Source organism: Sinisalibacter aestuarii (genome assembly GCF_027923545.1).
GTDB lineage: Bacteria > Pseudomonadota > Alphaproteobacteria > Rhodobacterales > Rhodobacteraceae > Sinisalibacter > Sinisalibacter aestuarii.
In genome coordinates this window covers 111,358-165,301 of the sequence record NZ_BROH01000007.1, presented here as the reverse complement: position 1 = coordinate 165,301, position 53,944 = coordinate 111,358, and the positions used below count along the sequence as shown (strand labels likewise).

Below are 53,944 nucleotides of genomic sequence, written 5' to 3'. Positions count from 1 at the left end.
AATAAGATCCCGAACTCACCTTGTCATTCGTGCGCCAAACGCCGGAGGGGCCGGAACGGTAGCCGTCATGGAGGTAGTATTGCGTCGTGTTCGCCCCGTCCGTCATCAGCACGATCACCTTCGAGCGCGAGGTCCAGGGCAGCGGACGGTTGGTGAAATCCTCGTCGACGATATCGCTCAGCATCGGCTGAATCGCCGGATCGAGCATGATCGTGCCCCATTTCATCGCCACGTCGATGGATGTGTAATCGGTGCCGCTCCTGATCGAGCGCAGCGCCTGGATGTTTCCGCGCAGGATCTCGCCATCGCCTTCAAGCGGCGTGATTTCGCGCCAGGATGCGGATTTGCAGGTTTTCCTGCTGTCGGTCGGTGCGTTATCGCGCCCCGAGCGGGCATCAAAATCACCAGTGCGATTGAACTCGGTGGTTTCGCCTATCACGGCGCTATTGAAGTCCTCATCGTCGAAGGTCACGCAGGAGGAATTGGTATGCTCGGCTGTCACCGGCAGGCGCGACAGAATGTCTTCGCCCGCCACCACCTGCTCGGCATAGGGAACGATCGAAATCGAGATCGTGCCGGGCAGCACGGTGCACTCGGTGGTCTTGTCCGGATCGGCGGGATCGCAGGTCATGATGTTGACGAACTGCCTCGCGGCGTCTTTCAGGATCTCGATCTTGTCGTCGCCGCCCGAATAGGAATAGCTGTCCATCGACGTCGAGGCGTCGAGCACCAGCGAAATCTCGGTATCCACCGCCATCTGCTGCGCGGCGCCCACGGCGGGCGCCTGAAGCTCGGAGATCCCGACGAAATTGAGGAAGGTCGATTTCACCGGCATCGACACATTCACCTCGACATAGCGCGCATTGGCAGAGTCGGTGAAATGAATGTCGTCTTCGGTAATGTATTGGCCAAGGCCGGCTTTCTCGAAGTAGTCCAGCACCACCTCGTCCGGGTCGAGCGGCTGATCGAGGCTGGCCGCGGCGAGGATCGCACGGTCCAGCGTGGCCTGCAGCCGGGCGCGGTGCGCCTCATAGCGCATGAAGTCCACCCCAAGGCCCCCGGCCGCGAGCATCAGCATGAAGATCATCAGCGCGAAGATGATCAGAGACCCGTCTTCCGAACGCAGAAACCCCTCGCGCCGTTTCGCCTTTTGGCCGTCGCACTGGTCCTGCTCTGTTGTGCAGTGCCCTACCATCGCTGTCCCTTTCCCTGGACCTGTCCCCGCCTTTCACGGCGCGGCCCTTACAATTGTCCATCGTCTCTTTAACTCTCCAAGAGTGGCGAAATTTGGGCGCAATTGAGGTTTTTGGGCTTGATTACATGGGTCTGCGGCAATGAATGCAGGGGGCCGCGCGCAATGTCTCCCGCGCGACGACAATCGCCGCCACGCCGCCACACAACGATTAACCATTGCGGCCGCACCCGCCCCGCGCCGCTTTGGCATTGAGCCGCGCCGCCCCGGCGCCTATGTCTGGATCTGCAATCTTGAAGGAGACACCATGCGCGCGCTTTCCCTGCCCCGACCCGTCCGTGATGCCAATGCCGGGGCCGGCGGCCCGGGCGATCTCGGCCCGCTGCCCGATTGGGATCTGACCGACCTCTACGCCGCGCCGGATGCGCCGGAAGTGGCGCGCGACCTCGCCTTCGTCGAGAAAGCCTGCGCCGATTTCGCCGCGCGCTACGAGGGCAAACTGTCGGAGCTCGACAGCGAGGGGCTGCTGGCCTGCGTGCGCGCTTACGAGGATATCGAGCGCGTCGGCGGGCGGCTGATGTCCTTTGCCGGCCTGCGCTATTACCAGAACACGATGGATGGCGAACGTGCACAATTCCTGCAAAACCTGCAGGAGAAAGTCACCGATTACACCAATTCGCTTGTCTTTTTCACACTTGAGCTCAACCGCCTCCCAGATGAGACGCTCGACGCCCTGATCGCCGCCAATGCCGATCTGGCGCGCTACAAGCCGGTCTTCGAGCGGATGCGGGCGATGCGGCCCTACCAGCTCTCCGACGAGCTGGAAAAGTTCCTGCACGACCAGTCCTCGGTCGGCGCCGCGGCCTGGAACAAGCTGTTTGACGAAACGATGGCCGGCCTCGCCTTCCAGCCCGAGGGCGAGGACGAGATGCCGCTCGAAGCCTGCCTGAACCTGCTCACCGAGCAGGACCGCTCCAAGCGCGAAGCCGCCGCGCGCGAGCTGGCCCGCGTGTTCGGCGCCAACATCAAGCTGTTCTCCCGCGTCCACAACACGCTGGCGAAGGAAAAGGAAATCGAGGATCGCTGGCGCAAGATGCCCACGCCGCAGACCGGCCGCCACCTTGCCAACCATGTCGAGCCGGAAGTGGTCGAGGCGCTGCGCAACGCGGTAGTCGCGGCCTATCCCAAGCTGTCGCACCGCTATTACGAGCTCAAGCGCAAATGGCTCGGCCTCGATGTGCTGGAGGTCTGGGACCGCAACGCGCCGCTGCCGATGGAAGACACCCGCGTGGTCGGCTGGGACGATGCCCGCGCCACCGTGCTCGACGCCTATTCGGCCTTCGCTCCCGAGATGGCCGAGATCGCCGAGCCGTTCTTCCAGAAAGGCTGGATCGACGCCGGAGTGAAGCCCGGCAAGGCCCCCGGCGCCTTCGCCCACCCCACCGTCACCGATGCGCATCCTTACGTGATGCTGAACTACCTCGGCAAACCGCGCGACGTGATGACGCTGGCTCATGAGCTTGGCCACGGCGTGCACCAGGTGCTGGCGGCGGGGCAAGGCGAGCTTCTCAGCCAGACCCCGCTGACTTTGGCCGAAACCGCTTCGGTCTTCGGCGAAATGCTCACCTTCCGCAAACTGCTCGACAACGCCAGGGACGACGCCCAGAAAAAGGTGCTGCTGGCCGGCAAGGTCGAAGACATGATCAACACCGTGGTGCGCCAGATCGCGTTTTACGATTTCGAGTGCAAACTGCACGAGGCCCGGCGCGGCGGCGAACTCACCCCCGAGGATATCAACGCGCTGTGGATGTCGGTTCAGGCCGAAAGCCTCGGCCCGGCATTTACCTTCATGGAGGGCTATGAGACCTTCTGGTCCTACATCCCCCATTTCGTCCACTCGCCCTTCTACGTCTACGCCTATGCCTTCGGAGACGGGCTGGTGAACGCGCTCTATGCCGTCTACGAGGAAGGCGATCCGGCCTTCCAGGAGAAGTATTTCGAGATGCTGAAAGCGGGCGGGTCGAAACACCACAAGGCCCTGCTCGCCCCGTTCGGCCTCGACGCCTCCGACCCGACATTCTGGGACAAGGGGCTGAGCATGATCTCGGGCTTCATCGACGAACTGGAGGCGATGGAGGGGTGAGCGCGCTCACCCTCGCGCCCCTCTCCCGCGACGCCGGCGAACAGGTCCGCCACCTCGATCTGCGCGACGAACAGAGCCTGTTCGTCGCGCCCATCGACCAGATGCTCGCCGAACCCACGCAAGGCGTCGATTTCCATGTGATCCGCGATACCGCCGCGATCGTCGGCTTCTTCAAGATCGACCCGCCCGGCATCTCCACCTTCACCTGGGTCGCACCCGACGAGATCGGCCTGCGCGGTTTGCTGATCGGCGCGCAATACCAGGGCCGGGGCCATGGCCGCGCCTTCGCCGCCGCCCTGCCTGCCTATCTCGCCGCATGCTACACCGCCCCGCGCGCCACCCTCGCCGTCGACGAGGCCAACCCTGTCGCCCGCCGGCTCTACCTCGCCGGCGGCTGGCAGGACAGCGGCGAGCGGATCGACACCCGCGCCGGCCCAGCCCATATCATGCGCCTCGACCTCGCAGCCCTGCGCTGACCCGCCCTCTTCTCTGTTCGCAAAATACCTCGGGGGGCACGGGGGGCAGCGCCCCCCGACCGGTCGGCCCGGGCGCAAGCCCGGGTCGAAACCTCATTTCAGCTGGCTGTCCTTCGAGCCGCGCCGGTTGATCCCCGGCCGCGCCTTAAAGGCGCCGTCGCGCTCCTGCTGACAGTCGATGCAGAGCTTCACCCCCGGCAAAGCCTTACGCCGCGCCTCGGGGATTTCCTCACCGCATTCCACGCATTCAAGCGCGCTCTCGCCTTGCGGGCCAGAGCGCGCCCTCAACCGTTCGAGCTCCTCGGCAATCGAGGCCTCGATCTGTTCGTTCACCGCACCGTCGCGGGTCCAGCCACCGGCCATGAACCTTCCTCCCGCCGGTCAGCCTAGTCGGCCTTGCCCCATCTCTCGAAGGGGAAAGGCTTGTCTTCGGTCGCGCCGGTCTGGAACAAGGTGATCCGCGCCAGCCAGTCCGACAGATCCTTGCCGAAATCGGCGATCGGCCGGTTCTTCTCCTTGGCAAACAGCAGCCACAGGAATTGCAGCACCGCCGCAATCCACAGGATCGCCCGGCCAAGCTCGAACAGCACACCGAGGATCAGCATATAAAGCCCCCGCAGCCAGACATTGTTGTCATCATCGTCCCAGTCGATTTCAGGCGCATCTTCGACGCCCGGCTCTTCCAGCACGGTCGGTTCCACGTCCTCTTCGGCAGGTTTCTTCGTCGTTTTTTTCGCCATAGCGCCCTCCTAGAGCACGATATCGCCCGCCAGGCGTTCAACCACCTCGGCCGGTTTCAGTTTGACGAAATCCTTGGCCACGTCCACCACCAGAGCTTTTTCGAGCCTGGCAGGCAGGCCGGCGCGCAGCACACCCAGCGTCGACGGGGCGGCGGCAAGCACGAAGCGCTCAAACCCGCCTTCCGCAAAACGGCTCTCGGTTTCGGCCAGCACCGCCTTCACGAACACGGCCTGCGCCTGATCGTGTTCGGCTTCGGCCTGGTCGGCAAAGGCATGTTGCGCCATCCCGGGCGCGGCGGAACTGCGCCCCGGCCGGTCGGCATAGCGAATATCGGCCTCGGCCAGCACCGAGGCGGCGAGATCTTCGATTTCACTCAGCCCCTTACCCGGCCCGTGGTTTTCAAACAGCCGCGCATGGGCATCGTTCGCAAGCAGAACAAGCGTTTTGATCGGTTTCATGGCGTCCCCCTTTCCTGTTCTAAAGATGGGGGTGAAAGCCCTTGTTTTCAAGGCGATCCGATGCGTTTCAGCCGATCTCCACCGCATTGGCGAAGACCATGTCGATCATCGCCTGGGTCCCCTTGGAAAATTCAAGCGGGCACGGATAGGCCACCCCCTCGCGCACGGTGCGGGCAAAATTCTCGACCTGCAGCGCATATTGGTTCACGCGCGGCCAGCGCTCGGTGCGCACGGTACCGGCAAGATCGCGCACATGCACCAGCGCCTCGGCGAAGACGCCGGCATTGAACGGCGCGCTCACGGTGATCGTGCCCTTGTCGCCGTGGAACACCACTTCCTGACGCGGCGCGAGGCGCATCGAGGTCATCGCCGAATAGGTGAAGCGGCCCCCCGGCCCCTCCATCTCGCCGACCACCTGCGCCCAGGTATCGACCCCGTTTTCGCGCTTGATCCGAGCGGCGAGGTTGACCGGCTCCGCGCCCATGGCGAAACGCACCGAGGAATAGGTGTAGACGCCGATATCGCGGATGCCGCCGCCGCCGGTTTCGGGCCGGTTGCGGATATTGGCGGTGTCGTCGCGATTGTCGTAGCTGAACACGGTATCGACATGCGCCACGGCGCCGATCTCGCCCGAAGCGACGATCTCGCGCACCCGGCTCCATTGCGGGTGATGCACGATCATGAAGGCTTCGGCGGCGACCAGCCCGGTCTTGTCGCGCAGCGCGATCAGCTCGTCGATCTCGCTCGCCACCATCGCGATGGGCTTTTCGGTCAGCACATGCTTGCCGGCCTCCAGCGCTTTTTTCGTCCAGTCCACATGCAGATGGTTGGGCAGCGGAATGTAAACCGCGTCGATCGCATCCCATTCCAGCATCGCGTCATAGTCGAGAAACACATCGAGCCCAGGGCAAAACGCCTCGAAGGGCGCGGCCTTGGCCGGCGTCGAGGTGGCGAGCGCCACCAGCCGGTTGCCGCGCGCCGCATGGATCGCGGGCCCCATATGTTCGGCGGCGAAATTCGCGGCCCCCAGAATGCCCCAGCGCAGAAAATCAGCCATCGTCGCCTCTCCCGAAAAATCCCGCCCGAGTGTAGCCCCGGACGGGAAAATCATCAAGAAACCGTGGTGTTAGGCGCTTTCAAGCAGGCCCTTGTCGGCGGCGAGTTCCTGCATCCGCTTTTGCAGCTTCTCGAAGGCCCGCACCTCGATCTGGCGAATGCGCTCGCGGCTCACGCCATATTGCTCGCTGAGGTCTTCGAGCGTGATCGTCCGGTCGGTCAGGCGGCGCTGGGTGAGAATGTCCTTCTCACGGTCGTTGAGCACGCTCATCGCCTCCACCAGCATCTCGCGCCGGGTTTCCAGCTCGTCGCGCGCCTCGTAATCGCTGGCCTGGTCGGCATCCTCGTCCTCAAGCCAGTCCTGCCATTGCATCGACGAATCGCCATCGGCCGAGATCGTGGCGTTGAGCGAGGCATCGCCGCCCGACATCCGCCGGTTCATCGAGATCACCTCGTCCTCGGTCACGTTGAGATCGTTGGCGATCTTCTTGACGTTGTCGGGGTGCATATCGCCCTCTTCCAGCGCACCGATCCGGGCCTTGGCCTTGCGCAGGTTGAAAAACAGCTTCTTCTGCGCCGAGGTGGTGCCAAGCTTCACCAGCGACCACGAACGCAGGATATATTCCTGGATCGAGGCGCGAATCCACCACATCGCATAGGTGGCGAGGCGGAAGCCCTTCTCCGGGTCAAACCGCTTCACGGCCTGCATCAGGCCCACATTGGCTTCCGAGATCACCTCCGCCTGCGGCAGCCCATAGCCGCGATAGCCCATCGCGATCTTGGCGGCGAGCCGCAGATGGCTGGTGACGAGCTGGTGCGCCGCGTCGGTGTCTTCGTGATCCACCCAGCGCTTGGCCAGCATGTATTCCTGTTCCGGCTCCAGCATCGGAAACTTGCGGATTTCCTGAAGATATCGGTTCAGGCCGCCTTCCGGGGTCGGGGCCGGCAAATTCTGGTAGTTGCTCATAGGCTCTCCCTTATGCGCTCGAATGTTTCGAGGCTTAACATTGGATATAAGGGCCAATACACGGCATTCAAGACGTCGAACTTCTCCCTATCGCAGGGAATTGAACGAAGTATGAACCCGTTTCCGTCGGAGAAACAGGGGGGTCACGCCGAATTGCAGAGTGTTTCAATCAGGTTTTTGCGCCGCATATCGCCTCATATCCGCGTTCGGCCCGGGCAATCGCTGTGTTATGCTCCGCGCCATGACCCGATATCCCCCCTTCCCCCGCCGCGCCGCACTTGTTGCCGGGCTCGGGCTCGCCGCGATGACCGGGCTTGGCCCGCTCGGCATGTTCACCCTGCAGGGCCTGCCCGATATCGCCGCCGCTCCAGACGCGGCGGAGAGCCGCGCGCTCCTGCGCCCGCTGCTGACCGCGCTCTGGGCCTTCGCCGCGATCGCGGTGCTGGATATCGTCGTCGCGGTCGGGCTGGATCGGGTATTCCGCCCGGTCTGGCCGGCGATGTCGCGCGGCGCGATGATCCTGCGGATCGCCTATGCGATCATCCTCGCCGGGCTGTGCCTGCACCTTCTCGCCGCCCGCAGGCTGGTGCAGGGCGGCACGGATGACGGCATCCAGGGCGCTTTGCAACAGGTCACCGTCTTTTCCGATGGTTGGGGGCTGAGCCTGAGCATTTTCGGCCTTCACCTTCTTGCGCTCGCCGCCGTCGGTTTGCGGGCGCCTTTCCTGCCCGGCTGGATCGCCTGGCTGGTCGGGCTTGCCGGGCTGGGCTATCTGATCGACGCCATCGGACTGGCGCTGACGCCGGATTACGCGCTGAACCTGGCCGCTTATGTATTCCTCGGCGAACTGATCCTGATGCTCTGGCTGCTGTTCAGAGCGTTCCGCCCGCCGCGCCCCTGAGCGCCGCGATCAGGCCCGCCATATCGTCCGGCAGCGGCGCCTCGAAGCGCATCGCTTCGCCGGTGATGGGATGAACAAAGCCCAGCGTCGCCGCGTGCAGCGCCTGACGGGGAAAGGCGCGCACCGCCTCCGCCGCCGCCGCGCCCACCGCCTTTTCGCCCAGCTTGCGCCGCCCGCCATAGACCGGGTCGCCCACCAGCGCGTGGCCGGCATGGGCCATATGCACGCGGATCTGGTGCGTGCGCCCGGTTTCCAGCCAGCAATCCACCAGCGCCACCGCCGGCGGCGTGCCATAAGCCTCGACCACCCGCGCCCGCGTCACCGCGTGGCGGCCGTTCGACCAGACCACCGCCTGACGCTGCCGGTCGGTCTTGTGGCGGGCGAGCTGGGTGGTGATCTTCAGCACGTTGCCCGGCTCGAAGCTCGCCCCCTTCACGCCCTTCAGGCGTGGATCGCCCATATCCGGCAGGCCGAACACCACGGCGCGGTAGTGCCGGTCGACGCTGTGGCGCTCGAACTGCGCGGCAAGGCCGTGATGCGCGGCGTCGGACTTGGCGACAACGAGCAGGCCCGACGTATCCTTGTCGATCCGGTGCACCACGCCGGGCCGCTTCTCGCCGCCCACACCCGACAACGTATCGCCGCAATGGGCCAGCAGCGCGTTGACCAGCGTGCCGCTCGGGCTGCCCGGCGCGGGGTGCACCACCATGCCGGCGGGCTTGTTGATGACGATGAGGTCGTCATCCTCGTAGACGATATCGAGCGCGATCTCTTCCGGCGCGATATGGCTTTCCCCGGCCTCCGGCACGGCGATCTCGATCACCTCGCCCGCCGCCACCTTCGCCTTCGCGTCGGTCAGCGGCGCGCCATCGCGCGTCACCGCGCCCTCGGCGATCAGTCGCGCCAGCCGCGACCGGCTCAGCGCCGCTTGCTCTGGCACATCGCGCGCCAGCGCCTTATCAAGGCGCGAAGGCGGGTCGTCGGCGATGGTGACCCGGACGATGGAAGGCACTGGCATGGACGAGGCTCCCCTCCCCGAGAAAGACGCGCGGCTCCTGCGCTACCTCAAGACGCTGGTGACAGCCCTGACGGTAACGATGATTGCGGGCTTCATAGTGCTGATCGCCGTGATTGTCATGCGCTTCAATGCCGAGGGCACCGTGCCGCTCCCCGACCAGATCGCGCTGCCCGATGGTGTGGCCGCCACCGCGATCACCCGTGGCCCCGACTGGCTTGGCGTGGTCACCGATGACGGGCGCATCCTGATCTATGGCCTCGACGGCACCACGCTGCGCCAGGAGATCGCCGTCACCCCCGGTGGCTGACGCGAACAAGCCACAGAGGTTTAACCCTTTTTCCCGCAAGACTTGTCAGCAAACCGCGCGTCGGACAGTATCGCAGCCAATTCCAACCCCGGACGCAACCGGGGGCGCGGACGAGTAGAGCAGATGCCGACAGTAAAGAAAAAGGCCCCCGCAACCCCGGGCCGAACCGCCGAAATCCGCGCCATCGCGCTGGCCGAGATCCTCGCGCCGCGCGGTGACTTCCCGCATTGGCACTATTTCGGCGAGTTGAAGGAGTTGCGCCCGCGCAAGCCTGGCCTGGACTGGTACGAGGCGATGGTGCTCGTCTGCATGATCGGGCGCATCCGCCCGTCGCAGACCATGGCGCATCTGAACGCCCTGCGCGCCCAACGCGAAGTGCGCGGCGAGAGCGACCGGTTCGACCGGCTGAAACAACAGATCGACGACTACCTCGCGCCCGAGATCTTCACCAATCACGGCTTCAAGACGAGCAATTTCTCCACGCTCGACCACGATCATGTCTGGGACCATGTGGGCACGCTGATCGCGGATCTGAAGCAGGAGGGATACGAGGTCTTCCTCAATTCCGGCACCCTGCTTGGCGTGGTGCGCGATGGCAGGCTGATCGAACATGACGACGATATCGACCTTGCCGTGGTGATCCCCGCCACCAGCGAGCGCAAGGCGGCGGCGGCCTGGAAGGGGCTGCTGGCGGAGCTTGAGCAAAAGGGGCTGCTGGACCCAGAGGGCAAGAAGGTGCGCGGCATCGCCAAGCTGCGGCCCGCCGGCGCGACCGAGATCGACCTGTTCCCGGCCTGGGTCGCCAATGGCAAGGTCTATGTCTACCCGCATACGCGCGGGCAGCTGAAGCGCGACGAGGTGTTTCCCACACGGCCCTGCCCGGTTACCGGCTACGATATTCCCGCCGAACCCGAGAAGATGCTCGCGCTCAATTACGGCGAAGGATGGCGCGAACCCGACCCGTTCTTCAAATTTCCCTGGGGCGCGGCCTATCAGGCTTTTTCGGAATTCCTCAAAGAAGTCGCAGAGTGACAAGCCCGCATCCAGCGCGGTGACAAGGCCCGACGCGATTGCCATGTGGAGAGAGATGGTACCGCCTCCCCGGCTCGAACGGGGGACCTCTGGATCCACAATCCAGCGCTCTAACCAACTGAGCTAAGGCGGCACGCCGGAGGGATTTACCGCCCGTCCGCATCATTTGCAAGAGGCCCGCACTTGAAAAACGCGCGCACCCCGAGTATCGCTCGCGCGTCATCCTGGGGAGGCCGTCATGGGCATCAATTCCGAAAGCGATACCGCCGCGAACCTGCAAATCGGCCCGACCACGCTGGGCATGGTGCGGCTCTATATCGAAGGCGACGGGATCGACCTGCCGCTGGATTTCGACCCGGACGAGGCCGAGGATATCGCCGAAGAGATCCGCGCCGCCGCCGAGCAGGCGCGCATCCTGGCCGGGAAGGCTAACAAGGGCCGGAAAGAGCGCTGACGCCCGGATCGCGGAAGCCCTGCAGCCGGCTTGCCGCGTGGCGGGCGAATTTCTGCATGAGCACCTTGCGCCGCGCCGGGGCGAGCTTCGTCTCCGGCCCCATGCGGATGATCTCGGCATCGTAACCGTCGGCGATGATCAGCCCGGTCTCGGCGGGCAGAAGCTCGGTCGGGAAGTCGGCATCCACCGCCCAGAAATAGCGGTCGCCCCATTCGAGATAGCCCTGCCACTTGCTGTCGGAGGTGAAATCGACCCGGCTCGACTTGCATTCGACAACCCAGAATTCGCCCTTCGGCCCGAGCGCGAACACATCCATCCGGAGCCCGCGCACCGGCACGAATTCCTCGACCGACACGAAATCATGCAGCCGCAGATGCCGCGCCACGCCGCGCGCGAGGATTTGTCCGGGTTGAAGGGCGATATCCTGCATGCGGCAAGCATGAACAATCCATGAACAAATGGCAAGTGCCGGACCGGGGGCCAGCCCCCGGACCCCCGAGGTATTTGACGAACAGAGAAGCGGGAGCGCAGCGGGGTTGCTTCGGCCCCTGCGCGCGCCTAGATAGGCTGGTGGCGGTCTGCCCTTCTCGTCACGAGGACAAATTCCGGTGGCCTTAAAGACTTCCGAGGGAGCTGGCTCTGTCCGGATCGTGGTTCGGTTACCTGGCGCCCACCTGTATATACAGGTCCTCGGGAATTAAGTTGCCTCAACGGTTGCGTGCGGTCCCGCCACTTTCTAGGCTCGCCGGGCTGTTCCCGGAGGGCCTCATGTTTTCCAAAGACAATCTGCCCCACGCGCCGCTGCCGCTGCCCGACCGGTTCGACTGGCCGGACGAGGAGATGCTGGCGCGCGTCACCGCCTTTTTCGAGCTGATGACAAAGCGCCACTCGGTGCGCGATTTCTCCCGCCGCCCGGTGCCGCGCGCGGTGATCGAGAGGGCGGTGGCCACGGCAGGCCGCGCGCCGTCGGGCGCCAATCACCAGCCCTGGTTCTTCGCCGCGATCTCCGACTCGGGCCTGAAGGCGCGCATCCGCGCCGAGGCGGAGGCGGAGGAAGAGCGCTTCTACGAGGGCGGCGCGGGCGATGAATGGCTGAAGGCGCTGGAGCCGCTCGGCACCGACGCCGCCAAGCCGCATCTGGAGGACGCGCCCTGGCTGATCGTCATCTTCGCCCAGCGCTGGGGCGAGTGGGACGACGGCACGCGGTTCAAGAACTATTACGTGCCCGAAAGCGTGGGCATCGCCACCGGCTTTCTGATCGCCGCGCTGCATCAGGCGGGGCTGAGCTGCCTCACCCACACACCGAACCCGATGAAGTTTCTGAACGCCACGCTGGGCCGCCCGGCCTCGGAAAAACCGGTGATGATCCTTGCGGTGGGCCATCCGGCGGACAATGCCACCGTGCCCGCCGTGGCGAAGATGAAGAAACCGCTTGAGGATATCCTCACGGTGTTCGACGGCTCATAGCCGCGGCGGCGTCAGAGCGCCCTTTGCCATGTCTGGTTGACGATCTCGCGCCCGAAATGCACACCCGTCGCGCTTTCGACCAGCCGAAACCCGTTGCGCGCATAGAGCCGCACCGCGGCGTGCAGGGCTTCCTGTGTCCACAGCACCATGTGGGTGAACCCCTGACTGCGGGCATGGTCGATCGCCGTCTCAAGCAAGCTCTGCCCCACACCCTGCCCCCGCGCGCCGGGTTCCACCAGCATCAGCCGTAGGCGCGCCGTTTCATCGTCCTCGGCAACCACGAAAACGCAGCCCAGCCGCGCGCCGTCCGCTTCCATGATCCAGCCGTTCTCCACCGGACGGCGGTCACGCGCCATGAAATCCGCCAGGATCTCGGCAACCAACGCCTCGAACGAAGCGTCAAAGCCCTGATCCTCAGCATAGAGCGCGCCGTGGCGCTGCACGATCCAGTCGATATCGCCGCTGGCGAAGGGGCGCACCTTCGCCTGCGGGCCTGCGGCCCCCTCAGTCATGGCAGTGTCTCAGATATTCAGTGCTGGCGGCGGCGCGGGGCCTCGGCCACGGCTTTCACCCGGGCAGGGATCGTCGTCGCCACCGGCACGCGCTTGCCGCCCCTCGGCTCGTCGTCATCGGTTTCCATCCGCATCACGGAGATGGCGAATTGCACCCCGGCGAATACCACGCCGTTGAAGAAGACGAGCATCACCACGGCGATCCAGCCCATGTCGGAGGTCGAGATCAGGTGCCAGAGGTTGGCCACATTGGTGTAAAGCAGCGCAAAGACGAACACCCCCGACAGCGCGAAGCCGAACAGGACGTTCTTGATATACAGGCGCACCAGCTTGGGCATGATCTTTCCCCCGGGGTAGAGTACATAGTCAAACTTAGCATCTGAAACGGCGCTGCCAAGCGTCAACCCGTCGCAGGGGCAAAAGCGGTCGCATACCGCCGGCGCGGCGGCGGCTCAGAACGCTTCGGGCTTCGCCTCGCGGGCCATATGATCGAGCACCGCATTGGCGAATTTGGGCTCGTCGCCCTCGGGGAAGAAGGCGCGCGCGATGTCGACGAATTCGGAGATCACCACCTTGGGCGGCGTCTCGCCCTCGACAAGCTCGGCCCCGCCGGCGCGAAACAGCGCGCGCAGCGTCGGGTCGATCCGTGCGATCGGCCATTTCGCCACCAGCGCCCGGTCGGTCATCTGGTCGATCTTCGCCTGCCAGTTCACCGCCGTTTCCATCAGGAACCGGAACAGATCGACATCGCCCTCCGCCATGTCGCCCTCGTCGAAATGCTCGCCGAAGCGGAAATCCTCGAATTCCCGGATCACCTTGTCGACGGGCTGGCCAGAGGCTTCCATCTGAAACAGCGCCTGCACGGCATAGAGCCGCGCCGCCGCGCGCATCTTGCGTTTCTGGTTGCCCGAAAGCGTCATGCCTGGCTCCCGCCATCGGCAATCCTGATCTCGTCCCAGGGGCGGAAGCCCACGGGCTTTTCGGGCCGGCCCCACTTGCGCCTGAGCGCGATGAGGTGCAGCGCCGCCGCCGCCGCGCCGCCGCCCTTGTTCTGGTCGGCCGGATCGGCGCGCACCACGGCCTGATCGCGGTTTTCCACCGTCAGGATGCCGTTGCCGATGGCGAGGCCCTGAAGCCCCAGCAGCATGAGCCCGCGCGACGAGTCGTTGCACACCGTGTCGTAATGCGTCGTCTCGCCCCGGATCACGCAGCCGAGGCCGACATAGCCGTCAAAATTCGATTGCCGGTCGGCCATCGAGATCGCGGACGGCACTTCCAGCGCGCCCGGCACCTCGATCAGATCCCAGCTCGCCCCCGCCGCCTCGATCTCGGCCTTCGCGCCGGCAACGAGATTGTCGGCGATATCCTTGTAATAGGGCGCGACGACGATCAGCAGCTTGACCGGCGCATCGAAGCTCGGGCGCGGCAGGATGTAATGCTGTTCGGAACCGGCCATCATTTCTCTCCGCGAATCGGATGGGTGCCCTCGATATGCAGATCATAGGCATCGAGGCCGACGACCTTGGGCAATGGGCTGTCGGTCAGCAGGGTCAGCCGATGGATGCCGAGGGCCGCGAGGATCTGCGCCCCGAGCCCGTATTGGCGCAGGATCTGCGGGCTGACCGCCCCGTCCATCGCCAGCTTCATCGCCGGGTCGCGCAGCAGCACGACCACACCGCGCCCGGCTTCGGCGATGATCTGCATCGCGCGCGGCAATTCGTCGGCGGGCGCCGGCCCGAGGCCCAGCGCGTCTTCCAGCGGGTTCAGCGCATGCATCCGCACCAGAACCGGCGCATCGCCGGCCAGATCGCCCATCGTCAGCACGATATGCTCGGCGCCCTGGGTCTCGTCGGTGAAGATGCGCATGCACCATTCGCCGCCATGGGCCGAGGTCACCTGCTTGCGGGCGCTCTCTTTCACCAGATTGTCGTGGCGGCGGCGATAGGAGATGAGATCGGAGATCGTGCCCACCTTCAGCCCGTGTTTCTGGGCGAAGGCGATCAGCTCGGGCAGGCGCGCCATCGAGCCGTCTTCGTTCATGATCTCGCAGATCACCCCGGCGGGCTGCAGACCGGCAAGGCGGGCGATATCCACCGCCGCCTCGGTATGGCCGGCGCGCACCAGCACGCCGCCGGCGCGCGCGCGCAGCGGGAAGACATGGCCCGGCGTGGCAATGTCGGCGGGGCCTTTCGTGGGGTCGATGGCCACCGCCACGGTATGCGCCCGGTCATGGGCCGAAATCCCGGTGGTCACGCCCTCGCGCGCCTCGATCGAGACGGTGAAGGCCGTTTCATGCCGCGAGGCGTTCTGGGTCGACATCAGCGGCAGCCCCAGCGCGTCGATCCGCTCGCCGGGCATGGCGAGGCAGATCAGCCCGCGCCCGTGCATCGCCATGAAGTTCACCGCTTCGGGCGTGGCCATCTGCGCCGGGATCACCAGATCGCCCTCGTTCTCGCGGTCTTCATGATCGACCAGCACGAACATCCGCCCGTTGCGGGCATCCTCGATGATCTCTTCGATCGACGAGATCGCATCGCGCCAGTTCAGCTCCACCGGCCCCGGCTGTTCGTAGGTTTTTCCGTCTGACATGACATCCCCTCGCTCACGCTCGCAGGCGAAATAACCCCTCGCGCCCGGCTTTGCCAGAGGGAAAGGGGGCTCGCCGCCCCCTCGCCCTGCGGGCTCACCCCTGCAGGTATTTGCCGAACAGAGAAGATGCCCACCTTCCCTGGCCTGAAATACCTCGCCGGAGATATGGGGGCTGCCAAGTCCCCCGGGCCGGATCAACCCTCTGCGAACTCGTTCAGCCGCGCCACGTAACGTGCCAGCGTGTCGATTTCCAGATTCACCCGGTCGCCCACCGCCACATCGCCCCAATTGGTCACCTGCTTGGTATGGGCGATGAGGTTCACGCCGAAGATGTTGCCCTCGACCTCGTTGACCGTGAGCGAGGTGCCGTTCAGCGCCACCGAGCCCTTGGGCGCGATGAATCTGGCCAGCGCCTCGGGGGCGCGAACGCGCACCCGCGTCGAGTCGCCCTCGATCTCGACCGAGGTCACCTCCGCCACGCCGTCGACATGGCCCGAGACGATATGCCCGCCCAGCTCGTCGCCCACTTTCAGCGCCCGTTCGAGGTTGACCCGGTGGCCCGGACTCCAGGCGTCGATATTGGTCTTCGACAGGGTTTCTGCCGAGATATCAACCTCATACCAGCCAGGGCCGAGATCGACCACGGTCAGGCAGACGCCGTCGGAGGCGATCGAGGCGCCGATGTCGATGGTGGTGGTGTCATAGCCGGTTTCGATCCGCGCATGCATGTCGCCGGATCGGGCGATGCTGCCGACCTTGCCGATATCGGTGATGATCCCTGTGAACATGGCGCTCTCCTTTGGCCAATGCCTAGGCCAGCACGGCGCCTTTGCCAAGGGCCGGGCTTCACCGGATGTTAACCGCCCTGCCCCCACGCTGACGCCGCCGGGCCACAAAACCGCCCCCTCGCGATGGTTTTCTGTGCCGAAGGCGTGACATCGGCGCGCGAAACGGCCATGAAGGGGCGAACCGCGCGCAGAGAGGCAAGGCTGCAGGCGCATGACGAGTATCGACGGGCAAGACCGTGTTTTTTTGTTTCTGCAAGGGCCGCACGGGCCCTTCTTCGCGCGGCTCGGCACGATGCTGCGCGCCGCCGGGGCCGTGACCTGGCGCGTCGGCTTCAACCGGGGCGACAGCGTGTTCTGGCCCAACCGCACAAGCTTCATCCCCTATACCGGCGATCAGCGGGGCTGGCCCGCGCGCTTTGCCGAAATCCTCGACGACAAGGCCGTGACCGATATCGTGCTTTATGGCGATACGCGCTTCATCCATGCCGAGGCGGTGAAGATCGCCCGGGCGCGCGCGGTAAACGTACATGTCTTCGAGGAAGGTTATCTGCGCCCCTATTGGGTCACCTATGAGCGCGGCGGGTCGAACGGCCATTCACGGCTGATGGAGATGAGCATCGCCGCGATGCAGAAGGTGCTGGCCGATGCCGAGCGCGACATTCCCGAAGCGCCCGCCCATTGGGGCGACATGCGCCATCACATCTTCTATGGCGCGCTCTACCACTGGTTCGTGATGTTCGCCAACAGGCGCTACCGGGGCTTCCGCCCGCACCGCGCCCTGCCGGTGACGAAGGAATTCGGCCTTTACCTGCGCCGCCTCCTGCTGATGCCCGCCCTCGCCGCCGACCGCTGGCTCGCCACCTTCCGCATCAAGACCGGCGGCTTTCCCTATCACCTCGTACTCCTGCAGCTCGAACACGATTCCAGCTTCCAGGCGCATTCGCCCTTCTCGACGATGAGCGAGTTTCTCGAAACCGTCATCGACGGATTTGCGCAGGGGGCGGCGCGCCATCACCACCTTGTTTTCAAGGCCCATCCACTGGAAGACGGGCGCGTGCCGCTCAGGCGCGAGGTGCGCCGGCTGGCCCGCGCCGCGGGGGTGACGGAACGGGTGCATTACGTGCGCGGCGGCAAGCTCGCCCGGCTGCTCGACCATGCCCGCTCGGCGGTGACGGTCAATTCCACCGCCGCCCAGCAGGTGCTCTGGCGCGGCCTGCCGATCAGGATTTTCGGGCGCGCGGTCTATGCCAAGCCGGACTTCGTCTCGACCCAGCCACTCGACGAGTTTTTCGCCCGCCCGACCCGGCCCGACAACCGCGCCTATCGCGATTACCGGCATTACCTGCTGGAAACCAGCCAGATCGCCGGCGGCTTCTACTCGGCGCGCGGCCGCCGCCAGCTTTTGCGGCAGGTGGTCGACATGATGCTCAGCCCCGACGACCCCTATGACGCGCTCGCGCGCGGCACAGCGGCGCCGCGGCAACAGTTATATGCGGTGAAATAGCCAAGGCCTTGCAACAGGCTGGATTTTTTGCCGCCAGACCGGTAGGTTGGCGAAAAAACCAGAGGCAGACCTCCATAAAGGAGCCCGAGCAGTGAATATTATGGGCAATGTATGGGCGCGCAATGCGGCCCTTTTCGTATGTGTTGTGGGGCTTGCGTCCTGCGATGCCCTCCCCCGATCCGGCCCCTCCAAATCCGAGATCTACGCAGGCTCCGTGCAGCGCGAGGGCGATGCCTTCGTCGTCGCCGTGGACGACCGGGTGACGCGCGCCACCGCCGTGGTGCCGGCACTTGGCTTCTCATCCGATTTCACCGGCTCCGGCGTCGTTGGCTCCGATACGATCCATGCGGGCGACGTGCTCGGCGTGTCGATCTGGGAAAACGTCGAGGAAGGTATCCTCACCACCGCGGGCGCGCCCGCCGGACTGCAGGACGTGCAGGTGGACGGGCAAGGCTTCATCTTCATCCCCTATGCCGGACGGATCAAGGCGGCGGGCAATTCGCCCGAGGCGATCCGCCGGATCATCACCGACAAGCTTTCGGAACAAACACCTGATCCGCAGGTCATGGTCACCCGCCTCGCGGGCGACGGCTCGACCGTGTCGCTGACCGGCGCGGTCGGCGGCCAGGGCGTCTACCCGATCGAGCGGCCCACCCGCACGCTGGGCGCGATGCTCGCCAAGGCCGGCGGCGTTTCGGTGCCGCCCGAGATCGCGGTGGTGAAGATCATCCGCGGCACCAGGACCGGCAAGATCTGGTATCAGGATCTGTTCGAACATCCCGAACTCGATATCGCCCTGCGCGGCGGCGACCGTATTCTGGTCGAGGCCGATACCCGCGCCTTCACCGCGCTCGGCGCCACCGGCTCGCAGACCCGCGTGAAGTTCGAGACGCAAACGCTCTCGGCGCTCGAAGCCATCGCCCAGGTGGGCGGCCTCGTCTCGACGCTAGCCGATCCGACCGGCGTGTTCGTGTTCCGCAACGAACCGGCGGAAATTTCCAACGCGGTGCTCGGCCGCAGCGATCTGGTCGGTGACCAGCGGCTGATCTACGTGCTCGACCTCACCGAACCCAACGGCATGTTCCGCGCCCGCGATTTCGTGATCCGCGACGGCGATACCGTCTATGTGACCGAAGCGCCCTATGTGCAGTGGACCAAGGTCATCTCTGCGCTCAGCACCACCGTCGGCGCGGCGGATTCGCTGGCCAGCGCGGCGACCACCTTCCCCGGCCTCTGAGCCGGCATGAGCCACGATCCCGATAGCGGGGCCGCCGGGAGCACCCGATCCCGGCGGCTCTTCGTTTATAACGGCGGCTTTCTCACCCAGGCCCGCGTGAGGCGCATCCTCACCCTCGCCGGGTGGGAGGTGAAGCTGGGCACGCCCGGGCCTGACGATGCCATCGGAGTGTGGGGCCACTCGCCCACCGCGCATCGCGGCGAGGCGATGGCGGCAAAGACCGGCGCGCGGATCGTGCGGGTGGAGGATGCCTTTCTGCGCTCGCTGCGCACCGGGCGCGACGGCGAGCCGCCGCTCGGCCTGCTGATCGACGAGCGCGGCGTGCATTTCGACGCCGCCACGCCCTCCGACCTCGAAGTGCTGCTGGCCACACACCCCTTCGACGATGGCGCATTGCTCACCCGCGCTCGCGAGGCGACGGAGCTGATGGTGCGCGGGCATCTGTCGAAATACAATGCCTTCCCCCGCCCCGGCCCGCTGCCCGAGGCGCCCTATGTGCTGGTGGTCGACCAGACCCGGGGCGATGCCTCGATTGCCCATGCCGGGGCCGATGCCGCCACCTTTCGCGAGATGCTCGCCGCCGCGGAGATCGAAAATCCCGGCCTGCGCATTGTCATCAAGACCCATCCCGAAACCGCCGCCGGGCACCGGCCCGGCCATTTCGGCCCGGACGATGCGACCGGCCACATCAGCCTGCTCACCGATCCGGTAGACCCCTGGGCGCTGATGGAGGGCGCCGTCGCGGTCTATACCGTCAGCTCCGGGCTTGGGTTCGAGGCGATCCTGGCCGGCCACCGCCCGCATGTGTTCGGCAAGCCCTGGTATGCCGGCTGGGGCCTCACCGACGACGAGCAGGACCTGCCCCGACGCACCCGCACATTGACCCGAACACAGATCTTCGCGGGCGCGATGGTGCTCTATCCCACCTGGTACGACCCCTATCACGATGCGCTTTGCGGCGTGGAACAGGTGCTGACCACACTGGAAGCGCGCGCCCGCGCCTGGCGCGAGGATCATGCGGGCCATGTCGCCGCCGGGATGCGGCTGTGGAAGCGCGCGCCGCTCACCCGGTTCTTCGGCAGCGACGCCCGCCCGCGCTTCCGCGATGGCCGCGCCGCCGTGGCGCTGGCACGGAAGACCGGGCGCAGCCTCATCGTCTGGGCCGGGCAGGAAACGAGCCTTGGCGATGCCGGCGATCTGCCGGTGCGGCGCGTCGAAGACGGGTTTCTGCGCTCGCGCGGGCTGGGGGCGGAACTGGTGCCGCCCCTCTCGCTCGTCACCGACGATCTCGGCATCTACTACGATCCGACCCGCGAATGCCGCCTCGAACACCTGATCGCCGAGGCGGTGAAGCTGCCCGAGGGCTCGCGCCACCGCGCCGAGCGGCTGGTGGCGGGGATCGTGCAGGCGCGCCTGACCAAGTACAATCTCGACCGCCCGATTCCCGCCCTGCCCGAAGGCCACCGCATCCTCGTGCCCGGACAGGTGGAAGACGACGCCTCGATCCGGCTCGGCACAAGCGAGGTTTCGACCAATCTCGCCTTGCTACAGGCCGCGCGGGCGGCCAACCCCGATGCGGTGATCGTGTTCAAGCCGCATCCGGATGTGGAGGCGGGCCTGCGTACCGGGGCGGTGCCGCACGACGAGGCCCTGCGCCATGCCGACGTGGTGGCCGGCACCGCCGACGCCGCCCGGCTGCTCGACGCCTGCGACGAGGTCTGGACGATGACCTCGCTCATGGGGTTCGAGGCGCTGCTGCGTGGCAAGCCGGTGACTTGCCTCGGCGCGCCCTTCTATGCCGGCTGGGGCCTCACCCGCGACCGGGGCCATGTGCCCGAACGCCGGCAGGCGCGGCCCGACATGATCGCCCTCGCCCATGCGGTGCTGATCGACTATCCGCGCTATTTCGACCCGGTGACCGGCAGCGCCTGCCCGCCGGAAGTGGTCGCCGACCGCCTCGCCGCCGGCATTGCCGCCCGCACCGGCCCGGCGCACCGGCTGCTGGCCAAGGCGCAGGGGCTGCTGGCGAGCCGCGCCTGGCTCTGGCGCTAGACGGGCGGCGCGTCAGCGCGCGGCAGCAACAGTGACAGCCCGCGCCGCCTGCCCCAAGATCCTGCCCCGGACCTTCCCCCGGCCTGCGCCCTTACGCCTCCAGAAATCCGGATTTCCGGATCTCCACTTATCCGGATTTCTGGAGATCGTGCGCCCGCTATTCCCCTGCCAATAAACACTTTTCCATCCCACCGCGCGCGCCATTCACCACTCGTTAACCAGGCCACCGCCCGCGCTTTCCCCTTGCACCGGGCCACGGAATCCGTCAACGAACGAAGCATGAACGCCCACCGCTTCACCCTTGCCGGCGCCTCCCTCGCCCTGTTGCCGTCCGGCGCGCTCTACTGGGCCGAGCACCGGGTGCTCGCCGTCTCCGATCTGCACCTTGGCCGGTCCGAGCGCTTTGCCCGCAATGCCGGGGCGCTTTTGCCACCCTACGAGCTGCGCGACACGCTCGCCCGGCTCGAAGCCGATCTCGACGCGACCGGGGCTGCGCAGGTGATCTGCCTCGGCGATTCCTTCGACGATCACGCGGCGGCGGGCGGGCTGGACGCAGCGGCGCAGGGTTGGCTCACCCGCCTCATCGCCGGGCGCGACTGGGTCTGGATCGAGGGCAATCACGATCCCGGCCCCACCGGGCTGGCCGGCAGCCACCGCGCCGCGCTCCGCCTCGGCCCGCTCACCTTCCGCCACATCGCCCGGCCCGAGGCGCAGGGCGAGGTCTCGGGCCATTACCACCCCAAGGCGCGGATTGCGGCCGGGGGCCGGGCGCGGGCGCGGCCCTGCCTACTGGTCGACAGCGCCCGGGCGATCCTGCCCGCCTATGGCACCTATACCGGCGGCCTGCGCAGCGACGATGCCGCGCTCGCCGCGCTGATGGGGCCGGAGGCGCTGGCGGTGATGACGGGCGATCCGCCGCGGGCGATCCCGATGCCGCGCTAGCGCGGCGTCACGCTTGCCCTGCACCGCCCGCGCCGCCATCCTGCGGGCAAATGGAGGAGCCCATGAACGCCCGCGTCACCCTCGCCCTGAGCGGCCCCGTCGCCACCGTCACCCTCAACCGGCCCGACAAGCTCAATGCCCTCGATCTGCCGCTGATCGAGGCGCTGGTGACCACTGGCGAGGCGCTGCGCGGCGACCGCACGGTGCGCGCGGTGGTGCTGACCGGCGCAGGCGGCAGCTTTTCGGCGGGGCTTGACACCGCCGCCCTGCCCGAGATCGCCCGCCTCGCCCGCGAAACCGGCTTCACCACCCGCACCCATGGCGGCTCGAACCTGTTTCAGGCCGCCGCGATGATCTGGGCCGAACTGCCGCAGCCCGTGATCGCCGCCGTTTCGGGCCATGCCTTCGGCGGCGGCTTTCAGGTGATGCTGGGCGCCGATATCCGCGTCGCCGCCCCGGATGCGCGCTTTTCGGTGATGGAGACGCGTTGGGGGCTGGTGCCCGATATGGGCGGCATGGTGCTGATGCCCCGGCTGGCGCGCTCCGACGTGATCCGGCGGCTGACCTATACGGCGGAGATGTTCGATGCCGAAGCGGCGCTCGGCTGGGGCTTCGTCACCGAGATCGCCGATGACCCGCTCGCCCACGCCACGGCGCTGGCGCAGGAGATCGCCAGCCGCTCGCCCGACGCGGTGCGCGCCGCCAAGCGGCTCATCACCGAGACTGCGCTGATGCCGCCCGCCGCCGCGCTGCTGGCCGAGAGCGCGGCGCAGGAGGCGCTGGTGGGCCAGCCCAACCAGATGGAAGCGGTGATGGCCGGGCTGCAGAAGCGCCCGCCCAGCTTCAGCGACTGAGCCTCAGGCCGTCAGCCCCTCGGGTTCGGGCAGTCCATTGGCGCGGCAGGTGGCGGTGAGGGTGTTGGCCAGCAGGCAGGCGATTGTCATCGGCCCCACCCCGCCCGGCACCGGCGTGATCGCGCCGGCCACCTCTTTGGCGGCGGCGAAATCCACGTCGCCCACCAGCCGGCCCTTGCCGCCCTCTTCTTCGGGCGGCAGGCGGTTCATGCCCACGTCGATCACCGTCGCCCCCGGCTTGATCCAGTCGCCCTTCACCATCTCGGGCACACCGACGGCGGCCACCACGATATCGGCGCGGCGTATTGCTTCGGCGAGGTCGCGGGTGCGGCTGTGGGTCATCGTCACGGTGCAATTGTCGCGCAGCAGGAGCTGGCCCATCGGCTTGCCGACGAGGTTCGACCGGCCGATCACCACCGCGTCGAGGCCCGACAGATCGCCGCGCTCGTCGCGCAGCATCATCAGACAGCCCAGCGGCGTGCAGGACACCATCGCCTTCTGCCCTGTCGCCAGCCGCCCGGCATTGATCACGCTCAGCCCGTCCACATCCTTCTCGGCGCTGATCCGGGCAATGATATCTCGCTCCGACAGATGCGGCGGCACCGGGAACTGGCACAGAATGCCATGCACCTGCGGATCGGCGTTGAGCTTGTCGATCAGCGCGTAAAGCTCGGCCTCGGGCACATCCGCCGGCAATTTGTATTCGAACGAATTCATCCCCACTTCGCGGGTCTTCTCGCCCTTCGAGCGCACATAGACCTGGCTGGCCGGGTCTTCTCCCACCAGCACCACGGCAAGGCCGGGCGTGATGCCATGCGCGGCCTTCATCGCCGCCACCTGTTCGGCCACTCTTGCCCGCACATCCGCCGCAAAGGCCTTCCCGTCGATGATCTTCGCCGTCATTCTCGCCCCCTAGATATCGGTTTTCGCGTATGCGTCCCGGTAATGCTCCATTTGCAGCCGGGTGGCCAGCACCGCGTTCTTCATCAGCGTCGCCACGGTCACCGGGCCGACACCGCCGGGCACCGGGGTGAGCCATCCCGCCACCTCGGCCACGCTGGCAAAATCCACGTCGCCCACCGTCTTGCCGTCGACCCGGTTGATGCCGATGTCGATCACCGCCGCGCCGGGCTTGATCATGTCGCCGGTCACCAGCCCCGGCTTGCCGACGGCGACAAAGACGGCATCGGCGGCGCGCGAATGCATCGCCACCGAGCGGGTCATGTGGTGGCAGACCGTCACCGTCGCGCCCAGCCCCATCATCAGAAAGGCGATGGGCTTGCCGACGATCTCGCTATGGCCGATCACCGTCACGTCCAGCCCCTCGATCTTCAGCGGCAGGGTTTTCAAGATCTCCACCGCCGCCACCGCCGTGCAGGGGCCGAGCGCGAGATCGTTATAGACGATATTGCCGATCGAGGCGGGGTGCATCCCCTCCACATCCTTCAGTGGATGCACTGCCTTTTGCAGCGCCTTCACCGGGATATGGGCGGGCAGCGGCCGCTGGATGATGATGCCGTTCACGCGCGGATCGTGGTTCAGCCCCTGAAGGATGCCGATAAGCTGCTCCAGCGAGGTTTCCTGCGGATAGCTGCGCGCCTCGAAGGCCACGCCGGCGCCTTCTGCCTGCTTTTGCTGGTTGCGCACGTAAAGCTCGGCGGCGGCGGTATCGCCGACCGAGACCGAGACGAGCCGGGGCGTCCAGCCCTGGCCGGACAGGCGCGCGGCCTCTTCGGCCACCTCGGCGCGGATCTTCGCGCCAATCGCCTTGCCGTCGATGATGGCGGCGCGGGGCAGACGGTCAGTCATGGTCACATCCTTGCGCGATGGCCCGGCCAGCCCGCCGGACCATCGCGGTATGCCATAGTATACCGTTTAAAACAAGCCCTCGATCTCGCCATCGTCGCTGATCCGGATCGACATCGCGGCGGGTTTCGAGGGCAGGCCCGGCATGGTCATGATCTCGCCGCAGATCACCACGATGAACCCGGCCCCGGCCGAGAGCCGCACCTCGCGCACCGGCACCGAATGGCCGGTGGGCGCACCGCGCAGGTTGGGATCGGTCGAGAAGCTGTATTGCGTCTTGGCCATGCAGACCGGCAGATCGCCATAGCCCGCCTCTTCCCAGGCCTTGAGCTGATCGCGGATCTTCTTGTCGGCCAGCACCTCGTCGGCGCGGTAGATGCGTTTGGCGATGGTCTCGATCTTCTGAAACAGCCCCATCTCGTCGGGATAGAGCGGCGCGAAATGGGCGCTGTCCTTGTCGGCGATCTCGGCCACGCGGGTGGCAAGCTCGATGATCCCCGCCGAGCCATCGGCCCAGTGGCGCGCCACGATGGCCTCCGACCCGTGGCCTTCCACATAATCCTTCACCGCCTGAATTTCGGCCTCGGTATCGGAGACGAAATGGTTGATCGCCACCACCACCGGCACGCCGAAGCTCTTCACGTTTTCGATGTGGCGGCCAAGGTTCGGGCAGCCGGCCTTCACCGCCGCCACGTTCTCGGCGCCGAGATCGGCCTTGGCAACGCCGCCGTTCATCTTCATCGCCCGCACCGTGGCGACGATCACCACCACCGAAGGGGCGATCCCGCCCTTGCGGCACTTGATGTTCATGAATTTCTCGGCCCCCAGATCGGCGCCGAACCCCGCTTCCGTCACCACGTAATCGGCCAGTTTCAGCGCCGTGCGGGTGGCGATCAGCGAGTTGCAGCCATGCGCGATATTGGCGAAGGGGCCGCCATGGACGAAGGCGGGGTTGTTTTCCAGCGTCTGCACCAGATTGGGCTGCATCGCGTCCTTGAGCAGAACCGTCATCGCCCCGTCGGCGCCGATCTGGCGGCAGGTGATCGGCGCGCGGTCGCGGGTATAGGCGACGATGATGTCGCCGAGCTTGGATTGCAGATCGTCGAGATCGTCGGCCAGGCAGAGGATCGCCATCACCTCTGAGGCGACGGTGATGTCAAACCCGGTCTGACGCGGAAAGCCGTTGGACACGCCGCCGAGGCTGGTGACCACGTCGCGCAGGGCGCGGTCGTTCATGTCGAGCACCCGGCGCCAGACCACGCGGCGCTCGTCAATGCCCAATTCGTTGCCCCAGTAGATGTGGTTGTCGATCATCGCGGCCAGCAGGTTATGCGCCGCGGTGATGGCGTGAAAATCGCCGGTGAAATGGAGGTTCATATCCTCCATCGGCACCACTTGCGCATAGCCGCCGCCGGCGGCCCCCCCCTTCATCCCGAAATTCGGGCCGAGCGAGGCTTCACGGATGGCGATGGCGGCCTTCTTGCCGATGGCGTTCAGCCCGTCGCCAAGGCCCACGGTGGTGGTGGTCTTGCCCTCGCCCGCCGGGGTCGGGTTGATCGCGGTCACGAGGATGAGCTTGCCATCGGGCCGGTCGCTGAGCGAGGTGATGAAGTCCTGCGCCACCTTGGCCTTATCGTGGCCATAGGGCAGCAGGTGTTCGGAGCCGATCCCCAGCTTTGCGCCGATCTCCTGGATCGGCTTCTTGTTCGCCTCACGGGCAATCTGGATATCGGTCTTGTGGCTCATCTGTCGTCCTCCCTCGGCGGTTCGGGTCCGTGTTGCGACCCTATACATGTATACATAACCGAAGGCATGCGGAAATCCGACATGTTTTGCAGCGCGAGCGGCCTTATCGTGAAACCCGTGCTCATGAAGGAAAAGATTCATTTTTAATCAGATCATTATGGATACCAGCCAGAGGGCAAATATCGCCAAAGGCATACATTCGCGCTCATTCAGCGCATATCAGGCGATGAATCAGGCATCAAATGTATGCATAGCAGGGATTCGGGCGGCCTCAGCCGCGCTCCAGCACGAAGAACACCCGGCGGAACGGGAAGAACACCGAGGCATCGTCTTCCTGCGGATAGGCGGCGGCCAGTTCGTTCTCATAGGTGGCGATGAACAGCTCGGTCTCGGCGGCGGTGAGCACGTCGAGGATCGGGCGCATCGCGGTGGATTCGGTGAAGCGGCGCACCGGATGGGCGCCGCGCACCGGCGCGAGGCGCTGGAGATAAGTGGTCTCCCAGGCATCGACCGGCCCGAAGGGGGCAAGCAGGCGGGCGTAATCCTCCGGCGCGGCCACCGGCGGGTGCCAGGTGCCCCCCTCGAAGCGGTCGGGAAACAGCGCCGCCGCCACCTCGCGCATCAGCGCATGGCTCGGCGCGTCGAACTGGCCCGGCATCTGCACCGCCAGCACACCGCCCGGCGCGAGAAAGCCCGCGAGCCTCGGCATCAGGTCTTCATGCGCGTCGAGCCAGTGCAGCGCGGCATTGGAATAGATCAGCCCGGGGCGGGCCATGTCGTCGGGCGCCCAGCCGGCAATGTCGGCCTGGGTCAGCCAGGAATAGAAGCCGCTGCGCCCCGCCTCGCCCAGCATCGCGGGCGAATTGTCGACCCCGATCAGCCGGTGGCCACGGAACCGCTCCGACAGCACCTGCCCCACCGCGCCGGCGCCGCAGCCAAGGTCGATCACCGGGCCGGGCGGGATCTCGTCGATCGCCCGAAGCAGGTCCAGCGCCGGGCGCATACGCAAACCCCGGAACCTTGCATAGGCCCCGGGGTTCCAGTCGATCTTTGAATGACGGCTCACGCCGTGGGCTCCGGCTCCAGCCCACCCTTGGGTTTCTTGCGCGGCTTGGTTTTCGGAATCGCGGCGACCGATACTTCGGCCTCCTCCTGCGCCGGCGTGCCGTCATCGTCTTCGTCCACATGCGGCGGCTCGCCCGCCATCACACGCTTGATCTCGTCGCCGGTCAGGGTCTCGTATTCCAGAAGGCCCTGGGCCAGTCGTTCCCACTCGTCCTTCTTCTCTTCGAGGATCTGCTTGGCGCGGGCGTAGCCGTCCTGCACGAAGCGGCGCACCTCTTCCTCGATCAGTTCCTTGGTATGGGCCGAAACCGAGAAGCCCGCGGTGTTGCCCGAATAGCCTTCGGCAGCCTCGGCATAGTCGATATTGCCGACCTTGTCGGACATGCCCCAGCGCATCACCATCGCGCGGGCGAGCTGGCTCGCCTGCATGATATCGCCCGCCGGGCCGTTCGACACTTCGTCTTCGCCCCATTTGAGGATCTCGGCGGCCTTGCCGGCCATGGTCATGGCGAGCTGCTGTTCGCACTGGTCCTTGTGCCAGTTCAGCCGGTCCATCTCGGGGAGCGAAACCACCATGCCGAGCGCGCCGCCGCGCGGGATGATCGTGGCCTTGTAGACCGGGTCGCATTTCGGCAGCGTCAGGCCGACGATGGCGTGCCCCGCCTCGTGATAGGCGGTGTGCTCCTTCTGCTCGTCGGTCAGCACCATCGAGCGGCGCTCGGCGCCCATCATCACCTTGTCTTTCGCCTGTTCGAAATCCTCCATCGTCACGAAGCGGCGGCCGACGCGGGCGGCCATGAGCGCGGCTTCGTTCACGAGGTTGGCAAGGTCGGCGCCCGAAAAGCCGGGCGTGCCGCGCGCGATGATGCGCAGGTCCACATCCGGGCCGAGCGGGATCTTGCGGCTGTGCACGCCGAGGATCTTTTCACGGCCCTTGATATCGGGGTTGGGCACCGTCACCTGCCGGTCGAACCGGCCCGGGCGCAGCAGCGCCGGGTCGAGCACGTCTTTACGGTTGGTCGCGGCGACGATGATCACGCCTTCATTGGCCTCGAACCCGTCCATCTCGACCAGAAGCTGGTTCAGCGTCTGCTCGCGCTCGTCATTGCCGCCGCCATAACCGGCGCCACGATGGCGGCCCACGGCGTCGATCTCGTCGATAAACACGATGCAGGGCGCGTTCTTTTTGGCCTGCTCGAACATGTCGCGCACCCGGCTCGCGCCGACGCCGACGAACATCTCCACGAAGTCGGAGCCCGAAATGGTGAAGAAGGGCACGCCCGCTTCGCCCGCGATGGCGCGCGCCAGCAGGGTCTTACCCGTGCCCGGCGGGCCGACCAGCAGCGCGCCTTTCGGGATCTTGCCGCCAAGGCGGCTGAATTTCTGCGGGTTGCGCAGGAATTCCACGATCTCCTGAAGCTCGTCCTTGGCCTCGTCGATCCCGGCCACGTCGTCGAAGGTCACCCGGCCCTCGCGCTCGGTGAGCAGCTTGGCCCGGCTCTTGCCAAAGCCCATCGCCCCGCCACGGCCCCCGCCCTGCATCCGGTTCATCATGAAGAACCAGAAGCCGATCAGGATGATCACCGGCAAGAGCAGCGACAGAAGCCCCATGAAGCTCGATTGCTGCTGGCGCTCGGCCTCGACCGAGACGCCTTTGGCGATCAGCGTGTCGGTGAGCGAGGCATCGCCCGGCACGACGGTGGAATAAACGGTGCCATCGGTCGTCACGTAGCGCACATTCTCGCCGTCGATCGTGGCTTTCGTCACCTCGCCGGAATCCACGGCGGCGACGAAATCGGAGTAGTTCACCTGGGACGAGGCCATCGAACTCTGGCCGTTCGAGAACAGGTTGAACAAGGCCAGGATCAGCAGAAACAGCACGATCCAGAAGGCGAAATTTCTCGCGTTGCCCAAGTCGGTCTCCCTTGAAGAAATCTCCGCGCAGCCCCCGGCGCGCGGGTTGTTCTTAAAATAGGGAGGATAACGCCGGGTTCAATGCGATAAAACGTAAGTGAAGAAATCACCTGCCTCTGGGTCGATTACCGCCGAATAGCCGTTGGCGAACCCGGCCAGCGGCGCGGCGACCAGTGTTTCGCCCTGCCAGACCGCCGGGCTGGCCATCAGCGCGGCGCGCGGCAGGCCGGTCTCACGCCAATCCGGGCAATCCTTCACCGCCTCGCCAAGCGCGCCCACCCTGCGCCCGCCATCCGGCCCGGCCACGCGCCAGCGCCCGTCCCAAAGCTGACCGGGCGTGGCAACAACGTCTTTCACCGCATTGAATTCACGCAAAAACCTGACGTCTCCGTCAATGCATGCCACAAGGCAGCCATGCAGCGTATGGGTCTGGCCCGCCGCGATCGCCCGGTCCAGATCGGCCAGCGCCTCGCGGCGCGGCGGATAGGGCGCGCGGGAGATCCAGCCGAGCGCGGCGGCGAGCAGGCGGCGGCGAATCTCTGCATCCGCATCCCTCAGCCCGGCCCGCGACAGCAGCACATCCCCCGCCTCGACCCGCGCAATCCGCCTGGCGGTGTCATGGGCAAGGCGTTTGAGCGCCCGGCTCGCGGCGGCGAGATTGCGCGAGACACCGCCGAGCCTGCCCCTGTCGATACCAAGCTCCGCCAGCACCGCCAGCGCCTTGCGCGCCCGGACCCGGTCATAGCGCTCATCTTCGTTCGAGGGATCGTCGCACCAGCCCAGCCCGTGCGCGGAGAGCCAGGAGCGCAAGTCGTCACGCCCCTGCGCCAGTACCGGGCGCCAGAATCGTGCGCCATCGCGCTCGACCAGCGGGTCCATCGCCGCCAGCCCGTCCACCCCGGCCTCGCGGGCGAGCCGCATCACGAAGGTCTCGGCCTGATCGTCGGCGGTATGGGCCAGCGCCACCGCATCGAGCCGCTGCGCCACCGCCCAGCCGCCAAGCAGCCGGTAGCGCGCGGCGCGGGCCTCGGCCTGCAGATTGCCCTGCCCGTCCCAGCCCTGCCAGCGCAGCGTGTCATGGGCGATGCCGAGGCGGGCGCAGGTCTCGGCCACGAAGGCGGCCTCCGCCGCCGCCTCGGGCCGCAACCCGTGATCCACCGTCGCCGCCGCCAGCGTCACACCATGGGCGGGCGCGCAGGCGGCCAGCAGGTGCAGGAGCGCCATCGAATCGCCGCCGCCGGAGACGGCGACGCCAAGGCGTGTGAGGTCTTTCCAGAAAGGGTCGGCGCTGAGCGTTCGCCCGAGGCGGTCCTCCGCCCCGGTCACTGGCATCCGAGCTGGGTCTGGGCCGCCTGCGCCTCGGCCACGGCGGGCGCGGCAGGGAAGCGATTGGCCACTTCACCGAGCGTCACGCAGGCCTCGGTGACCTGGCCGAGCTGGCCGAGCGCCAGGCCCAGCTTCAACAGCGCATCGGGTGCGCGCGGGCCGGTGGGCGTGCCGGAATAGGAGGCGAGATAGGCGCGCGCCGCATCGGCCACCTGGCCAAGCTCGGTCAGCGCCTCGCCGCGCAGGTAATTGGCCTCGCCACTCATCGGGCCGCCAGGGTAATTGCTGAGGAAGGTGCCGAGCAGATCGGCCGCGTCCTGCGTGCGGCCCTCTTCCAGCGCCAAAACGGCGGCGTCGTAATCGGCCTGTTCGGCCACCGCAAGCTGGCCCGAACCGGGCGCGGCGGGATCGGCGGGCATGGCCGGGGCCACCGGCGTGGCCACCGCCGGCAGCTCGCCCCCGCCAAGCGTGGGCGTATCGCCAAGCGCGCCGATATCGCAACCGGCCTCCAGCTCGCAAAGGCGGAACTCCAGATCGCCCACCCGGTTGGTGCCGTCCTTCACCACCTGGTCGATGCGGAATTGCAGCTCTTCGGTCTTGTTGGTGAGCCGGGTGAGCTGCGCCTCCAGCGCGTTCACCCGGTCGAGCATCGACCCCGCCCCGCTCGGGCTGGCCGCGCCGCCGGTGGTGTTAAGCTCGACCTTCAGCCGCTGGATCTCGACATAGAGAACGGTGAGTTCCTGACGGATATCCGCAAGCGTCTGAGCGCGGTCCTGCGCCGCGAGAGGTGTTGCCACCACGGACAGGATCAGCCCCGCCGCGAACAGACGTTTCAGCAGTTTCATCTCACCATTCCCTGCACTTACAACCCGTTACACACCTGCGCCGCCCGCCGTCAGCACCGTCACGGCGCGGCGGTTCTGGGTATAGCAGGTCTCATCGGAGCAGATCGCGAGCGGACGTTCCTTGCCGTAGGAGATCGTCTTCAGCCGCGACGGCGAGACACCGCGCTCAATCAGGTAGCTCTGCACCGCACTGGCGCGGCGGGCGCCGAGCGCGAGGTTGTATTCGCGCGTGCCCTGCTCGTCGGCATGGCCCTCGATGATCGCCGAATATTCGGTGTTTTCCATCAGCCAGGCGGCCTGCTTGGCGAGAACGTCCTGCGCCTCGGCGCTCAGCGTCGACTGATCGACGGCGAAGTGCACACGGTCGCCGATGGTCTGGTTGAAGTAGGCGGGCGAGGTCGGGTCCGAGGGCGACCCGGCGGCAAAATCGCCCGCCCCGGCACCCGCGGCCATCGCATCGTCGCCGAAGCGGCTGTTCTTGTCGCAGGCGGTCAGCGCCAGCGCCCCCACCAGCATCGTCGCGATCATCAGCTTTTTCATGTCAAAAGTCCTGTAATTGATCATTTTGGTCGCTCGTTTCTGCCAGTCTATCAGACCGGCAACGGTTTGGGAATCGGGCGCTTGGCGCGCGCCGGTCAATTCTGCAGCGGCCCCCAGGCCGGGTCAGAGGCCGCGCTCGGCGTGGTGACGCGGCGCAGGTTGCGCCCCGAAATATCCACCGAGTAGAGCGCCGAGGCGCCCTCGGCCCCCTGGCTCTCACGCGAAAACATGATGACCCGCCCGTTGGGCGACCACGACGGCCCCTCGTCGAGGAAGGAGGCGGTCAGCAACCGCTCCTCACTGCCATCGGTACGCATCACACCGATATGGAAGCGGCCCTGGTTTTGCTTGGTGAAGGCAATCAGATCGCCGCGCGGGCTCCAGACCGGGGTGCCGTAGCGGCCGGGGCCGAAACTGATCCGCGTCGCCTCGCCGCCCGAGGCGGACATGACGTAGAGCTGCTGGGTGCCCGACCTGTCGCTTTCGAAAACGATCCGGCTGCCATCGGGGCTGAACGAGGGCGCGGTTTCGATCGAGGGGTCTTGCGTCAGCCGGCGCAGGTTGCCGCCATTGAGGCTCATGGCGTAAATGTCGGTATTGCCGCCCTGCTCCAGCGAGAACACGACCGACTGGCCGTCGGGCGAGAAGCGCGGCGCGAAGGTCATGTTCGCGCCCTGGGTGCCGAGCGCCACCTTGCCCACCGAAGCAACGTCGAGCAGATAAATCTGCGGGCTGCCGCTTTCATAGGAGGTATAGAGCACCCGGTCACCCGCCGGCGAAAAGCGCGGAGCGAGCACCAGCGCGCCGCTATCGGTGAGGTATTGGACGTTGGCGCCATCGTAATCCATGATCGCCAGCCGTTTCAGACGGGCGTCCTTCGGTCCCTGCTCGCTGACGAAGACCACCCGGCTGTCGAAATAGCCGCCTTCGCCGGTGATCCGGGAATAGACCACATCGGCCACCTTGTGGGCGATCCGCCGCCAGCCGGCGACCGTGCCGGTGAATTGCAGCCCCTCGCCCAGCGGCGCATCGGAAAACACATCGTAGAGGCGGAATTTCACGCTGAGATTGCCGCCCGATACATCCACCGCGCCGGTCACCAGCGCCTGGGCGTTGATCGCCTTCCAGTCGGCATAGGCGACGGGCGCATCGAAGCTGGTCACCCCGGAAATATAGGCCGAAGACGGGATTTCGCGAAACAGCCCGGTGCCTGCAAGGTCGGCGGCGATCACCCGGGTGATCTCGGCGGCATATTGCGCGCTTTCGCCGCCGGGCGAGACGAAGCCCGGAATGGCGAAGGGCAAGGGCTCGATCACGCCTTCGTCGATCACGATCCGCAACGGTTCTGCCCGCAGCGCCGTTGGCGCCGCGATCTGGGCAAAGCTCAGCACGGTGAGCGCCAGCGTCAGGAAACGAATGAAAATCATCATGCCCTCTCGGTCCTTGGATTAGACGGCTTTTGTTGTTTATGCCACAGGCAAGCTGCGGCACACGGGGGATATCGGCGACTGGCCGCCGTGCACAGAGCGCGCGTCATCACCGGATCCTCATATTGCTCGGATCGAAGGTCATCTCGATCTCGCGCCATTGGTCGTATTTCTCGGCGGGCAGCGGGAAGCCGCGCGCGCCGCAGCGGATCACCGCGCGCCGGGCCGCCTCGTAGGCGCTGGCGGCTGCGGTGGAATCGCCCCCGCTCGACGAGACCATCTCGATCCCCTCTGGCGTGCCGTCGCGCGCCATCGTCACCAGCACCACCACCGTGGTGCGCAGCGCATCGCTCGACAGGCTGCCGACGTTCCAGCATTGCTGCACCGCCACGCGCAGCCCGTCCTGCTCGCCGCGCGTCAGCGGCGGGCCGGAGGGCGCCGGGCTGCCGCTGGCGGCCTCGCCCAGAACATCCGCCAGCGCATCGTCCACCGCGCTGTCGATCGCGTCATCGCGGCTCGGCGCGGGGGTGGGGTCGGCGGCGGCGGTCTCGGCAGGCGGCGTCGGGGTGGGCGCGGGCGGCGTGGGCCGGGTGCGCGGGCGGATCGAGGCGGTGGGCGCCAGTTCAGGCTGCTCCGCCTCGGTGACGATCTCGGTCGTCGATTCCTCGGGCGCCTGCGCGGGCAATTCCTCGACCGGGGTTTCCTCCGGCGCGGCCTCGTCGGGCGTGGTATCCTCGACCAGCTCCGGCCCCACCGGCAGCGGTTCCTCGGGCGCTTCCACAACCTCATCGGTCACCCGGTCGGCCTCAGGCGGCGTCACCGGCTCAGGTTCCGGTTGCGGCTCAGGCTCAGGTTCGGGTTCGGGTTCCGGCTCGGGCTCAGGCGCGGGCGGTTCGGGCACCGGCACGGGGTCCGGTTCCGGTTGAGGCTCGGGCTCAGGCTCAGGCTCCGGGGCCGGCTCAGGCTCGGGTTCCGGCTCGGGCGCCGGGCGCGCGGGCGGCGTCGGCGACGCATCCGGCGCGGCGGCCACCGCCTCCTGCGGCGCGGTCATCGCGGCGAATTCCGCCCCGGTGACGATCGACACCTCGGCCACCGCCAGAAGCGGCTCGTCACGATGGCGCGTGATCAGCCCCCCGAACAGGAGCCAAAGCATAAGCGCCCCGTGCGCAACGCCGGATATGATGTAGCCGGTTTTCATCGCAACAGGTCTATTGCCCGCCCATATCCGGCCCGCCGGTATCGGTCACCAGGCCGATATTGTTGAAGCCGCCGGAATTGAGCGCGCCCATCACCTGGGCCACGATCTCATAGGGCACGCGGCCATCGGCGCGCAGGAATACCTTGTTGTCCGACCGTTCGGCCGCGATCGCGCGCAGCTTCGGGATCAGCTCGTCGGCGGTGATCTCGGTTTTCATCAGGGTGATCGCGCCCTCGGCGGTGATCGACACGGTGAGCGGCTCCTCCTCCACCGCCGGCAGGGCCGTGGCCGCCGTCTTCGGCAGTTCCACCGGCACGCCCACGGTCATCAGGGGGGCTGCGACCATGAAGATGATGAGCAGCACCAGCATCACGTCGACCATCGGCGTGATGTTGATCTCGGCCATCATCGCGCGGTGCTTGCCGCGCCGCCGCCCGCGCCGGGCGCGGGGTTTTGCGGTTGCTACATTCGCGCCCATATCAGCTGTCCAACTGGCGGCTGAGGATGGTGGCGAATTCGTCGGCGAAGGCTTCCCAGCCCGCGACGATCCCGTCGCTGTCGGCGGTCAGCTTGTTGTAGAAGATCAGCGCCGGAATGGCCGCGAGCAGGCCCAGCCCGGTGGCAAACAGCGCCTCGGCGATGCCGGGGGCCACCACCGCGAGGTTGGTGTTCTGCTGCTGGGCGATCTCGATGAAGCTGTGCATGATGCCCCAGACCGTACCGAAAAGGCCGATGAAGGGCGCCGACGAGGCCACCGTGGCCAGGAACGACAGGCCCTTGTTCAGCCCCTCCGCCTCCTTGGCGATGGCCACGTCCATCGACCGGTCGATCCGGCTTTGCGCGCCGCCGATCAGCCCGCCATCGGCCTTGTGCGAGCGGCGCCATTCCAGCATCCCGGCGGCAAAGACCTTCTCCGACGGACTGTCCGGGCTTGGCCCGACATCGTCGAACAATTCGTCGAGCGGGTTGCCCGACCAGAACGACTGGTCAAACACCGCCGCCTCGGCGCGCGCCTTGCGATACTGGATGAATTTGGTCACGATGATCGCCCAGGAGTAAAACGATGCCGCCAACAGCAACAGCATCACCAGCTTGACGATCAGCGTGGCGCGAAGAAAAAGCGCGAAAAAGGAGAAGTCGATCTCCTGCGCCGATGCGAGAATTTCGGTTTCCATTGGTCCCGTTCTGCCTGCCTCGTGGATGCCATCTCTTTCGGACGGCTATTTGCCCGAGAAATAGCGCAAAACAACGGGGAAAGCCAACGAAACCGCGTCATGGGCGGTGAAAGGGGCGTTTCAGTGCAGCGACAGGCGGATATTCGCCGGTAGCCGGGCCACCTGCCCCGCCTCGCTGACCGGCACGATCGTCACCACCGCCGAAAACAGCACCTTGCCGTCGCGCAGAACGTTCTGGCGCATCACGATCCGCGCCCCGGCACTGGGCTCGACGCTGGTCTCGACGACCAGCTCATCGTCGAACTTCGCCGGAGCGAGGTAATCGGCCTCGATATGGCGCACGGCGAAGATGATCCCCTCGGCCTCCTTCAGCGCACGCTGATCCACCCCGCGCTCGCGGACGAACTCGGTGCGGGCGCGCTCGATGAATTTGAGATAATTGGCGTAATAGACGATCCCGGCAAGATCGGTGTCTTCATAATAGACGCGGAGGGGGAAACGATGGGTCATGCGGCCTTCCTATCGCCCCAGCGTGGCCTCGGCCAGAGCTTCGTGTATCGCGCCCTCATGGCGCAGATGCGAGCGGTAGAGGGTGAGCGTTGCCACCGGCAGCGGCGGCAAGGCGAAAGTGGCGTTGAGGGCCAGGAATTCACCCAGCTTCTGCTGATCCTTCGCCGTCATCTCGCGGGCAAAGCGCGCGATGGTCACATGCGGGCGAAAGCGCTCGCGCGGCAGCGTCACACCCGCCTCACGCGCCAGCCGCGCCGCCTTGTCGTGCAGCGCCTCCAGCCCCGCCGCCTGCGCCCTGACGAACAGCACCGAAGGCCGCCGCCCACCGAACAGATCGAGCCCCGTCAGCGTCAGCTCCAAAGGCGGCAGATGCAGCACCGACAGCGCCCCGGCGATCTCGGCTGCCTGCATGTCATTGATATCGCCCAGAAAGGCGAGGGTAAGGTGCAGGTTGTCCTCGGGCACCGGCTTGCCCACGACAAGCCCCGCCTGCAGCCGCGCAATCGGCGCCAGCGCCGCCTCGGGCAGATCGAGGGCGAGGAACGCCCTCATCGCTGCATCCGCGCGTAAAGCCGCAGGGCATGGCTCGGGTCGCTGGCCGCCGCCGGCATCACCGGGTCATAGGCGGCGCGGATCACGGCGGCGATCTCGGGCCGCAGGATGACCGCGCCGGTCCCGGGGTGGAGCGCCAGCGGCGAGGTCTCGGCGAAGGCCGCCTCGCCCCATGTCAGCAGTGCCTGCACCGCCTGGGTGAGCGCGACGGTCTCGGCCGAGAGCTTTTCCATCCCGCCCGCCATCCGCACGAACACGAAGGCGGCCCGGATCGCGCCGGCCTCGTCGAAGCGAAAGGCGCGGTATTGCGCCGCCCCCGCCGCCTCAAGCCGCGCCACGGTGGCGGCGAGATCGGGGATCATCTCGCCGAGATTGGGCACATCCAGAAGTTCGGCCCAGTCGCGCAGGAAAAACAGCATCAGGTTGGCGCCCAGTTCCGGGTCGGTCTCGGCCATCTTGTGACCGGCCAGCGCCACCACCGCCTCGATCGCCCCCTTGATCGTGGCCAGCGTCTCATCCCCGACGCCGAACACCACCGGCACGATCGGCCGCCCCCAACGCGCGAAGGCATAATCCGCCCCGCGCATGAACAGGCCCTGCACCTCGTCCGGCACCATCGCGCGCTCCTTCATCCTTGCAAAAATACTCGCGCCGCAGGCATAAAAGCTTGCCCCCGCACCCGCAACCGGCTCTACGGCCCGGCAAGCAGCGCGACGATGGCCGGCGGCAGCGGCCCGCCCGGATCGCCATACAGGCGCGGGCCATCCTCCGGCGTGGTCAGGGCGACGATCACCCGCCCGTCGGCACGCGACACGGCGACCACGCCGCGCTCGCTGTTGCAGGCCCATTTGACGCAGCCGGCGCCGACGATCCAGCCCCCCTCCACCGCGAAGGGCGACGAGAGGTCGATCAGCCGGTCGGCCTCGACCAGCGCCGCCGCGCCCATGATCGCGGCGAGCCTGTCCTGATAATCGGCGGCGGCGATCAGTTCGAACGGATAGCGCCCGATCCAGAAGTCCGGCCCGTCGCCCTCTGCCATGCCCGAGGCCGGGCGCGGCGCGTCTTCCTCGCGCAACACCGCCCCGTCCCACAGATAGGTGACCGGCGGGGCGCCCGGTTCGATGCGCACCATCGTCACCGCCAGCGCGCCATCGGGCCGCGCCGCGATCCCGGTCGCCGGGGCGCAGGTGCCGAAGACGGGCGAAAAGCGCATGTCGCCCGGCACGGCGTGAAACCATGTGTAATGCCCGTTGCAGGCATTGCCGCCTTCCGACAGGATGATCAGCACCCAATCGCCGATCTGCTCTTCGAAGAAGGCGAGATAGGGCGCGGTGGGCAGCTCGATCAGCTCAGCGCCCGAGCGCATCGCCATCATCCCGTCCCCAGCCTCGACGATTTCCAATGTCCCCAGCTTCGTCTCGAAACCCCAGGCAGGGCCGGCGATCAGCAGGAAAAGGGCAAGCAACAGGCGGCGCATCTGGCTCTCCTCAGTCGAACAGATCGGTCTGGCCCGGCGGTTTCGGGGGCGTGAGGCCAAGATGCGTCCAGGCCCGCTGGCCCAGCATCCGCCCGCGCGGGGTACGCTGGATCAGCCCCTGCTGAAGCAGGTAAGGCTCGATCACCTCTTCCAGCGCGTCGCGGCTTTCCGACAGCGCCGCGGCCAGCGTTTCGATCCCGACCGGGCCACCCTGATAATGCTCCGCCATCAGCGTGATGTAGCGCCGGTCGGCCCCGTCGAGGCCCAGATGATCCACCCCGAGCCGGGTAAGCGCCATGTCGGCCAATTCGCGGGTGATGGTGCCGTCGCCCTCGACCACGGCGAAATCGAGCACGCGCCGGAGCAGCCGCCCGGCGATCCGGGGCGTGCCGCGCGCGCGTTTGGCGATCTCGCGCGCGCCATTGGTGTCGGCGGGCGCGCCGAGCTTCACCGCATTGCGGGTGACGATCTCATGCAATTCGTCCTCGGTGTAGAATTGCAGCCGGGTCGGGATGCCGAACCGGTCGCGCAAGGGCGTGGTGAGCAGGCCGAGCCTTGTGGTGGCGCCGACCAGCGTGAAGGGCTGCAACTCGATCCGCACGGTGCGCGCGGCGGGGCCCTCGCCGATCACCAGATCGAGCTCGAAATCCTCCATCGCCGGGTAGAGCACCTCTTCCACCACCGGGTTCATGCGGTGGATCTCGTCAATGAACAGCACGTCGTTCTTTTCGAGATTGGTGAGGATCGCGGCAAGGTCGCCCGCCTTGGCCAGCACCGGGCCGGAGGTCATACGGAAATTCACGCCCAGTTCGCGCGCCATGATCTGCGCCAACGTCGTCTTGCCAAGGCCGGGCGGCCCGTGAAACAACGCATGGTCCATCGCCTCGCCCCGGCTCCGGGCGCTTTCGATGAACACCCGCAGATTGGCGCGCGCCTCGGCCTGACCGATGAAATCGGCCAGATACTGCGGCCGCAGGGCGCGGTCGTTGTCTTCCGGGCGCGGATCGGGGCGCAGGGTGGGGTCGGGCTCTTGCATGGCGCCTCCCTACCCTTTCGGCGCGAGCAGCCGCAAGGCGGCGCGGATCAGGGCGGGCGTGTCGGCTTCGGGGGTTTCGCCCAGCACCGTGGCGACGGCGCTGGCCGCCTCGCCCGGGGCGTAGCCCAGGTTTTGCAGCGCCGAAAGCGCCTCCGACTGGGCGGCGGCGTTGGCTGGCGCTGCGGCCGGGCGCGGCGCGTCGGGCTCCACCAGCGGCGCATCGTCCGGCTCCGGCGCGGTGGGCGCGGCTGCCCCCGCCATCGCCATCACCGCCGGCGCCTTGTCTTTCAGCTCGTTCACCACCCGCTGCGCGGTTTTCGGGCCGATCCCTTTCGCGGCCTTCACCGCGTTCCAGTCGCCCAGCGCGATCGCCCGGCTCACCCCATCGGCTCCGAGCGTGCCGAGGATCGCCATCGAGGCTTTCGCGCCGACCCCCTGCACCGACATCAGGAGCCGGTGCCATTCCTTCTCGGCCAAGGTGGTGAAGCCGAACAACTGCAACAGGTCTTCGCGCACCAGAAGATCGGTCCAGAGCGCCACCGCCTCACCCGGGCCGGGCAGGCCCGCAAGCGTGCGGTCGGAGCAATGCACCACATAGCCCACGCCGCGCACGTCGATCAGCACATGGTCGAGGGCCTTGTATTCGATCCGCCCGGCGATACGCCCGATCATGCCGAGGCCCGCCGCAGCGCCTCTTCAAGCCGCCCCGAGGCGCGGGCGAAATGGGCGTGCGTCAGCGCGATGGCCAGCGCGTCGGCGGCATCCGGCCCGGCGATCTCGACGCCCGGCAATTGCAGCCGCACCATATGGTCGATCTGGCGCTTGTCGGCATGGCCGACGCCCACCACCGTTTTCTTCACCTGGTTCGGGGCGTATTCGCCAATCGTCAGCCCCGCACGCGCCGGCACCAGCATCGCCACACCGCGCGCCTGACCAAGCTTCAGCGTGCCCGCGCCATCGCGGTTGACGAAGGTCTGTTCCACCGCCGCCGTATCGGGAGAAAACCGCGCGATCACCTCGGTGAGCCCGTCGAACAAGGCAAGCAGCCGGTCGGCCAGCACCTCGCCCGCGCCGTGGACCACGCCGTTGGCCACATGAGAGATGCGCGCACCGTCGGTGTCGATCACGCCCCATCCGAGGTTGCGTAGCCCCGGGTCGATCCCGATCACGCGCATGAGCTGCCCTGCCCCTTGTTGGTTTTGCTCCGGATAGCACGAAACGCGAACATCTGCCAGAAAAAACGCCCCTGCGCCCCTCCCGGACCGGCGCCGGACAGTCATGCAGAAACCGCATAGGGATTATGCAAACTCTCCTCTACTCGCACAGAGCGCGGGCATTTATCTGCCGGCTCGGAGAACACACCCCTATTGAGGACAGGACAATGACCGCCATCGACATCACCCTGCGCGCCACGGGCTTCGCTTTCGCCCCGCGCCTGACCCGCTCGCTCGAAGCTCTGGCCCACCGCGTGGCCAAGGCCCGCAGCCGCTACGCCACCCGCGTCGCGCTGGAAAAGCTCTCCGACCGCGAATTGTCGGATATTGGCCTCACCCGCGGCGATATCTACACCCGCTTCTGAGCGGATGAAAAAAGGCCGCCCCGCGAGGGGACGGCCCTGACCAGCCCCGCCATCCGGCGGGGCTTTGTCGTTTCCGGCCTATTCCTCGACCGAGAGCGCGACGAAGCGCGGATCGCCTTCGCGGCGCACGAGCAGCAGGATCGACTGCCGCCCGCCGTCGCGGGCATCGGCGATACGGTCTTCGAAATCGCCGATCGTCGCCACCCGGGCCTGACCGGCTTCCTCGATCACGTCACCGGCGCGCAGGCCCTTGTCCCAGGCCTCGCTGGCTTCGTCGATATCGGTGACCACGAGCCCGGATGCGTTGGCGTCGAGCCCGAGATCGCCGCGCAGCGCGTCGGTCATCTCGGTCAGGTCCATGCCGAGCACGGATTTCTCGACCGGCGCTTCCGGCGTCGAAGGCTGGGCGCCGGTGTCGGACGCGACCGCCTCTTCGCGGCGGCCAAGCACCACGCGCAAGGTCTGGGTTTCGCCGTCGCGCAGCACCACCACGCGCACGCTCTTGCCCACCGGCGCATCGCCGACGATGCGGACGAGTTCGCGGGTATCGGCCACCGATTGCCCGTCGAAGTCGACGATCAGATCGCCCGGCTCCATGCCGGCATCCTTCGCCGGACCGTCGGGCACATCGGTCACCAGCGCGCCGTCGGTGCTTTCAAGCCCCATCGCCTCGGCCACGTCCGGGGTCACGTCCTGGATGCGCACGCCGAGCCAGCCGCGGCGGGTTTCGCCGAATTCACGCAGCTGGTTGACGACTTTCGTCACCACGTTCGAAGCCATCGAGAAGCCGATGCCGATCGAGCCGCCGGTGGGCGAGAGGATCGCGGTGTTCACGCCGATCACCTGCCCGTCCATGTTGAACAACGGGCCGCCCGAATTGCCCCGGTTGATCGCGGCGTCGGTCTGGATGAAATCGTCATAGGTGCCCGAAAGCTCGCGCCCGCGCGCCGAGATGATCCCGGCGGACACCGAAAAGCCCTGACCCAGCGGGTTGCCAACGGCAAGCACCCAGTCGCCAACGCGCATCACGTCGGAATCGCCGAAGCTCACATAGGGCAGCGGCTTGTCGCTCTCGACCTTCAGCAGCGCGATATCGGTATTGGGGTCGGTGCCCACCACGGTGGCTTCCAGCGTGCCGATACCGTCGAAGAACTCGATCTGAATCTCGTCGGCGCCCTCGATCACGTGGTTGTTGGTGACGATATAGCCATCTTCCGAAATCACGAAGCCGGAGCCGAGCGCCTGGCTGCGGCGGGTGCGGGGCTGGTCACCCTGATTTCGGTCGAGGAAATCGCGGAAGAAATCCTCGAATGGCGACCCCTCGGGCACCATCGGGCTGGGCGCCGTGTCCTGCGCGATGAGCGTCGAGGTGGTGATGTTGACCACCGCGGGGCTGACCTTGTCGGCCAGATCGGCGAAGGTCTCGGGCGCACCGCGCGCGATGGCACCGGGCACCGAGGTGATGAACAGCACCAGCGTCAGGACCACAGCGGTGATCGCCTGAACGCGGGGCTTGGGGGATGTAGGGATTGGAATGGAACGAGCCTGAGCTGTCACTGCGGCCTCCTGTCTGCGCCGGGGCGCGCCTCCCGCGCCCCCGTCTGGAACATGGAGATAGGGTGGCAAAGGCGCAACAGAAAGCCGTGCAACGGGATTTCACGGTGAAGTGAAACGGCAGCGATCCGCCGGCGGGGCAAGGCAGGCCCGCGAACAGGCCCGCAGCCGCCGGTCCTACACCCCCAGCGCGCGCCCCAGCCAGACCAGCATGACGCCCAGCGCCACGGCAGCCAGGCCGATGACGCGGCGCTGGTCGCGGCTGATCGAGGCCATCATCTCAACCAGCTCGTCCAGACGCGAAGGGGCCAGTGCGAACACCAGCCCCTCGATCACGAGCACGAGGCCGAGGCCCAGCGCGATCCAGCCCATCATTCGGCCGCCGGGGCCGCCGGGCCGGTATCCGACTTGAGATAGTCGAAGAACTCGCTGTCGGGCGAAATCACCAGCGTCGAGTTTTCGCCCTTCAGGCTTTCCTCGTAGGCTTTCAGCGAGCGATAGAAGGCGAAGAACTCCGGATCGCGCCCGAAGGCATCGGCGAAGATCGCGTTGCGCTGCGCATCGGCCTCACCGCGAATGATCTCCGATTGCTTGCGCGCCTCCGAGGTGGTCTCGACCACGGTCCGGTCGGCCTGCGCACGCACCCGCTGCGCCGCCTCGTTGCCGCGGGCGATCTCGTCGGCCGCTTCACGCTGGCGCTCGGCCCGCATCCGCTCGAAGGTGGCCGCGAGGTTCTGCTCGGGCAGATCGGCGCGCTTGATCCGCACGTCGATCACCTCGACGCCGAGCGCCGCCGCCTCGTCGCGCGACTGGTCGCGGATCTGGTTCATCAGCGCCGCCCGGTCGACCGAAAGCACGGCCCCCGAATCGACCTGGCCGAGAACCTGCCGCAATTCGGCGTTCAGGATCCGTTCAAGCCGCTGCCGCGCACCGGTGATGCCCGACGCCCCGACCGCACGGCGGAACTGGGTCGCGTCGGAGATGCGCCAGCGCGCAAAGGCATCGACCACGAGCCGGCGGTCGTCGGCCGGCGTCACTTCGAGCGGCTCGGTATCGAGCGGCAGGATACGGTCGTCGTATTTGGCGATCTCGTGCAGCACCGGCACTTTGAAATAAAGCCCCGGCTCGGTGATTTCCGCCGTCACCTCGCCGAACCACAGGCGCAGCGCCTTTTCGCGTTCGTCGACGATGTAGAAGGAATTGAGCCCGACGATCACCGCGAGAACGATGACGCCGATAAGTATCTGTGTCCGTCGCATCAGTTCGCGCTCCCCGTATCGGTAGACCGGCGCAGCTCGTTGAGCGGCAGGTAGGGCACCACGCCCGAACCGCCCGAGCCGCCAACGCCATCGTCGATGATCACCTTGTCGACATCCCCAAGCACGCGCTCCAGGGTTTCGATGTAAAGGCGCTTGCGGGTCACGTCCGCAGCCTTGGCGTATTCGTCGTAGACCGCGACGAAGCGCGCCGCCTCACCCTCGGCCTCGTTGACCACCTGGGCGCGGTAGGCTTCCGCCTCTTCGAGCAGTTGCGCGGCTTCACCCCGCGCGCCGGCGATCACCTGGTTGGCATAGGCGTCGGCCTGCTTTTCAAGCGTGTCGCGGGTTTGCTCCGCCGCCTGCACCTCACGGAAGCTGTCGATCACCTCGCGCGGCGGGTCGGCCCGGTCGAAGTTGACGCGCACGATACTCACGCCCGACTGGTAGCTGTCGAGGGTCGACTGGATCAGCTCTTCCAGCTCCTGGGCGATCGCCGCACGGTCGCGGTTGAGGATCGGGGCGAGGTTCGAGCGGCCGATGATCTCACGCATCGCCGATTCCGAAACCGCGGTGATGGTGTCGACCGGCTCGGCGATGTTGAAGACGAAATCCTCGATATTGCCGATGTTCCAGACCACCTGAAAGTCGATATCGACGATGTTTTCATCGCCGGTCAGCATCAGCCCGGCATCGAGGCCGGTGCCGATATCGACGGTGTTCTCCCGGGTCACCGGGTAGATTTCCTTGGTCACCACCGGCCAGGGCGCGAAGTTGAGGCCCTCGGTGCCGACCGCATAACGCTCGCCGAACAGAAGCTCGACGGATTGCTCCGAGGTGTCGACCCGGTAGAACGAGGCGAAGACCCAGGCCACGATCACGGCCAGAACGGCCAGCGCGATCCCGCCCCGGCCGATCCTCGGCCCCGGCGCATCGCCATTGCCATTGCCGCCGCCGCGACGGCCGGCGCCACCGCGCCCGCCCATCAGCACGCGCAACTGCTCCTGGCCTTTCTTCATCAGATCGTCGATTTCCGGTATCTGCGGCCCGTCGCCGCCCGGGGGGCGTCGTCCGCCCCTGTCATCGCCACCGCCCGAGCCCGGTCGGTTGCCACCGCCGCCGCCCCAGGGGCCGCCATTGTCACTGGCCATATTGGTCCGTTCCTCTTTTCACTCAGTCCAAGGGGTTCGGGCCTGATTTGTGCCTCCACCCCGATGTTTTCAACCCGGTTGTAGCCGTTTAGTGGCTCCGGGTCGGCTGTTTCATCAGCACGATTTCCTCCGCCATGGTCGGATGCACCGCGACCGTCCGGTCGAAATCGGCCTTGGTCGCCCCCATCTTGATCGCCACGGCGGCGAGCTGGATCATCTCGCCCGCCCCGTCGGCGACGATGTGGCAGCCCAGAACCTTCTGGCTCTCCTGGCTCACGATCAGCTTGAACAGCACCCGCTCGGCCCGCCCGATAAAGCTTTTCTGCATCGGCCGGAAGGCGGCGCAATAGACATCGACGCATTCGCGCTCGCGCGCCTGCTCCTCGGTCAGCCCGACCGAGCCGTATTCCGGCGTGGTGAACACCGCCGAGGGCACAAGCTCGTGGTCGGGTTTGGTCGGGTTGCCCCTGAACACCGTCTCGACAAAGGCGGCGCCCTCGCGGATCGCCACCGGAGTAAGCTGGATGCGGTTGGTCACATCGCCCACGGCATAGATCGAGGGCACCGAGGTCTGGCCGTACTCGTCCACGATCACCTCGCCCCAGCGGCCCAGCGTCACCCCCGCCTCTTCCAGCCCGAGGCCGGTGGTGTTGGGATGGCGGCCGGTGGCGTAGAGCACCTGGTCGAACTCGTCCTCACGCCCGTCGGTGCCCTTGACCCAGATCCGGCCGCCCCGCTTTTCCATCCGCTCGACCTCGAGGCCGACATGAAGGTCGACGCCCTGACCGCGAATGATCTCGGCAAGATGGCCGCGCACCTCGTCGTCGAAGCCGCGCAGGATCTGCGCGCCGCGGTACCATTGCGCCACATGCGCGCCGAGGCCCTTGAAAATCGTGGCGAATTCGCAGGCGATATAGCCGCCGCCGACGATCAGGATGCGCTCTGGGAAGGTGTCGAGGTGGAAGATATCGTTCGAGGTGATCGCCAGTTCCGCGCCCGGCGTGGTCGGGACATAGGGCGCGCCGCCGGTGGCGATGAGGATATGTTTGGCAGTGAAGCTCTCGCCGGTCGACAGCGTCACTTTATGCGGATCGCTCACCGTGGCGCGGGCATCGTAGATATCGGCCCCCGCCTTGCCGAGATTGCTGCGGTAGATCCCTTCGAGCCGGTCAAGCTCGGCATGCAGCTTGGGCCGGAACCGGCCCCAGTTGAAGCTGCCGCCCTCGTAATCCCAGCCATAATCGCGCGCCTCCTCGGCGGCGGGGCCGTAATGCGAGGCGAAGACCATCAGCTTCTTCGGCACGCAGCCGCGGATCACGCAGGTGCCGCCCATGCGGAATTCCTCTGCCAGCGCCACCTTCGCGCCGGTCTCGGCCGCCACACGGCCTGCGCGCACGCCGCCGGAGCCGCCGCCGATGACGAAAAGATCGTAGTCGAATGTGGACATGGGTGGCCCTCGTCTGGTTTCAGCCGTTGCTAACGCAGCCGGGGCGGGAAGGCCAGTGGTGCTGTCGGCCCGCCTGCGCGGGCCGACCCGCCGGGAGGGCGCTGCCCTCCCGGACCTGGACGAAAGGGCATTTGCCCTTTCGGTAACCCGGCAGGCGATTTCGCAATTCGAAATCGCCGAGAGGGCCCGTGAGGTATTTCACGAACGAAGAAGGGACGCGCCAGTCAGCCTTTACCCATCGTCGGCACCCGGTATTCGAGCCTGGGCAAGCGCGTCTTGAGCGCGGCGAGCAGTTCCTTTGCCGCCTCCGGCCCCATATCCCGGGTGGCGATGGGCACGATCCGCACCCGGCCACCGGAGGCGGGGCCGACCACGAGCCCGCCAAGACCCTTTTCGGGGTCGATCGTATGGGCCTGGATCTCGCCCCAGCGCGCCTGCATCTCGCGGCCCGAGGGCAGGCACACCGTCACCCCGGCGGCGGTAACCTTCGCCACATAGCGCATCCGCACGAGCGAGACCGCCTTGCCGACGGCCAGGCCGAGCAGCGCGCCGCCGACCAGCCAGCCGATCCAGCCCCAGGGGCCGATCAGCGCCAGCACCAGCGCCGCTGCGCCGAACACCGCATAGGTGACAAGCTGGATCAGCTTGGCGCGCTTGCGCGCGGGCAGGACGGGAAAGGTCGTATCGGCCATCCCCGCCTCAGAGATCCTTGAAGATATTGTCGTCGTCGGCGAAGTGGATCACGTCTTCGTGGTGGGTGCCTTCGTTGATGTCGATCACCTCGACCCGGCCCGATTGATGGCCGATCACCACCTTGTCGCAGATGTCGATGAACAGCCCGTTTTCCACCACGCCGGGGATCTGGTTGAGGATCAGCGCCAGCTTGCGCGGATCGCCGATCCGTTGCAGATGCAGGTCAACGATATGATTGCCCTCGTCGGTGACGAAGGGCGCATCGCCGTTCATCCTGAGCGTGCCGCTCCGGCCCAGCACATCCATCCCGTCGAGGCTTTCCTCGATCAGCGCCTTGGTGGTCTGCCAGCCGAAGGGCACCACCTCCACCGGCAGCGGGAAGGCGCCGAGATGCTCGACCTGCTTGGACGGGTCGGTGATGACGATCATCATGTCCGACGCCGTGGCGACGATCTTTTCCTGCAGCAGCGCGCCGCCTCCGCCTTTGATCAGGTTCAGGTCGGCGTCGAATTCGTCGGCCCCGTCGATGGTGAGGTCGAGCCAGCGCGCCTCGTCGAGGCTGACCACCTCGATCCCCACCTGCGCCGCCAGTTCGGCGGTGCGCGTCGAGGTGGGCACGCCCATGATCGTCAGCCCTTCCTCGCGCACCCGCTCGCCCAGCGCGCGCACCATCCAGGCGGCGGTGGAGCCGGTGCCGAGGCCGACGCGCATCTTGTCTTCGACGAAATCCACCGCCCGCTTCGCGGCGACGAACTTTGCGGTGTCGATCGGTGAGAGGTTGGACGACATCCCCGACTCCTTCTTTCGTGTTCCCGCCGCTTATAGGAAAGAAGGGGCGAGCGCGCGAGGGGCAAATCGGCCGGTTCGCCGGTCATCGGGGGCTTTCGCCCTGCCCGGCGGCGGATTAGGTTACCAGCATGCTTATGCTCGGGACATATCGTAACGCCACGAAAACCCGGCCGGCCGCCACGCCGGGGGCGTTTGTGGCCCTGCCACGCCGGTGGGCGGGAGCCGATCCGGCCGGCCAGGCCCGCCCGATAATGTAGCCCGCGATGGGACGGTTCGGTTTCCTTGCATTGGGATGGGGCGCGCTGGCGCTGGGGCTGGCGGGGCTCGCCCTGCCGGTGCTGCCGACCACCCCGTTTCTGCTGGTGGCCGCCTTCGGGTTCGGCAGGGCATCGCCGGGCTTGCGCAACTGGCTCGTCGATCATCCGCGCCTTGGCCCGCCGATCCGCGACTGGGAAGAACGCGGCGCGATCTCGGCGCGCACCAAGGCCCGCGCGGTGATCGCCATGGCCGCCGTATTGGCGCTCAGCCTCGCCCTCGGCGTGCCGGGCTGGGCGCTGGCCGTGCAGGGGGTGGGCATCGCCATCGGCGCCGCCTTCGTGCTCACCCGCCCCAGCTGATCCGCCGCCACCCCGAGACCCGGCCAAACCGGGCGCGGGACGTCGCTTTCGAACCTGCGGCGCGGCGCATCCGTGTCATTTTTGAGCGAACCAGCGGGAGCGCGCGATGTTTCTGTCCGTTTTCGAGATCTTCAAGGTCGGGATCGGCCCGTCCTCCTCGCATACGATGGGGCCGATGGTGGCTGCCGGGCGGTTTCTCGACACGCTGCGCGCCAGCCACCTCGTGGCGCAGGGGCTGCGCGCCACGCTCCACGGCTCGCTCGCCCATACCGGCGTGGGCCATGCCACCGACCGGGCGGTGATCCTCGGCCTCGCGGGCTTTCTGCCCGACGATTACGATGCCGGGGCGGCGGAGGCGGAGCTGGGCCGGATCATCGCCGAGGGCCATGTCTGCCCCGAAGGGCTGCCGCAGCTCGCCTTCGCCCCCGCCCGCGATCTGATCTTCGACCGGGGCGCGCCGCTGCCCGGCCATCCCAACGGGCTGAAGCTGATAGCCACCGATGCGCAGGGCGACGTGATCGTGCAGGAGACCTATTATTCGATCGGCGGCGGCTTCGTGGTGACCGGGGCCGAGCAGGAGGCCGGCGCGGCGCGTGAAGAACGCGGGCGCAGCGGCCACCCCTACCCGTTCGGGACCGCCGCCCAAATGCTCGACATGGCGGCGGCCTCCGGCAAGACCATCGCCGAGATGAAGCGCGCCAACGAGCGCCACCACCGCGGCCCCGCCGAGATCGACGCCGGGATCGCACGGATCTGGGCGGTGATGAGCGCCTGCATCGACCGTGGGCTTGCGGGCCAGGGCATCCTGCCCGGCGGGCTCGGCGTGAAGCGGCGCGCGGGCGCGATTCACGAGCGGCTGCAGGCCGAGGCCGGGCTGAACCTCGCCGCGCCGCATATCGCCAATGAATGGATGAGTGTCTACGCCATGGCGGTGAACGAGGAAAACGCCGCCGGCGGTCAAGTGGTGACCGCGCCCACCAATGGCGCCGCCGGCGTGGTGCCCGCCGTAATCCGCTACTGGCTCGACCATGTGCCGGGCGCCACCGAGGCGCGCCTGCCGGACTTTCTGCTCACCGCCGCCGCCATCGGTGGGCTGATCAAGCACAATGCCTCGATCTCGGGCGCCGAGCTTGGCTGCCAGGCCGAGGTCGGGTCGGCCTCGGCGATGGCCGCCGCCGGGCTTGCGGCGGTTCTGGGCGGCAACCCGGCACAGATCGAGAATGCCGCCGAGATCGCGCTGGAGCATCACCTCGGCATGACCTGCGACCCGGTGAAAGGGCTGGTGCAGGTGCCCTGCATCGAGCGCAACGGGCTTGGCGCGATCAAGGCCGTCTCGGCGGCGGCGCTGGCGCTGCGCGGCGACGGCACCCATTTCGTGCCGCTCGACAATTGCATCGCCGCCATGGCCGAGACCGGGCGCGACATGCATGAGAAGTATAAAGAGACCGCGCTTGGCGGGCTGGCGGTGGCGGTGCCGAATTGTTGACCCCGGCGCGAGCGTGCTACACTCCCCCTGCCCGCCGGAAAGGAAAACCCGATGCCGATGCCCTGGGCCTACCGCCACGCCAGCAAGGACTGGCAGGCCTTCCTCGCCGACGCGAAGGAGGCGCTCGGCCTGAGCTCCGACAATATGACCTATACCGCCGTGCAGGGCGTGCTTACCGCCTTCCGCGCCCGGCTTGCCCCGCGCGAAGTGATGGCCTTCGCCGATCTTCTGCCCGCCGTGCTGCGCGCGCTCTTCGTGGCGGGCTGGGATCCGGAGGCCGCGCCAAAGCCCTGGGCCGACCGCGCCACGCTGGAAGCGGAGGCGCGCGGGCTGCGGCCCGATCATAACCTCACCCCCGATCACGCCATCGAACCCGTTGCCATCGCGCTGCGCCGCGCCCTGCGGCAGATCGACCTCGACCGGCTGCTTGAGCGAATCGGGCCGGAGGCCGAGGCGTTCTGGCGGGTGACAAGCGTGAGCGCAGGGGCGCTGGAACGGCGGATCGTCTAGCCGGCCAGCGCCGCGATTGCCGCGTCGAGTCCGGCGCGCGGCAGGATCACCAGAAGGCCATGCCCGTTCGGGGCGATCTCCACCCGCTCCGCCACCGCCCGGTTCGAGGTGCCCACCCGCCCCCAGGGCGCGAGGCGCAGCCGGTCGAGCGGCCATTCCAGCCCGGCGCCGTCCACCACGACCTCGGCCATGGGAAAGAGCGAAACGCGCATGCCCACCGGCAGCATCAGACTGACGGGCTTCGGTGCGTGAAAGCAGATATCGCGCTCGCCGACGAGGATGCAGGGCTGCCCCGCATGGCGCACCAGCGCGTTGTAGCAGGCAAGCTCATGATCGAGCCGCCCGCCCATGAAGCCCGCGCCGAGGATCAGCGGCGCCTCGACCGTGCTCAGCGCCTTTTCGAAATCGGTGCTTTCCTGCTCGGCGATCTCGTGCAGGATCGCCGGATCGAGCCGGGCGCGGGTGGCATCGTCGAGGCTGTCCATGTCGCCGACAACGCGCTGCGGCATCAGGCCGATCTCAAGCGCCCGGGCGGCGGCGCCATCGCAGACGACGAGATTCGGCGCGCGCGTCAAGCAATCGGAAACACTTGCCGGCGTAAGCTCACCCCCGCCGAGGAGCGTTACTTTTTCCGAAAAGGGTGCAAAACCGGCTTTCATATGCCTAACTGTATCCGATCTGGAAACTATCCATATTCCCGCCGCGAAAAAACACCGGCAATTTCCCGGTTTTGTGCAATTTCAACGTGGTGTCCATGGTAAACCGATTGTTGCTGGATCGGGGGAGAAAGCGACAAGTAGATGGTGAACACGAGCAGGATCCTCACCGTTTCTTACGGCACCTTCAGCTGTACGCTGGAAGGATTCGACGACCCGTTTTCAACGATGCGGTCGATTGCCGAGTATTTCCGCGACCTTGCGGCGGATGACCGTTACTTCGGGGCCGAGCCGCCGACGCCGGATGCCGAGATGCTGCATCGTATCGCCGAGCGCGAGATTCAGAGGCGGGTCGAGGCGAAGGTGAGCGAGCATGGCGTGATTCTGCGCCAGACCGATGACGATGCGGTCGCCGCTCCCGCCGGGCTGATCGCCGACAGCGCCGCCGACGAGGCCGCGCGCGAGGCCGAGGCGCAAGCCGCCCGCGACGCGGAACAGGCCAAGGCGGATGCGGCGCGCAAGGCAGCCGAGGAAGACGCCCGCAAAGCCGCCGAAGAAGAGGCCGCGCGCAAAGCCGCTGAAGAGGAAGCCGAACGCAAGGCCGCCGAGGCGGCCGAAGCCGCCCGCAAGGCGGCGGAGGAAGAGGCCGCACGCAAGGCCGCGGAAGAGGCTGCACGCAAGGCTGAGGAAGAGGCGAAAGCCGCAGAGGCCGCCAGGGCGCAAGCCGAGGCCGAAGAGGCCGCCCGCCGCGCCGAGGAAGAAGCACGCGCCGCCGCCGAGGCCGAGGAGGCCGACCAGCCCGTCGCCGGATCGGTGACCGACAAGCTGATGCGCATCCGCGCCGTGGTCGACAATGGCGATGGCGATTTTCTCGAAGATGAGAACGGTGAGGAATATTTCGCCGATCTCTCCGATGAATATGAAGACGTGCTCGAAGACGCCCTCACCGGCGGCGATGAGCAGAGCGCTGACGACGACAACGACGCGATCAGCGCCGTGCTCGGCTCGCTCACCCACCCCGCAGTGATGGAAGAGGACGAGGTGATCGTGGCCGATGAGGCCGGGGCCGACGAGGATGACGACGACGTCGCCAGCCTGATCGCCGGGCTCGATGAGAACGACGCCGACATCGCCGAGGACGAAGCCGAAGCGGCCGCGGACGCCGACGCGCCGGCGCCGGATGCGCGCCCGCGCCCGGTTGCCCGCGTTATCAAGGTGCGCCGCCCGATGCCCGCCAAGCCCGCCGAAGCCGAGTATGAGGACGAGGATGACGGTTTCGCGGTGCCCGGCGAAAGCACGCTGTCGGACGAAGATGAGGCCGACCTCGCCGCCGAACTCGCCGAAGTCGCGCGCGCAACCGTTGCCGACCACGACGAGGCCGAGCGCGCCGCCTATGCCGACGAGGACGAAGAGGACGAAGCCACCGAAGCCGGGCACGATCCGCTCGCCATCGACGAGGCCGACGAGATGCCTGCCGACCGGATCGAAGTGCCGCACCGCGCGCCGCTTCGCACCGCTTTCGACGAGCATGAGCTGTCGGATACCGACACCGCCGTCGACCGGATCCTGGCCAAGACCAACACCCAGCTCGAAAGCGGCGAGGCCTCGCGCCGGCGCTCGGCGATCCAGCACCTCAAGCAAGCCGTCCAGGCCACCCGCGCCGATGGCGACGCACCGTCGAAAGACGAAGAGGAGCAGGAAGCGCAGGATGCCTACCGCGCCGATCTGGCCCGTGTGGTGCGCCCGCGCCGCCCCGATGCCGGTGACATGCAGGGCAAGCGCCCGCACCGCCGCCTCGCGCCGCTGGTGCTGGTTTCCGAACAGCGGATCGACGAACCGGCAGACGCCACCGCCTCCGAGCCGGCCCAGCCGGTTTCGCCGGTGCGTCCGCGCCGGGTGGCGGCGGGCAATCTGGCCGTGGCCCGCGATATCGACGAGGATGAACTGGATGGCGACGCCGAAGCCGATGCCACCCCGATGGTGGCCGGGTTCCGCGCCTTCCTCGATCATCAGGATGCCGAGGGCTATGACGACGTGGTCGAGGCCGGTGTCGCCTTCTTCACCCAGGAAGTCGGCCGCGCCAACGTGACCCGCCCGCAGCTGATGACGCTGGTGCGCAGCACCATGCCCGACATGTCGCGCGAAGAGGGCCTGCGCGCCTTCGGCAAATTGCTGCGCGATGGCCGCATCACCAAGGTCAAGCGCGGGATTTTCGTGCTGAGCAAGAAAAGCCGGTTCTTCGACGCCGACGCCTGAGCGCCGGTCAACCGCCTGAAAGACTGAACGGAGTGGCCCTCGCGGTCACTCCGTTTCGTTTTCGCCGTCCGGATCGGGGCGGGCAATGCCGAGAAACAGCCGTTTGAGCGGCAGTGCCCAGATCACGCCAAGCCCGACATAGACCGCAAGCTCCACCAGCAGGCTTGGCCGCTCGAACTGGCCGACGATCACCACCGCAAGGATGATATAGGCCGGCAGGCCGAGAACGAGCACCAGGATAGCGAGGCGTTTGCGTGCTTTGAAGGTCATCGGCTCAGTCCGCGAAAGGATCGGTGACGAGGATCGTATCTTCCCGCTCGGGGCTGGTCGAGAGCAGCGCCACCGGGCAGTCGATCAACTCCTCCACGCGGCGCACATATTTGATCGCCTCCGCCGGCAATTCGGCCCAACTGCGTGCGCCCTCGGTCGACTGGCTCCAGCCCGGCATCGTCTCGTAAACCGGGGTCACCCGCGCCTGCTGATCGGCGGCGGTGGGCAGATAATCGAGCTTTTCGCCGTCGAGTTCGTAGCCGGTGCAGATTTTCAGCTCCTCAAAGCCGTCGAGCACGTCGAGCTTGGTCAGCGCAATGCCGTTGATGCCGTTGATCGCGCAGGTCTGGCGCACCAGCGCGGCATCGAACCA

The 53,944-nt window shown here is 66.9% G+C and carries 60 protein-coding genes, 1 tRNA gene and 1 other RNA gene (2 of these 62 running past the window's edge); 18 read left to right on the top strand and 44 right to left on the bottom strand.

The features are described from left to right. Positions 1–1,195, bottom strand: partial view of a Tad domain-containing protein gene (locus QMG28_RS13010; protein WP_281842741.1) — the 5' portion only. It extends 518 nt beyond the left edge of the window; 1,195 of the gene's 1,713 nt are visible here — the first part of the coding sequence; the start codon lies at positions 1,193–1,195; its stop codon lies beyond the left edge, outside the window. A 304-nt stretch (positions 1,196–1,499) separates the two neighbouring features. On the opposite strand from QMG28_RS13010, the gene QMG28_RS13005 reads away from it, so the two are divergent. Further along, entirely contained in the window at positions 1,500–3,335 is a 1,836-nt protein-coding gene (locus QMG28_RS13005; protein ID WP_281842740.1) for a M3 family oligoendopeptidase, read from the top strand. Then, complete coding sequence (locus QMG28_RS13000; protein ID WP_281842739.1) at positions 3,332–3,811, top strand: GNAT family N-acetyltransferase; 480 nt, start codon at positions 3,332–3,334, stop codon at positions 3,809–3,811. The genes QMG28_RS13005 and QMG28_RS13000 overlap by 4 nt, the downstream gene beginning before the upstream one ends. A 93-nt stretch (positions 3,812–3,904) precedes the next feature. Here QMG28_RS13000 and QMG28_RS12995 read toward each other — a convergent pair whose 3' ends face one another. The 5 genes from QMG28_RS12995 to rpoH form a co-directional block, all read right to left on the bottom strand. Then, a complete protein-coding gene (locus tag QMG28_RS12995; RefSeq protein WP_281842738.1) occupies positions 3,905–4,174 on the bottom strand; it encodes a DksA/TraR family C4-type zinc finger protein in 270 nt (89 codons plus the stop codon). A gap of 23 nt (positions 4,175–4,197) precedes the next feature. Beyond that, positions 4,198–4,551, bottom strand: coding sequence for a DUF4389 domain-containing protein (locus QMG28_RS12990; protein ID WP_281842737.1), 354 nt, complete (start codon positions 4,549–4,551; stop codon positions 4,198–4,200). A 9-nt stretch (positions 4,552–4,560) separates the two neighbouring features. Further along, positions 4,561–5,010: a baeRF12 domain-containing protein gene (locus QMG28_RS12985; RefSeq protein ID WP_281842736.1), complete on the bottom strand. Its 450-nt coding sequence runs from the start codon at positions 5,008–5,010 to the stop codon at positions 4,561–4,563. Between the two features lie 67 nt (positions 5,011–5,077). Further along, positions 5,078–6,067, bottom strand: coding sequence for a Gfo/Idh/MocA family protein (locus tag QMG28_RS12980; RefSeq protein ID WP_281842735.1), 990 nt, complete (start codon positions 6,065–6,067; stop codon positions 5,078–5,080). Positions 6,068–6,136: 69 nt separating this feature from the next. Then, entirely contained in the window at positions 6,137–7,033 is an 897-nt protein-coding gene (gene rpoH / locus QMG28_RS12975; RefSeq protein WP_281842734.1) for an RNA polymerase sigma factor RpoH, read from the bottom strand. A 241-nt stretch (positions 7,034–7,274) separates the two neighbouring features. Here rpoH and QMG28_RS12970 point away from each other — a divergent pair, with 241 nt between their 5' ends. Continuing rightward, positions 7,275–7,934 carry a DUF4386 domain-containing protein gene (locus tag QMG28_RS12970; RefSeq protein ID WP_281842733.1) on the top strand — a complete coding sequence of 220 codons (660 nt, stop codon included), beginning with the start codon at positions 7,275–7,277 and terminating at the stop codon, positions 7,932–7,934. On the opposite strand, the gene QMG28_RS12965 is transcribed toward QMG28_RS12970, so the two are convergent. Next, positions 7,906–8,952: an RluA family pseudouridine synthase gene (locus QMG28_RS12965; RefSeq protein ID WP_281842732.1), complete on the bottom strand. Its 1,047-nt coding sequence runs from the start codon at positions 8,950–8,952 to the stop codon at positions 7,906–7,908. The genes QMG28_RS12970 and QMG28_RS12965 overlap by 29 nt on opposite strands. Between QMG28_RS12965 and QMG28_RS12960 the strand changes: the two genes are divergently transcribed. Continuing rightward, on the top strand, positions 8,951–9,259 hold the full coding sequence (locus tag QMG28_RS12960) for a DUF6476 family protein (RefSeq protein ID WP_281842731.1): 309 nt from the start codon (positions 8,951–8,953) through the stop codon (positions 9,257–9,259). The genes QMG28_RS12965 and QMG28_RS12960 overlap by 2 nt on opposite strands. A 123-nt stretch (positions 9,260–9,382) precedes the next feature. Next, positions 9,383–10,291: a LicD family protein gene (locus tag QMG28_RS12955; RefSeq protein ID WP_281842730.1), complete on the top strand. Its 909-nt coding sequence runs from the start codon at positions 9,383–9,385 to the stop codon at positions 10,289–10,291. Between the two features lie 56 nt (positions 10,292–10,347). Here QMG28_RS12955 and QMG28_RS12950 read toward each other — a convergent pair. Beyond that, positions 10,348–10,424: transfer RNA gene (locus QMG28_RS12950), tRNA-His, on the bottom strand. Positions 10,425–10,529: 105 nt separating this feature from the next. Here QMG28_RS12950 and QMG28_RS12945 point away from each other — a divergent pair. Further along, positions 10,530–10,745 carry a DUF6324 family protein gene (locus QMG28_RS12945; protein ID WP_281842729.1) on the top strand — a complete coding sequence of 72 codons (216 nt, stop codon included), beginning with the start codon at positions 10,530–10,532 and terminating at the stop codon, positions 10,743–10,745. On the opposite strand, the gene QMG28_RS12940 is transcribed toward QMG28_RS12945, so the two are convergent. Next, positions 10,720–11,175: an MmcB family DNA repair protein gene (locus QMG28_RS12940; RefSeq protein ID WP_281842728.1), complete on the bottom strand. Its 456-nt coding sequence runs from the start codon at positions 11,173–11,175 to the stop codon at positions 10,720–10,722. The genes QMG28_RS12945 and QMG28_RS12940 overlap by 26 nt on opposite strands. 142 nt (positions 11,176–11,317) lie before the next feature. Here QMG28_RS12940 and ssrS point away from each other — a divergent pair. Further along, positions 11,318–11,476: non-coding RNA, 6S RNA (gene ssrS, locus QMG28_RS21040), on the top strand. Positions 11,477–11,513: 37 nt separating this feature from the next. Beyond that, the gene (locus QMG28_RS12935; RefSeq protein WP_281842727.1) at positions 11,514–12,212 is read left to right on the top strand and encodes a nitroreductase family protein; all 699 of its coding nucleotides are present in this window, start codon (positions 11,514–11,516) and stop codon (positions 12,210–12,212) included. An 11-nt stretch (positions 12,213–12,223) separates the two neighbouring features. Here the strand turns inward: QMG28_RS12935 and QMG28_RS12930 are convergent, their stop codons facing one another. From QMG28_RS12930 to QMG28_RS12905, 6 genes are all read right to left on the bottom strand, one after another. After that, a complete protein-coding gene (locus tag QMG28_RS12930; protein WP_281842726.1) occupies positions 12,224–12,724 on the bottom strand; it encodes a GNAT family N-acetyltransferase in 501 nt (166 codons plus the stop codon). Between the two features lie 17 nt (positions 12,725–12,741). Beyond that, positions 12,742–13,062, bottom strand: coding sequence for a hypothetical protein (locus tag QMG28_RS12925; protein WP_281842725.1), 321 nt, complete (start codon positions 13,060–13,062; stop codon positions 12,742–12,744). A 114-nt stretch (positions 13,063–13,176) separates the two neighbouring features. Beyond that, positions 13,177–13,644, bottom strand: a complete 468-nt coding sequence (gene nusB / locus QMG28_RS12920) for a transcription antitermination factor NusB (protein WP_281842724.1) — start codon at positions 13,642–13,644, stop codon at positions 13,177–13,179. Beyond that, on the bottom strand, positions 13,641–14,180 hold the full coding sequence (locus QMG28_RS12915; RefSeq protein WP_281842723.1) for a 6,7-dimethyl-8-ribityllumazine synthase: 540 nt from the start codon (positions 14,178–14,180) through the stop codon (positions 13,641–13,643). Before QMG28_RS12915 ends, nusB begins: the two co-directional genes overlap by 4 nt. Further along, on the bottom strand, positions 14,180–15,313 hold the full coding sequence (gene ribB / locus QMG28_RS12910; protein WP_281842722.1) for a 3,4-dihydroxy-2-butanone-4-phosphate synthase: 1,134 nt from the start codon (positions 15,311–15,313) through the stop codon (positions 14,180–14,182). Before ribB ends, QMG28_RS12915 begins: the two co-directional genes overlap by 1 nt. A gap of 194 nt (positions 15,314–15,507) precedes the next feature. Further along, on the bottom strand, positions 15,508–16,101 hold the full coding sequence (locus QMG28_RS12905) for a riboflavin synthase (protein WP_281842721.1): 594 nt from the start codon (positions 16,099–16,101) through the stop codon (positions 15,508–15,510). A 211-nt stretch (positions 16,102–16,312) separates the two neighbouring features. Between QMG28_RS12905 and QMG28_RS12900 the strand changes: the two genes are divergently transcribed. The 5 genes from QMG28_RS12900 to QMG28_RS12880 all read left to right on the top strand — a co-directional run bounded on the left by QMG28_RS12900 (position 16,313) and on the right by QMG28_RS12880 (position 22,690). Further along, positions 16,313–17,605 carry a capsule polysaccharide biogenesis protein gene (locus QMG28_RS12900; RefSeq protein ID WP_281842720.1) on the top strand — a complete coding sequence of 431 codons (1,293 nt, stop codon included), beginning with the start codon at positions 16,313–16,315 and terminating at the stop codon, positions 17,603–17,605. Between the two features lie 100 nt (positions 17,606–17,705). Then, positions 17,706–18,842 carry a polysaccharide biosynthesis/export family protein gene (locus QMG28_RS12895; protein WP_281842787.1) on the top strand — a complete coding sequence of 379 codons (1,137 nt, stop codon included), beginning with the start codon at positions 17,706–17,708 and terminating at the stop codon, positions 18,840–18,842. 6 nt (positions 18,843–18,848) lie between these two features. Further along, complete coding sequence (locus tag QMG28_RS12890; RefSeq protein ID WP_281842719.1) at positions 18,849–20,894, top strand: capsule polysaccharide biogenesis protein; 2,046 nt, start codon at positions 18,849–18,851, stop codon at positions 20,892–20,894. 279 nt (positions 20,895–21,173) lie between these two features. After that, the gene (gene pdeM / locus QMG28_RS12885) at positions 21,174–21,836 is read left to right on the top strand and encodes a ligase-associated DNA damage response endonuclease PdeM (protein WP_281842718.1); all 663 of its coding nucleotides are present in this window, start codon (positions 21,174–21,176) and stop codon (positions 21,834–21,836) included. Between the two features lie 62 nt (positions 21,837–21,898). After that, positions 21,899–22,690: a crotonase/enoyl-CoA hydratase family protein gene (locus tag QMG28_RS12880; protein ID WP_281842717.1), complete on the top strand. Its 792-nt coding sequence runs from the start codon at positions 21,899–21,901 to the stop codon at positions 22,688–22,690. 3 nt (positions 22,691–22,693) lie between these two features. On the opposite strand, the gene folD is transcribed toward QMG28_RS12880, so the two are convergent. The 19 genes from folD to ruvC form a co-directional block, all read right to left on the bottom strand. After that, positions 22,694–23,593: a bifunctional methylenetetrahydrofolate dehydrogenase/methenyltetrahydrofolate cyclohydrolase FolD gene (gene folD / locus QMG28_RS12875; protein ID WP_281842716.1), complete on the bottom strand. Its 900-nt coding sequence runs from the start codon at positions 23,591–23,593 to the stop codon at positions 22,694–22,696. A gap of 9 nt (positions 23,594–23,602) precedes the next feature. Beyond that, positions 23,603–24,499 (bottom strand): bifunctional 5,10-methylenetetrahydrofolate dehydrogenase/5,10-methenyltetrahydrofolate cyclohydrolase, encoded by an 897-nt coding sequence (locus QMG28_RS12870; RefSeq protein ID WP_281842715.1) that lies wholly within the window; start codon positions 24,497–24,499, stop codon positions 23,603–23,605. A 66-nt stretch (positions 24,500–24,565) separates the two neighbouring features. Continuing rightward, positions 24,566–26,242, bottom strand: coding sequence for a formate--tetrahydrofolate ligase (locus QMG28_RS12865; protein ID WP_281842714.1), 1,677 nt, complete (start codon positions 26,240–26,242; stop codon positions 24,566–24,568). 271 nt (positions 26,243–26,513) lie between these two features. Then, positions 26,514–27,308 (bottom strand): methyltransferase domain-containing protein, encoded by a 795-nt coding sequence (locus QMG28_RS12860; protein ID WP_281842713.1) that lies wholly within the window; start codon positions 27,306–27,308, stop codon positions 26,514–26,516. After that, the gene (gene ftsH, locus QMG28_RS12855) at positions 27,305–29,221 is read right to left on the bottom strand and encodes an ATP-dependent zinc metalloprotease FtsH (RefSeq protein WP_281842712.1); all 1,917 of its coding nucleotides are present in this window, start codon (positions 29,219–29,221) and stop codon (positions 27,305–27,307) included. The genes QMG28_RS12860 and ftsH overlap by 4 nt, the downstream gene beginning before the upstream one ends. A gap of 78 nt (positions 29,222–29,299) precedes the next feature. Then, a complete protein-coding gene (gene tilS / locus QMG28_RS12850; RefSeq protein ID WP_281842711.1) occupies positions 29,300–30,553 on the bottom strand; it encodes a tRNA lysidine(34) synthetase TilS in 1,254 nt (417 codons plus the stop codon). Further along, entirely contained in the window at positions 30,544–31,392 is an 849-nt protein-coding gene (gene ybgF, locus QMG28_RS12845; protein ID WP_281842710.1) for a tol-pal system protein YbgF, read from the bottom strand. The genes tilS and ybgF overlap by 10 nt, the downstream gene beginning before the upstream one ends. A gap of 27 nt (positions 31,393–31,419) precedes the next feature. Beyond that, positions 31,420–31,932, bottom strand: a complete 513-nt coding sequence (gene pal / locus QMG28_RS12840; RefSeq protein ID WP_281842709.1) for a peptidoglycan-associated lipoprotein Pal — start codon at positions 31,930–31,932, stop codon at positions 31,420–31,422. A 95-nt stretch (positions 31,933–32,027) separates the two neighbouring features. After that, complete coding sequence (gene tolB / locus QMG28_RS12835; RefSeq protein ID WP_281842708.1) at positions 32,028–33,362, bottom strand: Tol-Pal system beta propeller repeat protein TolB; 1,335 nt, start codon at positions 33,360–33,362, stop codon at positions 32,028–32,030. Between the two features lie 106 nt (positions 33,363–33,468). Next, positions 33,469–34,512, bottom strand: coding sequence for a hypothetical protein (locus QMG28_RS12830; protein WP_434784443.1), 1,044 nt, complete (start codon positions 34,510–34,512; stop codon positions 33,469–33,471). 55 nt (positions 34,513–34,567) lie between these two features. Next, positions 34,568–35,035, bottom strand: coding sequence for a protein TolR (tolR, locus tag QMG28_RS12825; RefSeq protein WP_281842706.1), 468 nt, complete (start codon positions 35,033–35,035; stop codon positions 34,568–34,570). Between the two features lies 1 nt (position 35,036). Then, positions 35,037–35,732: a protein TolQ gene (tolQ, locus tag QMG28_RS12820; RefSeq protein WP_281842705.1), complete on the bottom strand. Its 696-nt coding sequence runs from the start codon at positions 35,730–35,732 to the stop codon at positions 35,037–35,039. Between the two features lie 120 nt (positions 35,733–35,852). Then, on the bottom strand, positions 35,853–36,242 hold the full coding sequence (gene ybgC, locus QMG28_RS12815; RefSeq protein WP_281842704.1) for a tol-pal system-associated acyl-CoA thioesterase: 390 nt from the start codon (positions 36,240–36,242) through the stop codon (positions 35,853–35,855). Positions 36,243–36,251: 9 nt separating this feature from the next. Continuing rightward, the gene (gene thpR / locus QMG28_RS12810) at positions 36,252–36,794 is read right to left on the bottom strand and encodes an RNA 2',3'-cyclic phosphodiesterase (protein WP_281842703.1); all 543 of its coding nucleotides are present in this window, start codon (positions 36,792–36,794) and stop codon (positions 36,252–36,254) included. Further along, positions 36,791–37,426 (bottom strand): hypothetical protein, encoded by a 636-nt coding sequence (locus QMG28_RS12805; RefSeq protein ID WP_281842702.1) that lies wholly within the window; start codon positions 37,424–37,426, stop codon positions 36,791–36,793. Before QMG28_RS12805 ends, thpR begins: the two co-directional genes overlap by 4 nt. Positions 37,427–37,485: 59 nt before the next feature. After that, positions 37,486–38,271, bottom strand: coding sequence for an Ivy family c-type lysozyme inhibitor (locus QMG28_RS12800; RefSeq protein WP_281842701.1), 786 nt, complete (start codon positions 38,269–38,271; stop codon positions 37,486–37,488). Positions 38,272–38,281: 10 nt separating this feature from the next. After that, complete coding sequence (gene ruvB, locus QMG28_RS12795) at positions 38,282–39,307, bottom strand: Holliday junction branch migration DNA helicase RuvB (RefSeq protein ID WP_281842700.1); 1,026 nt, start codon at positions 39,305–39,307, stop codon at positions 38,282–38,284. A 9-nt stretch (positions 39,308–39,316) separates the two neighbouring features. Continuing rightward, positions 39,317–39,979 (bottom strand): Holliday junction branch migration protein RuvA, encoded by a 663-nt coding sequence (gene ruvA, locus QMG28_RS12790; RefSeq protein WP_281842699.1) that lies wholly within the window; start codon positions 39,977–39,979, stop codon positions 39,317–39,319. Further along, positions 39,976–40,482, bottom strand: a complete 507-nt coding sequence (gene ruvC / locus QMG28_RS12785; RefSeq protein ID WP_281842698.1) for a crossover junction endodeoxyribonuclease RuvC — start codon at positions 40,480–40,482, stop codon at positions 39,976–39,978. The genes ruvA and ruvC overlap by 4 nt, the downstream gene beginning before the upstream one ends. A 206-nt stretch (positions 40,483–40,688) precedes the next feature. Here ruvC and QMG28_RS12780 point away from each other — a divergent pair, with 206 nt between their 5' ends. Continuing rightward, positions 40,689–40,886 carry a DUF1127 domain-containing protein gene (locus QMG28_RS12780; RefSeq protein ID WP_281842697.1) on the top strand — a complete coding sequence of 66 codons (198 nt, stop codon included), beginning with the start codon at positions 40,689–40,691 and terminating at the stop codon, positions 40,884–40,886. Between the two features lie 78 nt (positions 40,887–40,964). Here the strand turns inward: QMG28_RS12780 and QMG28_RS12775 are convergent, their stop codons facing one another. The 7 genes from QMG28_RS12775 to rpiA all read right to left on the bottom strand — a co-directional run bounded on the left by QMG28_RS12775 (position 40,965) and on the right by rpiA (position 47,776). Beyond that, the gene (locus QMG28_RS12775; protein WP_434784442.1) at positions 40,965–42,443 is read right to left on the bottom strand and encodes a Do family serine endopeptidase; all 1,479 of its coding nucleotides are present in this window, start codon (positions 42,441–42,443) and stop codon (positions 40,965–40,967) included. Between the two features lie 174 nt (positions 42,444–42,617). Beyond that, positions 42,618–42,815: a DUF2065 domain-containing protein gene (locus QMG28_RS12770; protein ID WP_434784441.1), complete on the bottom strand. Its 198-nt coding sequence runs from the start codon at positions 42,813–42,815 to the stop codon at positions 42,618–42,620. After that, positions 42,812–43,699 carry a protease modulator HflC gene (gene hflC / locus QMG28_RS12765; protein ID WP_281842696.1) on the bottom strand — a complete coding sequence of 296 codons (888 nt, stop codon included), beginning with the start codon at positions 43,697–43,699 and terminating at the stop codon, positions 42,812–42,814. The genes QMG28_RS12770 and hflC overlap by 4 nt, the downstream gene beginning before the upstream one ends. Continuing rightward, positions 43,699–44,847, bottom strand: a complete 1,149-nt coding sequence (gene hflK / locus QMG28_RS12760; RefSeq protein WP_281842695.1) for an FtsH protease activity modulator HflK — start codon at positions 44,845–44,847, stop codon at positions 43,699–43,701. Before hflK ends, hflC begins: the two co-directional genes overlap by 1 nt. A gap of 88 nt (positions 44,848–44,935) precedes the next feature. Then, positions 44,936–46,294 (bottom strand): glutathione-disulfide reductase, encoded by a 1,359-nt coding sequence (gene gor / locus QMG28_RS12755; protein WP_281842694.1) that lies wholly within the window; start codon positions 46,292–46,294, stop codon positions 44,936–44,938. Positions 46,295–46,518: 224 nt separating this feature from the next. Continuing rightward, complete coding sequence (locus tag QMG28_RS12750; RefSeq protein WP_281842693.1) at positions 46,519–46,986, bottom strand: hypothetical protein; 468 nt, start codon at positions 46,984–46,986, stop codon at positions 46,519–46,521. 7 nt (positions 46,987–46,993) lie between these two features. After that, on the bottom strand, positions 46,994–47,776 hold the full coding sequence (gene rpiA / locus QMG28_RS12745; protein WP_281842692.1) for a ribose-5-phosphate isomerase RpiA: 783 nt from the start codon (positions 47,774–47,776) through the stop codon (positions 46,994–46,996). A 263-nt stretch (positions 47,777–48,039) separates the two neighbouring features. On the opposite strand from rpiA, the gene QMG28_RS12740 reads away from it, so the two are divergent. The 3 genes from QMG28_RS12740 (at position 48,040) to QMG28_RS12730 (ending at position 50,389) form a co-directional block, all read left to right on the top strand. Next, the gene (locus QMG28_RS12740; protein ID WP_281842691.1) at positions 48,040–48,393 is read left to right on the top strand and encodes a YbaN family protein; all 354 of its coding nucleotides are present in this window, start codon (positions 48,040–48,042) and stop codon (positions 48,391–48,393) included. Positions 48,394–48,499: 106 nt separating this feature from the next. After that, positions 48,500–49,879 (top strand): L-serine ammonia-lyase, encoded by a 1,380-nt coding sequence (locus QMG28_RS12735; protein WP_281842690.1) that lies wholly within the window; start codon positions 48,500–48,502, stop codon positions 49,877–49,879. Between the two features lie 51 nt (positions 49,880–49,930). After that, the gene (locus QMG28_RS12730) at positions 49,931–50,389 is read left to right on the top strand and encodes a DUF2267 domain-containing protein (protein WP_281842689.1); all 459 of its coding nucleotides are present in this window, start codon (positions 49,931–49,933) and stop codon (positions 50,387–50,389) included. On the opposite strand, the gene QMG28_RS12725 is transcribed toward QMG28_RS12730, so the two are convergent. Beyond that, positions 50,386–51,048, bottom strand: coding sequence for a thiamine diphosphokinase (locus tag QMG28_RS12725; protein WP_281842688.1), 663 nt, complete (start codon positions 51,046–51,048; stop codon positions 50,386–50,388). The genes QMG28_RS12730 and QMG28_RS12725 overlap by 4 nt on opposite strands. Positions 51,049–51,189: 141 nt before the next feature. On the opposite strand from QMG28_RS12725, the gene QMG28_RS12720 reads away from it, so the two are divergent. Then, positions 51,190–53,301 (top strand): hypothetical protein, encoded by a 2,112-nt coding sequence (locus QMG28_RS12720; RefSeq protein ID WP_281842687.1) that lies wholly within the window; start codon positions 51,190–51,192, stop codon positions 53,299–53,301. A gap of 45 nt (positions 53,302–53,346) precedes the next feature. On the opposite strand, the gene QMG28_RS12715 is transcribed toward QMG28_RS12720, so the two are convergent. Continuing rightward, a complete protein-coding gene (locus QMG28_RS12715) occupies positions 53,347–53,571 on the bottom strand; it encodes a DUF2842 domain-containing protein (protein ID WP_281842686.1) in 225 nt (74 codons plus the stop codon). 4 nt (positions 53,572–53,575) lie between these two features. Continuing rightward, positions 53,576–53,944 carry the end of an adenylosuccinate synthase gene (locus tag QMG28_RS12710; RefSeq protein ID WP_281842685.1) on the bottom strand. It continues 924 nt past the right edge of the window, so 369 of the gene's 1,293 nt are visible here — the last part of the coding sequence; the start codon falls outside the window, past its right edge; its stop codon occupies positions 53,576–53,578.

Bases quoted from the DNA above. Each gene is read 5' to 3' on its own strand.
- QMG28_RS12770 (WP_434784441.1), bottom strand. From the start codon at position 42,815: ATGATGGGCTGGATCGCGCTGGGCCTCGGCCTCGTGCTCGTGATCGAG.
- QMG28_RS12880 (WP_281842717.1), top strand. From the start codon at position 21,899: ATGAACGCCCGCGTCACCCTCGCCCTGAGCGGCCCCGTCGCCACCGTC.
- tolR (WP_281842706.1), bottom strand. From the start codon at position 35,035: ATGGGCGCGAATGTAGCAACCGCAAAACCCCGCGCCCGGCGCGGGCGG.
- gor (WP_281842694.1), bottom strand. From the start codon at position 46,294: ATGTCCACATTCGACTACGATCTTTTCGTCATCGGCGGCGGCTCCGGC.
- nusB (WP_281842724.1), bottom strand. From the start codon at position 13,644: ATGACGCTTTCGGGCAACCAGAAACGCAAGATGCGCGCGGCGGCGCGG.
- tolB (WP_281842708.1), bottom strand. From the start codon at position 33,362: ATGATGATTTTCATTCGTTTCCTGACGCTGGCGCTCACCGTGCTGAGC.
- ybgC (WP_281842704.1), bottom strand. From the start codon at position 36,242: ATGACCCATCGTTTCCCCCTCCGCGTCTATTATGAAGACACCGATCTT.
- QMG28_RS12865 (WP_281842714.1), bottom strand. From the start codon at position 26,242: ATGAGCCACAAGACCGATATCCAGATTGCCCGTGAGGCGAACAAGAAG.
- QMG28_RS12895 (WP_281842787.1), top strand. From the start codon at position 17,706: ATGGGCAATGTATGGGCGCGCAATGCGGCCCTTTTCGTATGTGTTGTG.
- QMG28_RS12930 (WP_281842726.1), bottom strand. From the start codon at position 12,724: ATGACTGAGGGGGCCGCAGGCCCGCAGGCGAAGGTGCGCCCCTTCGCC.
- rpiA (WP_281842692.1), bottom strand. From the start codon at position 47,776: ATGTCGTCCAACCTCTCACCGATCGACACCGCAAAGTTCGTCGCCGCG.
- QMG28_RS12990 (WP_281842737.1), bottom strand. From the start codon at position 4,551: ATGGCGAAAAAAACGACGAAGAAACCTGCCGAAGAGGACGTGGAACCG.
- QMG28_RS12805 (WP_281842702.1), bottom strand. From the start codon at position 37,426: ATGAAGGAGCGCGCGATGGTGCCGGACGAGGTGCAGGGCCTGTTCATG.
- QMG28_RS12900 (WP_281842720.1), top strand. From the start codon at position 16,313: ATGACGAGTATCGACGGGCAAGACCGTGTTTTTTTGTTTCTGCAAGGG.
- QMG28_RS12965 (WP_281842732.1), bottom strand. From the start codon at position 8,952: ATGCCAGTGCCTTCCATCGTCCGGGTCACCATCGCCGACGACCCGCCT.
- ruvB (WP_281842700.1), bottom strand. From the start codon at position 39,307: ATGCAAGAGCCCGACCCCACCCTGCGCCCCGATCCGCGCCCGGAAGAC.
- QMG28_RS12720 (WP_281842687.1), top strand. From the start codon at position 51,190: ATGGTGAACACGAGCAGGATCCTCACCGTTTCTTACGGCACCTTCAGC.
- QMG28_RS12970 (WP_281842733.1), top strand. From the start codon at position 7,275: ATGACCCGATATCCCCCCTTCCCCCGCCGCGCCGCACTTGTTGCCGGG.
- QMG28_RS12730 (WP_281842689.1), top strand. From the start codon at position 49,931: ATGCCGATGCCCTGGGCCTACCGCCACGCCAGCAAGGACTGGCAGGCC.
- QMG28_RS12800 (WP_281842701.1), bottom strand. From the start codon at position 38,271: ATGCGCCGCCTGTTGCTTGCCCTTTTCCTGCTGATCGCCGGCCCTGCC.
- ruvC (WP_281842698.1), bottom strand. From the start codon at position 40,482: ATGCGCGTGATCGGGATCGACCCGGGGCTACGCAACCTCGGATGGGGC.
- tolQ (WP_281842705.1), bottom strand. From the start codon at position 35,732: ATGGAAACCGAAATTCTCGCATCGGCGCAGGAGATCGACTTCTCCTTT.
- QMG28_RS12870 (WP_281842715.1), bottom strand. From the start codon at position 24,499: ATGACTGACCGTCTGCCCCGCGCCGCCATCATCGACGGCAAGGCGATT.
- ruvA (WP_281842699.1), bottom strand. From the start codon at position 39,979: ATGATCGGGCGTATCGCCGGGCGGATCGAATACAAGGCCCTCGACCAT.
- QMG28_RS12955 (WP_281842730.1), top strand. From the start codon at position 9,383: ATGCCGACAGTAAAGAAAAAGGCCCCCGCAACCCCGGGCCGAACCGCC.
- QMG28_RS12915 (WP_281842723.1), bottom strand. From the start codon at position 14,180: ATGGCCGGTTCCGAACAGCATTACATCCTGCCGCGCCCGAGCTTCGAT.
- QMG28_RS12940 (WP_281842728.1), bottom strand. From the start codon at position 11,175: ATGCAGGATATCGCCCTTCAACCCGGACAAATCCTCGCGCGCGGCGTG.
- pal (WP_281842709.1), bottom strand. From the start codon at position 31,932: ATGAAAAAGCTGATGATCGCGACGATGCTGGTGGGGGCGCTGGCGCTG.
- QMG28_RS12830 (WP_434784443.1), bottom strand. From the start codon at position 34,512: ATGCTTTGGCTCCTGTTCGGGGGGCTGATCACGCGCCATCGTGACGAG.
- hflC (WP_281842696.1), bottom strand. From the start codon at position 43,699: ATGCGACGGACACAGATACTTATCGGCGTCATCGTTCTCGCGGTGATC.
- QMG28_RS12935 (WP_281842727.1), top strand. From the start codon at position 11,514: ATGTTTTCCAAAGACAATCTGCCCCACGCGCCGCTGCCGCTGCCCGAC.
- QMG28_RS12995 (WP_281842738.1), bottom strand. From the start codon at position 4,174: ATGGCCGGTGGCTGGACCCGCGACGGTGCGGTGAACGAACAGATCGAG.
- rpoH (WP_281842734.1), bottom strand. From the start codon at position 7,033: ATGAGCAACTACCAGAATTTGCCGGCCCCGACCCCGGAAGGCGGCCTG.
- QMG28_RS12960 (WP_281842731.1), top strand. From the start codon at position 8,951: ATGGACGAGGCTCCCCTCCCCGAGAAAGACGCGCGGCTCCTGCGCTAC.
- ribB (WP_281842722.1), bottom strand. From the start codon at position 15,313: ATGTCAGACGGAAAAACCTACGAACAGCCGGGGCCGGTGGAGCTGAAC.
- QMG28_RS12980 (WP_281842735.1), bottom strand. From the start codon at position 6,067: ATGGCTGATTTTCTGCGCTGGGGCATTCTGGGGGCCGCGAATTTCGCC.
- QMG28_RS12985 (WP_281842736.1), bottom strand. From the start codon at position 5,010: ATGAAACCGATCAAAACGCTTGTTCTGCTTGCGAACGATGCCCATGCG.
- QMG28_RS13005 (WP_281842740.1), top strand. From the start codon at position 1,500: ATGCGCGCGCTTTCCCTGCCCCGACCCGTCCGTGATGCCAATGCCGGG.
- QMG28_RS12780 (WP_281842697.1), top strand. From the start codon at position 40,689: ATGACCGCCATCGACATCACCCTGCGCGCCACGGGCTTCGCTTTCGCC.
- thpR (WP_281842703.1), bottom strand. From the start codon at position 36,794: ATGAGGGCGTTCCTCGCCCTCGATCTGCCCGAGGCGGCGCTGGCGCCG.
- QMG28_RS12715 (WP_281842686.1), bottom strand. From the start codon at position 53,571: ATGACCTTCAAAGCACGCAAACGCCTCGCTATCCTGGTGCTCGTTCTC.
- QMG28_RS12735 (WP_281842690.1), top strand. From the start codon at position 48,500: ATGTTTCTGTCCGTTTTCGAGATCTTCAAGGTCGGGATCGGCCCGTCC.
- QMG28_RS12945 (WP_281842729.1), top strand. From the start codon at position 10,530: ATGGGCATCAATTCCGAAAGCGATACCGCCGCGAACCTGCAAATCGGC.
- QMG28_RS12740 (WP_281842691.1), top strand. From the start codon at position 48,040: ATGGGACGGTTCGGTTTCCTTGCATTGGGATGGGGCGCGCTGGCGCTG.
- QMG28_RS12725 (WP_281842688.1), bottom strand. From the start codon at position 51,048: ATGAAAGCCGGTTTTGCACCCTTTTCGGAAAAAGTAACGCTCCTCGGC.
- QMG28_RS12925 (WP_281842725.1), bottom strand. From the start codon at position 13,062: ATGCCCAAGCTGGTGCGCCTGTATATCAAGAACGTCCTGTTCGGCTTC.
- QMG28_RS12890 (WP_281842719.1), top strand. From the start codon at position 18,849: ATGAGCCACGATCCCGATAGCGGGGCCGCCGGGAGCACCCGATCCCGG.
- hflK (WP_281842695.1), bottom strand. From the start codon at position 44,847: ATGGCCAGTGACAATGGCGGCCCCTGGGGCGGCGGCGGTGGCAACCGA.
- pdeM (WP_281842718.1), top strand. From the start codon at position 21,174: ATGAACGCCCACCGCTTCACCCTTGCCGGCGCCTCCCTCGCCCTGTTG.
- QMG28_RS12905 (WP_281842721.1), bottom strand. From the start codon at position 16,101: ATGTTCACAGGGATCATCACCGATATCGGCAAGGTCGGCAGCATCGCC.
- folD (WP_281842716.1), bottom strand. From the start codon at position 23,593: ATGACGGCGAAGATCATCGACGGGAAGGCCTTTGCGGCGGATGTGCGG.
- tilS (WP_281842711.1), bottom strand. From the start codon at position 30,553: ATGCCAGTGACCGGGGCGGAGGACCGCCTCGGGCGAACGCTCAGCGCC.
- QMG28_RS12750 (WP_281842693.1), bottom strand. From the start codon at position 46,986: ATGGCCGATACGACCTTTCCCGTCCTGCCCGCGCGCAAGCGCGCCAAG.
- ybgF (WP_281842710.1), bottom strand. From the start codon at position 31,392: ATGAAACTGCTGAAACGTCTGTTCGCGGCGGGGCTGATCCTGTCCGTG.